This is a genomic window from Acanthopleuribacter pedis (assembly GCF_017377855.1).
GTDB lineage: Bacteria > Acidobacteriota > Holophagae > Acanthopleuribacterales > Acanthopleuribacteraceae > Acanthopleuribacter > Acanthopleuribacter pedis.
The window spans coordinates 461,370-519,040 of record NZ_JAFREP010000002.1 but is presented as its reverse complement, the minus strand read 5'-3'; the positions used below and the strand labels follow the sequence as shown (position 1 = coordinate 519,040).

Genomic DNA, 57,671 nt, shown 5'->3' with positions numbered 1-57,671 from the left:
CCACGGCAGCGCCGACAAGGGCTGGGACAGCCAACGCTCCGATGTCAACGATCCCTACGCCACCCGTGAGGCGCCCTTCGACATCGAGACCTACAACGATTACCGCACCCAGATCGCGACACTCGAAACCAACTACCACTGGTCGGAAACCTGGTCATTGCACGCGGTTACCAGCTATAACCAAGGCGACTACGACGCGCAATTTGACAACGACCTGAGCCCGCGGGATCTGGGTTCCACGGTGCGTGCCTTGGAAAACACCAACCTCACCCAAGACATTCGCTTTAACTACACGGGCAAAAAGTTGCGCGGGTTGATCGGCATCTACGCGGCGGACCTGGAGGACGATGACGGCTACCGGGGCCGCGTGGCCTTGTCCTCGGCGGCGCTGGGCATCCCGGCCGCGCTCGCCGATTTTTACCCGGCGCTGTTGCAGGCAAACACGACCTCGGCCAACCGCGCGGAAACCCGCAACCTCGCGGTTTACACGGATTTCCACCTTGACCTGAACCCGCGCTGGCAGCTCCAAGCCGGGCTGCGCTACGATCACGAAACCTTTGACCTCGACATCAACAATACGGCGGGCCTGCTCTCGCAACTTCCCAACCCGGCCGATTTCCCGACCCCGCCCTACCCGGCCGAACTGGGTCAAGGCATCGCCCTGGTGAACGGCGCGATTGCAGCCCAAATCGCGGGCGCCAACGGCGCGGGCACGGGCGACACGGATTTCGACGCCGTACTTCCCTCGCTCAGCCTACGCTACACGGCGACCAACGACGTCAGCCTGGCGGCCTCGATCCGTCGCGGTTATCGCGCGGGCGGCGTCGCGGTCAACGCGGTTCGCGCCTCGGTCAGCAATTACGATCCCGAATTCACCTGGAACTACGAATTGGCCCTGCGCGCACCGCTGCTTGACAACCGCCTGCTGCTCAGCAGCAATTTGTTTTATACGGATTGGTCGGACCAACAAATCACGGTGCCCCTCTCCGCCAACCAATTCGATACCGAGGTCATCAACGCGGGCGAATCGCGCCTCTACGGCGCGGAGCTGGAACTGCGCGGCCACATTCGTGCGAATTGGGATCTCTACCTGGGTTACGGCTACACCAACACGCGCTTTGAGAACTTCGTTACCCCGGACGGCCGCGACTACACCGGCAACCGCTTCCCCGGCGCGGCCGAGCAATCGTGGACGCTGGGCTCGGCCTACCAACATACGGGCGGCTTTTTCGCCCAAGGCGACGTCAATTACCTGGGCGACAGCTACCGATCACCAGGAAATGAGGCGGTCGGTTTGCAGGACGCACGCACGCTGGTGAACACCCAATTGGGTTACGGCTTTCAGCACTGGGGCCTCTACGCTTACGCGCGCAACCTGCTGGATGAAGAGTACGTGACCGTGGGCAAAGTGCGCGAGGGTGCGATTATCGCCCTGGGCGACCCGCGCGTGGTCGGCGCCTCGATCCGCGTCAACTGGTAAGCAGCCATGACAAGCCTTTTCGCGCCATCCCATCCGCTTGCGTTTGCGATCACCACCGCGGCCCTGTTGCTGTGGTTCCACGGTCGCGCCAAAGACCTGCCGCGCGGCAAACGCCGCTTCCTCCAATGCACCGCGCTGATTGCCGCCCTCAACGGGGCGGCGACCTGGATCGTCCTGCTCGGTCCCGGTCCCGGCATCGTCGGCGCGCTGTGGTCGGCCACGCTGATCGCGCCACTGATCGTGCTCAGCCACAAAATCCTGCCCCGCGCCGCCACCGCTTGGCCGTGGCTCTGCATCCTCGCCGGAGGTCTCCATGTCGTCACAAGCTAAGGCGGTCACGCCCAAACCCTGGGGGCGTATCAGCGCGGGCACCCTCGGCGGTTTGTTACTCGCCCTCGCCGTGGGTGTGAGCTGCTCGGTATTTTGGCCGTCGGACCCGTTCGACCGCATGTTCATGGGCGCCCTGCTGTTCCCCGGCGTGTGGGTTACGGCGATGTGCACGGCCTTCACGGCCCACACGGGCAAACAAGCCTGGCTGTGGGTCGGCGTGCCGACACTCCTGTTCACCGCCCTCGCCACCACCGGCTTATTCCTATTCAAACAAGCGGTTTAACCCGCCGTGCCGCCAGGCTTAGCCCTATTTAAACAAGCGGTTTAACCCACCGCGCCGCCCGGTTCACACCCGCCCAAAAGCGGATGAACCCCAACGCCCTCGGCCTTTTGGAGCCCTCTTATGAACCAACGTAACCGCAAGATTATGCTCGAAACCCACGCCTGGGCGGGGTTGATCCTCGGTGTGCTGCTGTTTGTGATTTGTTTCTCGGGATCGGTCGCAATGTTCGTGGGCGAACTAGGCGCCTGGACCAATCCCCACCTGCGCCGCGCCTACAACCCGGCCCCCTTCTCGCTGGAAGCCCGCTACCAAGATGCACGCGCGGCGGGCCTCACCCAACCCAACGTGTTTATTGCGATGCCCTCGCCCGCGCAGCCCTACCTCAGCCTTGCCACCTTCCACAACGGCGAACACCAGGACATCCACATCGATCCCCACACGGGCGAGCTGCTGCCGACGCACCACGCGGAAATTTCCGAATTCCTCGGGCACCTGCACACGGACCTTCACCTTCCCTACCCCCTCGGCCGCTATTCAATCGGCCTGAGCGGCATCTTTTTGCTGCTCCTGCTGGTTACAGGGTTCCTGATCCACCGCAAACGCTGGAGCGAACTCTGGCTAACCCGCCCCACCAAAACCCGCCGCATGTGGCTGACCGACATCCACAAGGTGCTGGGTACCTGGGGTTTACCCTTCACCCTGGTGATTGCCTTCACCGGCGCGATCCTCGGCCTGCTCGGCTTCCTCGGTCCCTTCATGGCGCTGGCGACCTACAACGGTGATGTTGACGCGGCGACCCAGGCGTTTAGCGGCCCACCCGCGCAACGCACGGAACAGCCAGCACCCATGATGTCCTTGGACACCCTGCGCGAGCGCGTGCTCAGCGACGACCCGTCGATGGATATCCAATACGTGAGCCTGCGCGAATACGGTGACGGCGGCGCCCAAATCGAATTCAACGGGCCGGCACGGGAAACCCTCACTTACCAAAACGCCTTTGTCTTTAGCGGTGCCGACGGTGCATTGCTCCACCGCGTTAACTGGAACCAAGGCGGTGTCTGGCACCAACTCTTCGGCATGGTGACCCCGCTGCACTTCGGTAGCTTTGGCGGACCGCTGTTGAAATGGCTCTACTTCCTGTTGGGCCTATCGCTGACGGCCTTGTGCGCAACGGGTACCATGATCTGGCTGGAAAAACGGCTGCACCAAAAACACGGCGCGGCGCCGAGCACAAACCGTTACGCCCGTTTTGCGATGGGCGTCTGCGGCGGGTTGCCCACCGCGACGGCCGTCCTGTTTTTGACCCACGCCCTGCTCGCGGGCGATGCGCCTTACGTGGCTTTTTGGCTGACCTGGCTGGGCGTGGTGTTGCTCGCATGGTTCGGCCCTACCCCCGCGCAGCTCACCCTCCCCCTGACGGCGGCCAACGCGGCGACGGCCTGGCTGATTCCCCTGGTTAACGGCCTGGCGACGGGTGATTTTCTCTGGCGCAGCTATCGCGAATTGCCTTATGTGTTCGCGGTCGATGCCGTGTTTTTCCTGATCGGCCTGACGCTATGGGTCGTTTTGCAGCGTCGCCTATGGCCCTCCACCCGGCCCGCCCAGGCGCGGGTATTGACACCGAGCCGCGAAAGCTGACCCCTTCCCCCAAAACCCCATACGAAAAGCACCCCGGCGACGCGCCGGCAGGCCCGCGCGCGTCGCCGGGCAAGCCCGCTTTCCTATCCGCAAACATCTTGTAAAACGTGATTTACCCCGCACTTTGATCAAGTTGTCGCTTGCTGATTCAGACCTTTTCTTGCTATAAACTTTATTGAGATAGAGTCTCAATAAACAGGTTCTCCATCATTCATTTCCCCTACGCCGCAATCTCCAAGGACACACGCATGACCCCATTTACCGGACAAACCTATCTCGAAAGCCTGCGCGACAACCGCCAGGTGTGGATTTACGGCGAACGCGTTGCGGATGTGACCACACACCCCGCGTTTGCGACCTCGGCGCGGATGATCGCCCGCATGTACGACGCGCTCCACGACCCCGACCGGCGCGAGACCTTAACCGCGCCGCTGGAAAACGGCGGTTTCACCCATAAATTCTTTAACCCGGCCCATTCAGCCGAGGAACTGCTCGCCGCGCGGGATGCGATTGTTGCCTGGGCCAAAATGAGTTATGGCTGGATGGGCCGCTCGCCCGAATACAAAGCAAGCCTGCTCGCGACCCTGGGCGTGAACGCCGAATTTTACGGTGATTTTGCCGATAACGCGCGTGCCTGGTTCCAAAAAGCGCGGGAACGGGTGTATTACTTCAACCACGCCATTGTGAACCCACCGGTGGACCGCAACCTGAGCGCGGACCAGTCGGCCGATGTGTTTCTCAAGCTGGACCGCGAAACGGACGGCGGCATCATCGTGAGCGGCGCCAAGGCGGTCGCCACCGGATCGGCCCTAACCCATTACAACTTCATCGCGCAAACGGCGCAGATCACCAACGCCGACATGGCCTTGACCTTCATCGTGCCCATCGACGCGCCGGGCGTGAAGTTGCTGTGCCGGCCCTCCTACCCGGCCGCGGTACAGCATACCGGCTCACCGTTCGACTATCCCCTTTCCAGCCGATTTGACGAAAACGACTCGGTACTGATTTTCAAAGAAGTGTTCGTGCCTTGGGAAAACCTGTTCATCTACCGCGACACGGCCAAAACCAAACGATTTATGGCCCACTCGGGTTTTGTACCCAACTCGTGTTTCCAAGCCTGCACCCGTCTTGCGGTGAAGTTGGACTTCTTAACCGGCCTGCTGGTGAAAGGCGTCGAAGCCACCGGCAGCTTGGAATTCCGCGGGGTGCGGGCACAGATCGGCGAGGTGCTGGCCTACCGCAACACCTTGTGGGCCTTGTCCGACGCCATGGCGCGCAACCCGGAGCCTTGGGTTCAGGGCACGGTGTTGCCCAACAGCCGTTACGCCACCGCCTACCGCGTGATTTCCACCGCGGCCTACGCCCGCTACCACGAGGTGGTGCGCCAGATCGTGGCCAGTGGGTTGGTGTACGTGAACTCCTCCAGCGCCGATTTCAAAAACCCGGAACTGCGACCCGACCTGGACCAATACCTACGCGGCTCGCAAACGGACGCGGAAGAACGCATGAAGGTGATGAAGCTGTTGTGGGACGCCACCGGTTCGGAATTTGGCGGGCGCCATCTGCTTTACGAACACAACTACCTGGGCAGCCACGAATTCGTGCGTCTCGATTCGTTTTTTTCGAGCCTTGGCAACGGCGACCTCAACGACTGCGTCGACATGGTCGACGACTGCATGGACGAATACGATTTGGACGGCTGGACCGCTCCCGATTTGGCCGAGGCCGACGCCCTGGCGCGGCGTGTACCAGTCGGCAGCCCCGCTTAGCCCGCATCACACATCAATCCAGGTTCTTCCGAGGCGGTTCGCCGCAAGGGCCGCGCTGTGCCCGTTTTTCGATGCCGTCCTTCGCCGCCAACCCACTGCAAGCAAACCTTGGAAACGAGGCTCACAGGAGGTCACCCCATGCACGCGTTTTCTCACGAATTGGATCAACCGCAACTGGACCACATCGAACTTTTCGTCGGCATGGCCAAGATGGTGGTTTTTTGGCACGAACGTGCGCTCGGATTCCGCACCATCGCCTACGCCGGCCCCGAAACCGGGGTGCTTGACCGGGTTTCCTATGTGCTCGAAAAAAACGGCATCCGCCTGGTTGTCACCTCGGCGGCCCACCCCAGCGCCTACGACATCCTCTCCTTTGTGGACCGCCACGGCAACGGGGTCAAACACCTCGCCTTCACGGTGGACCAGGTTGACGCGGCCTTCGCGGAGGCGGTCAAACGCGGCGCCATTCCCTTGGGTGAACCCATCACCCAAACGGACAAAAACGGTTCCATTCGCACGGCGCGCCTCAAATTCCTCGACGGCAACGAACTCACCCTGTTCGACCGCACCGCTTACGACGGCTGTTTTGCGCCGGGTTATGAAGCGGTCCAACGGGCGGCGAACCACGAGGACCAGGGTTTGCGCCACATCGACCACATCGCGTTCGGGGTGTACCCCAACGAAATGACGCGATGGACGGACTACTTCACCAGCTTGTTCGGCGGCACCTTGCTGCAGACCTGGGACGAGGAGGACGTGGGCAGCACGGTTTCCGGAATGCGGCTGGCGGTTTGGCGCGCGGCCAACCGCGCCTTAACCGGGGTTTTTGTGGAACCGGTCAAAAGCCGCAACCCGTCGCAGGTCCAGGAGTACCTGGAGGCCTTCCACGGCAGCGGCGTGCAACACGTGGCCTTTGCCACCGACGATATTTTCGCAACGGTGGCAACCATGCGCGCGGCCGGGGTGGAATTCGTGGCCTACCCGACCACCTATTACGACAACCTGCGCAAGGCGGGTCGGTTACCCCATGCGCTGATCGACCAACTGGAAGAACAGTGCATCCTCTGCGACAAGCAAGGGAAGGCCTATCTTTTTCAAACCTTTACCAAACCCTTCGGCGACCGGCCCACCTTTTTTTACGAAATCATCCAACGCCGGTGCAACTACGAAGGTTTTGGCCAAGACAACGTCCGCGCCTTATTTGAAGCGGTCGAACAAGACCAGGCCCGCCGCGGCAGCCTGGTTACCCGGTGAGGCAATTCATGGCAGATTCATTCCGTTTAAGCGAACCGCAACGCGGTATCTATTTTGGCCAACAATGGCAGGGCAACGCCCAACTTTACCAAGTGATTGGGATTTCGCGCCTGCAGGGCGCGCTCGATCCCGAAACCGTCGCCCGCGCGGTGGCCACCCTCCACGAACTGCAACCCGCGTTGCGTCTGGTGTTTGTCGAGGATGAAGAGGGTCCGCACCAAGTTTGCCGCGATCAGGTGACGCCCGATTACCAATTCATCGACCTGGGCGCATTGGACGAAACCGCCTTCGCGGCCGTGTGCCGATCACTGGTGGATGAAGCACGCGCTTGGCAATTTGATCTGGAACGGGACGTGATGCTGCGCGTGCGCCTGCTGAAATACGGGCATCACCAGTTCGCGCTTTTGTTGCACGTGCACCACGTCATTTGCGACGCCTGGGGCATCTCGGTGATTTACAACCAACTCAGCCGCTTGGTTTCCGCGTTCAACGCCGACCCAAACCATCGCGAGCCGCCCCAGGAGGGTTTTTTCGATTACCTCCCGTTCGAAGCGGATTACTTGGCGGGCGCCCGCTGCGCGAAGGATCACCAGTACTGGTACGACAAAATCGCCCCGCTGCAACCCTTCCCGCTGGAACAGGCTTTTCCGCGCCCGAAAAGCGGGCACGCGGCCAAACGGGTCGAACACTTGCTGCCGCAATCGCGGGCGATTTACGCTTATTGCGAACGCCACAACCAATCGGTGTACACCTTCTTTGCCGCCCTGCTCAGCCTTTACCTTCACCAAATCAGTGGTTTGCCGGCCTTGGCGCTGGGCGTCTCGGTGTTGAACCGACCCCGCAAACAGCACAAAACCGCCGTCGGCATGTTCAGTAATTTCATCCCACTGCTGTGCGAGCCCGGCAAGGTCGTGCTGTTTTCCGAACTCATGCAGCAAATCGAAGGCATTAGCAAACGCGACTTTCGCCGCCAGCGTTATCCGATCCACCGCATCCTCACCGCCCTGGACCTCAGCGAAGCGCGCCTGACCCCGGTCCAATTCAATTACCAAAATTCGCTGTACGACGACGGCTTCGGCGGCGTTCCCCACGATCCGGTTTGGTATTTCAGCGAATCCGAGGAACACGTGCTCACGTTTAACATCAACGATTTCCAGCAAGGCGGCATCAAGCTCAGCCTGGATTACAGCACGGACGTTTTTGACGACATTGATCCCATCTTCGCGCGCCTGACCCATTTGATCGATACCCTGTTGGCAGCCGAGGACACCCCGCTGCGCGCGCTGCAACCGATGCCGCTCGCCGAACGGGCCTTGATTGCCGCGGCCGAACAAGGTCCGGGTTGGCCGCGCGCCGCGTGCCATGTGAATACCCTCTTTTGGGAACAGGTCGCGGCTCAGGCGGACCGTCCCGCGCTGGTCCAGGGTGACGAGACCTGGACCTATGCGCGTTTGGCGGAACAAGCGCGCCGTTATGCCGCCGCGCTGCTGGGTGCCGCGCTTTCGTGCGGCGATGCGGTCGTCGTTCAATTAAACGCCGGCCCCGAGGCGGTGGCGGCGATGTGGGGTATTTGGGCCGTCGGCGGGGTGTACGTTCCGGTCGAACCGGACGTCCCGAGCCACCGGTTGGCGGCGGTCTTGGCAGAAACCGAGGCCGGCTGCATTATCGCTGAAAAACAGGACAACCCCGAGGCCCAGATCACCCCGGCGGTGGCGGCGGCTTTGCCCCCCTGGGACGGCGCCGCGCGGGTCCATCAACACGACGCGGCTTATGTCATCTTCACCTCCGGTTCGACCGGAACCCCCAAGGGCGTATGGAACAACCACGCGGCCTTGGCCCATTATGCGGCGGTTTTTAGCGCGCGCATCGGCCTGAGTGAACAGGACCGCGTCGCCCAGCAGGCATCGCTGACCTTTGACACCAGCCTGGAAGAAATCGTGCCGGTATTGTGCCGCGGCGGCTGCTTGGTAGTGCTTGACCGCGGCGCGCTGCGCGACGGAACGACCTTATGGCGGCGGGTGAAGCAGGAAGGCATCCAGGTGCTGTCAACCACGCCCGCGGTGGTGGCCCTGCTGAACGAAAACCCGCCGGCCGACACGCCGTTGCGCTGTTTGATTTCCGGCGGTGATGCGCTCCAACCCGAACACTACGACCGGTTACCCGAGGCGCTGACGGTTTACAACAGCTACGGCCCTACCGAAACCACCGTCTGCGCCACCTACGCCGACCTGCGCCGCGAGGGCCACCACCTCGGCCGTCCGCTGCCAGGTTATGTGGTTCGGGTTTTGGATGGGGAGCGGCAACCCGTCCCCGTCGGCGTCACCGGTGAAATCCATATCGGCGGCCGCGGCGTCAGCCTGGGTTACCTCAAACAACCGGACGCGGCGGAAGAGCGTTTTTATCGCGACGGGGAACAAACCTGGTACCGTAGCGGCGATCTCGGCAAATGGGATCACGCGGGCAGGCTTCATTTCGTGGGCCGGGCCGACCGACAAATCAGCATGCGTGGTTTTCGCATTGAGCCGGGCGAGATTGAAGCCGCCTTGCAACGCCACCCTGACATTCGCGCCGCGGCGCTGCACACGGTAGGCCGGGGTGCCGACCTGCACCTGGTCGCCCATATCGAATGCGAAACGGAACCCCAGGATCTTCGCGCCTTCTTGGCAACCTACCTGCCCGACCCCATGATTCCCTGGCGTTTTATCCGCCACTCGGAATTGCCCCGCAACGTGGCCGGCAAAATCAACCTGCAGCTGTTACGGGAAACCGAGGCTACCCAACAAGCACCGGAAACAGCCGTCCCACCGCGTACCGCGAGCGAACGGGCGCTGGCGGAGATTTGGGCCGAGGTTCTGGACACCCCGATCCAGCGCCGCGACGCGCACTTCTTCCAAGCCGGCGGCCATTCGCTCAAAGCGACCCGCGTGGTGCGGGCCGTCGCCCAAAGGTTAACCATCACCATGCCCTTGGCGGTGGTTTTTGAGAAACCGCGGCTGTGGGAGCAAGCCGCTTGGCTCGCGCAACAAACGCCCCAGGCCCCAAACAGCATTCCCGAGGTTGCGCCGGGCGGGGACGGCCCGCTAAGCCACGCCCAAGAACGGCTGTACCTGCTTCAGCAACGGGAACCCGACGACACCAGTTACCATTTGCCGCTGCTCCTCGAGCTCCAAGGTGCCGTTGATCGCGACCGGCTTCAAAGCGCGCTGCAAAAGGTTGTTGCCCGCCACGAGGCGTTGCGCGCGCGGTTCATCCGCTGCAACGGGGCGCCGCGGATGGTGGTTGTCGCTTCCATGCCCTGGACCCTGGGTGGGTTTGTGATCGAACCGGATCGTGTGGATGCGGCCTTGCAGCGCGACCTGTTCGCCCCGTTCGATTTGGAACAAGGCCCCCTGTTCCGCGCGGCGCTCTGGCAAACGGCGCCGACCCAGGCGGTGCTGAGCCTGGTGTTCCACCACATCATCAGCGATGCCACCTCGATTGACCTGCTGCTCGACGAGGTGGTCCATTTTTACAACGGTAACGGGTCGCTCCCCGAGGCCTTCCCCATTTCCCGTTACGCGGCTTGGCAACGCTCCGACGCGGTCGCCGACGCCCAACAGCAGGCGCGCGCGTTTTGGCGCGACTGTTTTGCCCAACCCGTCCCACCGCTTCCCTTACCCAGCCAGAGCCCGCGCGGCGACGGCTTGCGACCGGCGGGCACGGTGACACTGCACATGCCGCCGCAAACCCTCGCGGCCTTCGACGCCTGGCTCACAAAACAGGAGGCGACCCGGTTCATGGGGTACCACGCCGCCTTGGTTTGGCTGCTCTATATATATAGTAATGAACGGGACATCACCATCGGCGCACCGGTGGCGGCACGGAGCCACGCGTTACTCAACGAAAGCATCGGTTTTTACGCGAACACCCTGGCCTTGCGCTGTAACTTTGATCCGACCGCGTCGGCCGCCGCGCTTTTACAAAACCTGCGCGCGCGCGACACGGCCGCCTTGGAACACGCCGACTATCCCTTTGACTGCCTGATCGAAACGCTGGGCACCGCGGCGGAACCGGGCCGTTCACCTTTATTTGACGTGATGTTGGTCCTGCTCAACACCCGCGACCATTACAAGGGTCTGGACGGCATCCGCGCCAAACGCCTGGCGCCGCCGGTGCGCCATGCCAAGTTCGATTGGTTGTTCAGTTTCCGCGAGGAAGGCGACGCCCTGTTCCTGGATTTCGAATACGACGCCGACCGCTATCCCGCCGAACGGGCGCGGCACATCGCCACCACCCTTTTGGCACTCCCCGCCCTGATGATTCAGGATGAAAACAAACCCTTGGCGCAACACACCCTTGTCCCGGTGGCGCCGCGGCAAAGCGTGAACCGCCAATACGCCAAAACCAGCGCCTATTTCGAAGCCATGGCCGCCCATTACCCCAACCACATCGCCGTGGAAACCGAACAGGATCGCACCGACTACTTCACCCTTCACCGCCGGGTCACCGCGCTGGTCGGTCAACTTCAGGACACGGGTGTGGTGCCCGGCGACATTGTGGGCGTCGCCTTTGAAAATCCCTTGGAACGGGTGGTTGCCTTGTTGGCGCTGTTGCGCGCGGGTTTTGTGTTTCTGCCGCTGGACCCGGGCGCGCCGGCCGAACGCAACGCCTTCGCCGTGGCCGATGCCGGCGCGCGGGTGCTGCTTGCAGAACAGCGCCCGGACTGGGCGGCAGACACGCCTTGGTTGCGACCCAGCCAGGTGGCGCCGGCCACCGTCGCGAAACCCTATCCGGCCGGCCCCGACCATCCCGCCTACCTGCTCTATACCTCCGGCTCCACCGGCATCCCCAAGGCCGTGCTGCAAACCCACCGCTGCCTCAACCACCTAATCGACTGGCAACTCACCGAATTGCCGGGCCGGCGGCGGGTGCTGCAATTCGCCGCCTTTACCTTCGATGTGTTTTTGCAAGAGACCCTCTTCGCCCTATGCGGCGGGTCGACGCTGATCCTGCCCGACCCCGAAACCCGCCGCGATTTGGCCGCCCTGCGTCGCTTGATCGAAAACCAACAGGTCACTGTCGCCTTCCTGCCCTACACCGCCCTACGCCGGGTGTGCGAGGACGCACTACCGGAATGGGGACGCCGCCTGCGGCATGTGATCACGGCCGGGGAAGCGTTGATCCAAACCGAGGCGTTGCAACAGTTCCTTGCGCTGCGCCCCAACCTGACCCTGCACAACCACTACGGACCCACCGAATCCCACGTTGTCACCGCCTACCGATTACCCGCCGGGGACACCCGCGAACAACCGCCCATCGGTCAGGCGGTCGGCGCGGTGGAAGCCCGGGTCTGCAACGAACACGGCCAAAACCTACCGAGCGGGGCGCGCGGCGAACTTTGGCTGGCCGGTCCCTGTCTCGCGGCCGGCTATTGGCAAAGGCCGGAGCAAACCGCCGAACGGTTTGTCACGGTTGACGGCCGACGCTGGTACCGCACCGGCGATTGGGTCACCCGCGATGAATCCGGCTGCTTCCACTTCCTCGGCCGCATCGATAACCAGGTCAAAATTCGCGGCTTCCGCGTGGAGTGCGGTGAAATTGAACACCACTTACTCGCTTTGGACGGCATCACCGACGCGGCCGTGGTCAAAGACGAACAAGACGGCAACCTGTGGGCCTGGCTGGTGGGCGACCGGCTGCCGGATCCTGCGCGGCCGCGTGCCGCTTTGCTGAAGCGCCTGCCCGAGTGGATGGTGCCGTCATCCTGGATGGCGATCACGGCGCTCCCCTTCACGGCAAGCGGTAAAATAGACCGCCAGGCCCTGGCCCGGCGGCGCGTGACCGGCACCGCGATGGGCCATGCAGTCACGTCTCCCGCGGGCGATGCGCCGCGCACCGACACGGAACGCCTCCTGGCAGTCCTGTGGGGCCGACTGCTCCCCGGCGTCGCCACCATCGCTGATCGCGAGGCCGATTTCTTTGCGCTTGGCGGCAACAGCATCAGCGCGAGCCGCTTGGCGATGGCGTTAGAACAAGAACACGGCATGCGGCTGGAGCTGCGTTCGGTGTTTGCCCATCCCCGCCTGTGTGACCTGGCGCGCCATCTCGATTTCCATCGCGAGATCGGCGCCTTCACACCCATCCCGGCACGACCCCACCGGGATCGCGCGCCTTTGTCCCATGCCCAGCGGGTGATGTGGACCGCCTGCCAAAATCCGGCCCGTGCCCGCGCCTACCCTATTCCGGCCGGCTTCCACCTCGCGGGCACGCTGCAGATCGAGGCGTTGGAGCAGGCCTTCAACGATTTAATCGCACGCCATGCAGCGCTGCGCACGCGTTTTGTGTTGGCCGCGGGTCTGCCGCAACAGGTGGTGGTCCCACGTGAAACCCGGCCGTTGCCGTTGATCGAAACCCCATCACCCACCGAGGCACGCGCCCGTGCACAGGCGTTTATGGAGCAACCCTTTGATTTGGAACAGGACAGCCCGCTGCGTGCGGCCGTCTTTAGCGAAGGCCCTCATCAGCCAGGCCGACCGGGAACCTACCTCGCCGTGTTTGTCATTCACCACCTGGTCGCCGACGGCTGGTCGCTCGATCTGCTGGTGCGCGATTGGCTAACCTGCTGTCACGCACGGCTGTGCGACCAAAACCCGCCGCCCCGGCTTGCCGCGCCCGATTATGCCGATTACGCGGCCTGGGAACAGGCACGGGAAGCTTGGGAATCGCGGGAACATGCCACCGAGATCAAAGCCCCACCGCTGTTCACCGAGCCACTCCCCGAAACCGGCAATCCGCTGACCGGCAACACCCTTGTCTTCACATGGGATGCCGCGCTGCAACAGCGCCTCAACCACCTCGCTCGCCTGCGTGACGCCGGCTTGTACCCGGTTCTCGCCGCAACCCTTGCAGCCGCCCTGCACCGCTGGACAGGCGTGGAACATTTGGCTCTGGGCGTACCCATCGCGGCGCGGTTCCACCCCGATACCCGCCGCATGGTGGGCGCCTTCGTACAAACACGGCCGCTTCAAGCGACCTGCACGCCGCACACCGCCTTTAACGCGCTGCTGAACCAGGTGCGCAATGACTTGGTGGATTTGTTGGACCAACCCCAAGCGGATCCACGCGCCGCCGCCTCGCTCCAGGTCGCGTTGGTGCTGCAGAACACCGCCGAACAGGACAACCCCGAATTCCTGATTCCCGGCTTGACGCTGGAACCGGTCGAACTTTTTCCGCGCACCAACCGCCTCGACCTCAGTTTCAACCTGCGCGAACACAACAACGGCATCAGCATGCAGGTCGAATACGACACCCGCCGCTTCAGCGACGCCGACATCGAACTGCTGGTCCATCGCTGGCAGGCATTAACGGACGCCGCCCTGTTGGACCCGTCCCAACCGCTCGACACGCTGCCCTTCCGCGCCGAGGCCGAACAACACCAAACCGTCCTGCTGGACGTGGATTTTGATTTTTAGGAAACGAACATGGCTCACAACGACCTGAAGCAACACGCCAACTTACGCACCTGGACCGATGAACTCGCCGATACACCGATCCCCGCCGGACGCCCCAAACGACAAGCGGCGACCCGCACCGCCCCGGTCGACTTGCAAGAAAAGTTACACCGGCTCGCGCGCGGCAATCCCACCGCCAAACACCTGATGCTCACCGCGGTATGGCAACACTGCCTGCAGCGCCACGGCTTCCCGGCCGGTTTCCACCTGGCGGTGGCGGCGCGGGCCTTGTTGGCGGAGGCACCACCGCACCAAACGGTGTTTCTCGCGGATCAGGAAGCCGCGCCGTTCAAAACCCTGCTCGGCCAGGTGAAAGCTGCGCTGGAAAAAGGACTGGCCTTTCGCGATACCGCACCCCACGCCTTGGCCCGTGCGCTCGGGGACGACGCCGCCGTCGCGGCGGTGCTGGATGTCGCGGATAGCCGCGTCGCCGAACACCTGCCGGCCGTGGTTTCGGTCAGGTTTCGCGACGACCCTCTCAGGCTGGAAGTGGTCATGCATCGCGCGTTGGGTTATTCGGCTGCAAGCCTGGCCGACGCCATGGTGACCCTGCTCGCCCATGTGTTTGAGGCGCCACACGCCGACCTGTCCCACCACGCCCTGCTGGATGCGGCGGGCCTGGCGCGTTTGCGCCAATTGAGCAGCGGTCCCAAGCCGCCTGAGCCGGCAGCCGACACCCTTTTTTCCGTGTTCGCCCGTTTGGCCGCGAAACACCCGGACCACACCGCCCTCGTCCACAACACGACCTCATTCAGTTACCGCGACCTGGCCACGCGCGCCACGCAAACCGCCGCGGCGTTGAACCACCAACACGGCGTGGGCGCCGGCGACCAGGTGGCCGTGCTTTTACCGCGCGGCGCCGAGGCCGTGATCGCCATGCTGGCCTTGTTCCGGCTGGGCGCGGTGTACGTGCCGGTGGACACCGGTTACCCGGCGGGCCGTCGCGCGCTGATCCTGCAGGAAGCCCGACCGCGCCTGGTCATCCACGGGGCGCTCACGCCACCCGAGGGATTACCGGCGCTTGCCTGGACCGACCTGGCTCACGACACGGACCAGCAACACGCCGAACCGCCGCCGGGCCCCGTGGGCGACGACCCGGCGTATCTGCTTTTCACCAGCGGCTCCAGCGGCCGGCCCAAGGGCGTTTTGGTCCGCCATCGCGGCTTCTGCAACACCATCAACCACCAAATCCAAACCGTTGCCGTGACCCGGGCGGATCGCTGCCTCGCGTTTGCGCCCCTGGGTTTCGACGCCTCACCCGCGGAGATCTTTTTGGCGCTGCACGCCGGGGCCGCCTGTTACCTGATCGACGACGCGGTCAAACTGGACACCCACGCCTTTCAAAGGTTTTTACACGATCACGGGATCACCGTCGCCACCTTGCCGCCCGCGTTCCAGGCCGCGCTCCCCGTCGAAGCGCTCACCGGATTACGCGCCCTCATCAGCGCGGGTGAGGCGCCGCGCCCGGCCCAGGTCGCCGCCTTGGCGGAATCGGTCGCCTACTTCAACGCCTACGGGCCCACCGAGGCCTCGGTCTGTTGCGCCATGGGCCGGCTGAGCGCGGCCGACGCGGACACCACGCCCATCCCGATGGGTCGGCCGTTGCAACACACGCGGGTGTTGGTCCTCGACCGTTGCGGCCGTTTGTTACCGCCGGGCGCGGTCGGCGAGTTGGCCATTGCCGGACCCGGTTTGGCGGTCGGTTATTTTAATCGCGACGACCTCACCGCGGCGGCTTTTGTGGTCCAGCCGGAAACCGGCGAGCGCGTGTACCTGAGCGGTGATTTGGGCCGCTACCGCGCGGACGGCCGACTCGAATACCACGGCCGCCGCGACCGCCAACTCAAATTACGCGGGAACCGCATCGAAAGCGGCGAGTTGGAACAGGCCCTGCGCGACGCGGGCTGCCGGGATGCGCGCGTCCTTTGCGCGGACGGTCAGGTCTGGGCCTTTGCCTTGGGGGACGGCAACGAAACCCAAACCCGCGCCGCCTTGACCGAGACCGTCCCCGAATACGCGCTCCCACAACGCATCCTTTTCCTCGAACGCTGGCCGACCACCGCCCATGGGAAAATCGACGAAGGCCGTTTGTTGCGGCAAGCCCAAACGCGGCGCCGGGAACGCATCGCACCCGAGGGCGCGAACGAACAGCTGCTCGTCGCCCTGTGGACCGAGGTATTGGGCAAGGCGCCCCAGGGTGTCGGCGAACCCTTTTTCCATGCGGGTGGTGACTCCATCGCCGCGCTCCAGATGACGGCGCGCCTCGCCGAACGGGGTCTCCGCCTGACGGTGCGTGATTTCTACGAGGCACCCACGATTCGCGGCTTGGCGCAACGCATGCAACAGGCCCACGCCGCCGGCACCGCAAGACAAACCGGCGACATCATCCCCATGACGCCGATTCAAAAGTGGTTTTTCCAGTCCGGTCGCGAGCCGCTGCACCATTTCAATCAGGCGGTGTGTATCGCCCCCGCCGAACCACTGGATCTGCCCGCGCTGCAAACCACGCTCGACCACCTATGGCGCCGGCATCCCCAACTCCAGGTGCGCTTCCAAGGAACACCGATCCAACAAGTCGCGGGTGATCCCGAGACCGCGCCCCGCTTGGAACCCATCAAGGTCGCGGACGTGTCCCAGCTCAGCGAATCCGAGGCGCGCGCTCTGCAAAATCAGTTTGACTTGGAACAAGGCCCGCTGATTCGCTGGATCCATCTCAGCGACGGCGCCGACGAACGCCTCGTGCTCTGCGCCCACCACCTCGTGATCGACGGGGTTTCCTGGCGCATTTTGCTCGGCGATCTCGCCGCGGGTTACGTTTCGGCATGTGCCGGTTCCCCGCCCCCCGAAACCCCTCCCGCCGAGGATTTTGGCACCTGGGCGGCCTGGCTCGAACACAACCCACCCGCCGCAAAAGAACAGAACTGGTGGAAAGCCCAACTGAATCAAACGTTTACCGACCTCCCCGCGGATGAACCGGCACGCGCCGACCAAACGCGGGTGCACGGCCACGTCTTTGACCGCGAAACCACCGCCGCCTTAACCGGACCCATCCACGCCGCCTATGGGACCGACCTCAACGATCATTTACTCGCGGCCTTCACCGCGGCCTTACAGCAACTCACCGGCGGCGACCGCTTCAAAATCGCGGTCGAAGGCCATGGTCGCGATGAAACGGGCCGCTTCGACCTCAGCCGCACGCTGGGCTGGTTCACCAGCCTGTTCCCGGTGGTGTTGTCGGCGGCCGGATCCGCCGCGCAGCGCTTGATCGGGGTCAAGGAAACACTGCGCGCCGTGCCCAACAAAGGGTTGGACTACGGCCAATTGCTTTATGGCGAGGACACGGGTTTCGCAGACCCAAAACCGGCACAGATTTCCTTCAACTTCCTCGGTTCCTTCGACAACAGCGACGACGCCGGCTTGCGTTTGGTTCGCCAAAACCTGGGACCGCTCAGCGCGCCGAACGCCGTGCGACCCCAACGGCTTGAGCTCATCGGCTGGATCCACGCGGGCCGGCTCCACCTCGAACTCACCCGCCACCGCGGTGATTTCAGCACCGGCGCAATGACGGCCGCGTTGCAAACCCTGGTCGGCACGCTGCAGGCCCAAACCGACCACTGCTCGAACCAAACACCGCAACGCACCCCGTCTGATTTCACCTATGCCACACTTTCTCGCACCGCCTTGCAACAGATCGAACAAGAGCCGCCCCTTGACGACATCCAACCCTTAACCCCGATGCAACAAGGCGTGTACTTTCAAAACCGCTGGGCCGACGACGCCACCTATTTCGAGCAAACCGCCTACCTGATTGAAGGCCCGCTTAACCTTGACGCGCTGCAACAGGCGTTGGTCCAACTAGGCCGGCGCCACCCGGTCACCCGAACCCTGTTCCGCGAAACCGAGCAGGGCGAAGCAGTCGCCCTCATCAGCGGCGCCGGCGGCCCCGAGTTTCGTCACCTGCGCCTGGAAAGCGAACAGGCGCTGGACGCCGCGTTACAGGCCGACCGCGCCGACAGCTTTAACCTAGAAGAAGGCCCGCTGGTGCGGCTGACCCTGCTCACCCTCGGCCCCAAGCGGGCCTGGCTGGTGTGGAGTTTCCACCACATCCTGATGGACGGCTGGTGCCTCGGCATCATCAGCCATGACTTTTTCCAACTGCTGCACGCGGCCCAAACCGGAGGCAGCGCCGATCTGCCCGCGCCGGCCGACCCACGCGCCTGGTTCCAATGGCTCGACCGCCGCGATGCCGCCGTCGCCAAAGATTACTGGCGCGCGGTTTTGGCCGAGTTTGCCGCGCCGACTTCGCCGGTGACGCGGCCCGCGCTCGAAACCCCCTACCAATGGCAACGTCACACTCGCCGCCTCGGCCAAGACCGAACCAAGGGGTTGCAGGACCTGGCGGGCGCGCACGGGCTCAGTGTGTTTAACCTGGTGCAAGCGCTTTGGTCGCTGTGGCTTGCCAAACACGGCGACGTCGACGACGTGGTATTCGGGACCGTGGTTTCCGGTCGTCCCGCCGAGGTTCGCGACATCGAACGCATGATCGGGCTGTTTATGAACACGGTTCCGGTGCGCCACCACTGGCGCGAGGACGAACGGCTGCTCGACGCCGCGCACACCCTCGCCGAGCGTTTGAACGACGCCGCACCCCACCACCACCTGCCGCTGCACGAAATCCTCGCCCAAAGTCCGCTGGGCAATCGGCTGTTCGACCACATCCTAATTTTTGAGAACTACCCGGTGTCGCGGCAGCTCAACGCGCTGCTCGGCCAACTCAAGCTGAAGCTGGCCGACTGGCGCAGTTTCGAACAGACGCCTTATCCATTCAACCTGTCCTTTCATCCGGGCGAGGACATGGAACTGGTGTTCGAATGCGACACGGGCCGTTTTAACGAGGACGATGTCGACGCGGTAACGGGGCAATGGTGTTTTCTGATCGACCAATGGCGCGCCAACCCCAACATCCGGCGCGACCAAATCGCGTTGACGCGGGAACCGCGAACCCTGCGCGGCGAACCCGCGCCGACCGGGCCGGCCTTAACCGTGGCAGATTTGTTCGCGGCCAAGGTCGCGGCCGCCCCCAACCACCCCGCCCTCATCGACGGCGCGAAGCAACGCGATTACGCCTGGCTCAACCGCGAGGTGCAACACCTCGCCAAACGCCTCGTCGCCGCGGGGGTGGCGCCCGGCGACCGCGTTGCCGTTTGCCTCGGCCGCTCCGAACGCATGCCGCTTGCGCTGCTCGCGGTTGCCGCGGCAGCCGCCGTGTTTGTCCCGCTCGACGCGGGCGCCCCGGCCCAACGCTTGGCCTTTATCGCCGAGGATTGCGGCGCCCGTCTGGCGCTGGTCGAAAACGGCGTCACCGCGCATTTTCCCTGTCCCACCCTGAACCTCGACCAAAACGCGGCCGTCCCCGCGGTGAATTTGCCGCCACAACCCGAGCCACGCGAACCCGCTTATTTGGTTTACACCTCCGGTTCCACCGGGCAACCCAAGGGGGTGGTGGTTTCCCACGCCGCCCTGTTCAACCAAGTACAAGCCTGGGTTGCCGGCTACGGCTTGGCGAACGCCAAACCCATCGCGCTGCAGGTCGCGGGTTTTGCGTTCGATGTTTTTGTCGGCGACGTGGCGCGCACCTTATTGGTCGGCGGTACCTTGGTGATTTGCAACGAGCAGGTGCGCCTGGATCCACCCGCGCTTTTTGACCTGCTCGACCAACACCGCGTCACCCTGTTCGAGGGAACCCCCGGCCTGGTCATGCCTTTGTTGCGCTGGATGGCGGCGGAACAGCGCCACCTGCCCGCGTTCCGTTTGTTGATCGTGGGCAGCGATGCCTGGACCACCGCCGACGCCCGCTTCGCCCGCCGCGTTTTACCCGACACCTGTCGCCTGGTCAACAGTTACGGGGTCACCGAGGCCACCATCGATTCCTGTTATTTTGAGATCCGGGAAGAAGGCGATCTGCCCGCGAGCGGTCCCGTTCCCATCGGCCGCCCGCTCGCCGGCAATCAACTCAGCATCTTGGATCGACATGGCTTACCCCTCCCCGCCGGCGCCGTTGGCGAACTCTTCATCGGTGGCCCGGCCGTGGCCGAGGGTTATTGGCAACGGCCGGAGTTGACCCAAAACCGCTTCCGCACGCTACCGGGATTGGGGCGCGTTTACGCGAGTGGCGACCGCGTGCGATGCAACGAACGGGGTGACCTGGTTTTCCTCGGTCGCGGCGACAGCCAGGTCAAGGTGCGGGGTTACCGCATTGAACCGGGCGAGGTGGAAAACGCGTTGGGCCGCTGTGACGGCGTTGCATCCGCCGTGGTCATCGCCCGCAAGGACGCGTCCGACAACGCGACCCTCATCGCCTACCTCCTCGGCGACGGCGACGAACCGGCGGTTCGCGCGCAAGTGGGCACCCTCTTGCCCGCCTACATGATGCCGGCCGCGATGGTGTTCCTCGACCAGATGCCGTTGACGCGCAACGGTAAGGTCGACCGCCGTGCGCTGGCCGCCCGCGACGACCGGCCGGCGCCAACCCTGGGCCGCGCACCGCGAAACCCACGGGAGCAGAGCTTGTGGCGCATCTTTGCCGCGTTGCTTGGGTTAAGCGAGGACAGCGCCGACATTGATCGCGACTTTTTCGCGGCCGGCGGTCACTCTCTGCTGGTGCTGCGTTTGTTGGGACGCATCCGCAAGGAACTGGGTTTGATCCTCAAGCCGCAAGACGTGTTCGCACATCCGACGGTGGCCGGTTTGGCGAAGTGTGTAGCCGAACGCCAAACCCTGGAGCCCATTACACCGCAACCCCAAGCCGACCACTATCCGCTTTCCTTCAGCCAACGGCGCCTGTGGATCCTGCACCAAATGGACGCGGCCGAGGCCTACAACGTGCCGGGCGCCTTCACCCTGGACGGCCCGCTGCGCGTCGATTTCCTGGAGCAGGCCGTCGCCCAGTTAACCGAACGCCATGAGAGCCTGCGCACCCATTTCACCCGCATCGGCGACGAACCCCGTCAGGTCGTTGCCCCCGTGCGGCCCTTCTCCCTAAAAATCGTAGACTTAAGCGACCAAACCGAACCCGAAAGCGCGGTCTCGCGCCTGGCCCACACCGAGGCCAACCAGGCCTTTGACCTGGAAAAGGGCCCCTTGTTCCGCGTCACCTTGGTTCGCCTCGAACCGCAACGGCACGTGTTGCTGTTCACCCTTCACCACATCATCGCCGATGGATGGTCGATGGACAATCTGTTCCGCGAGATCGGCTTGCGCTACCAAGCCTTAATCGCGGGCAAAACCAACCCCTTGCCCCCGCTCCCCTTCCAATACCGCGATTACGCGGTTTGGTCGCGCAACCGGCTGGAAGGCGAAGAAGGCGCGCGGCTTCACCAATACTGGCACGGCGTTTTCGCGGAACAGCCGCCCGCGCTCCGGCTCCCCACCGACCGACCGCGACCCCCGCTAAAAACCTACCGCGGCGGCAGCGTGGTGGTGCCGCTCCCCGACGCCTTGATGCCCGCCTTCACCGCCTTTTGCCAAAATCGGGAACTCACCCCGTTCATGGGTTTGCTCGCCGCGCTGAACATCTTGCTCTACCGCCTCACCGGCCAAACCGATCTGGTGGTTTCCTCGCCCGCCGCCGGTCGCCCCCATCCCGACCTCGACGACCACGTCGGCTTGTTCATTAACAGCGTTGCGCTGCGCACCCGTTTCAGCGACGCCACGTCATTTGACGCATTGTTGGACAGCGTGCGTGCGGCCGTGATCGGCGCCTTGGCGCACGGCTTGTACCCGTTTGATCGTTTGGTCGGTGAATTGCCCTATGGTCACGATCCCAGCCGCTCCCCGCTCGCCGACGTCATGCTCTCCTACGTCAGCCAACCCCACCGCCAAGCGGAGACGCTGGGCGACCTGCGCATCGGCACCCTGGAAAGCCGCTTCGATACCGCCAAACTCGACCTCAGCTTCGACTTTCTCCAGGCCCCGGACGGCTGGGTCTTTTCGGTCGAATACAACAGCGACTTGTTCCACCGCGAAGCCGCCGCCCAATTCGGCACACGCCTGCTCACCGTGATGGACCATCTGAGCCGGCACCCGGCCCCCGACCACCGCACCTTGCCGTTGGTCCCCGCTTCAGCGCTGTCTCTGCTGCAAGGGCCGCCGGTGGCCCAGGTGGAAACCGATGTGGTCGCCGCGATCCAAGCCGCGGCGAACCGCTTCCCCGACCGCATCGCGGTGCGCCATGGCGAGGCGCGACAAACCTTCGCCCAATTGACAGATCTGGCGGCGCGATTGGCGCGGGTCATCCGCGACCAGCCCCGATTCCAGCCGGGCAAACCGGTTGCGGTATTGCAGCAGCGCGATGTGCATTATCCCGCCGTGGTTTTGGCGCTCCTCGCGGCCGGCGCGGTTTATGTGCCGGTCGATCCCGACTACCCGGCGAATCGTATCCAAACCATGCTGCGCGAATCGGGCGCCCGCCACGTGATCGCGGCCGAGGAACACCGCGACATGGTGCAAGCGCCGGGCCGCCGTCTGCTGACCTTCTCAGAATGGGTTAGCGCCGCGGCGTCCGCACAACCCACCTTAAATCAATCGCTTACAGGTGACAGGCACGCGTATCTGTTAGACCAACCGCTTACAGGTGACAGGCACGCGTATCTGATGTTTACCTCGGGTTCGAGCGGCGTGCCCAAAGCCGTCGCCGTCAGCCACGCCAACCTGGCCCACACGGTCCTCCACGCCTGCGCCGGTTTCACCATCGGTGATGCCCCCGACGCCTGTTTCGCGCTTGTCGCCGGTTTCGCGTTTGACATCGCCCTGCTGGAATTGTTGCTACCGCTGAGTCAAGGTGCCGCCGTGTCCGTGCTCGGCCGCGACCTGTTGCTGGATGCGGAACAGCGCCACGGAGCCCTGCAACAAGTGACCGCCTTCCATGCCGTGCCCGCCCTCCTGCAACACATTCTCGATTACGCTACCGATTTCCCACGCTTGCGTTGGTTGTTCACCGGCGGCGACCGCGTCCCCGCCGAACTGCTGCAACGGGCCGCCGAGGTGCTGCCCGAGGTACGTCTTTTCGAATGGTACGGCCCCACCGAAACCACCGTCATCTGCAGCGCCTTGGATGTAGGTGCCGAGGGTGACGCCGCCTTCAAACCAGGCTGCATCGGTCGGCCGCTGCCAGGGGTGACCCTGAGCTTGCGAGACCGCAATGATCAGATTGTGCCGCGCGGGTGTTTGGGGGAACTTCACATCACCGGTCCCGGCGTGGCCGCCGGTTACCGCACCAAGGGTCGCCTCGACCGCACCCCGTTCCACCACGACGGCGAAACCCGCTACCGCACCGGCGATTGGGCGACCTGCACCAACGACGGCTTGTTGCTTTTCGCCGGTCGCGCCGACGAGCAGCTCAAAATTCGCGGCATTCGCATGGAGCCGGCCGAGGTGGAACAACGGCTGCGCGCCCACCCGGCGGTTGAAGCCGCGCTGGTTGCCGGTCGCGAGGAGAAGGGACAAACCCATTTGGCCGCCTATTGTGTGGCCGACACGGACGTGGCCACGCTGCGCGCGCACCTGGCCCAATCCCTGGCCGAGCCGATGATCCCAACGCGCTGGTTCTTTCTGGATGCCTTACCGCGCGACCCGCACGGCAAAATCGACCGCAAGGCCTTGGCCGCGCTAAAAACGACCGAACCAGAAACGCGCGGCACCCATCAGGCGCCGCGCAATGAAACGGAGCGCGCCCTCTGCGCCATTTGGGCCGAGGTCTTGCAGAGAGACGTCATCGGCATCGACCAACATTTTACCGAGGTGGGCGGCCACAGTTTGGAACTCACCCAAATCGCGCTGCGCATCCAACAACAGTTCGGGTTCAAACCGAGCATTCGCTTGCTAATCTCCCATCCTACTGTAGAAAGTTTAGCGGTTGAAATCGCGCGTCACGCCAAATCGACCCAAAGGGCGCGCACCCCGGTTCGCGCCGAAAATACCGAACGGTTCCCGGCCACCCCGGACCAGCAACGCCTGTGGGTGTTGTGCCAATTCGCGGAAGCCTCGCGCGCCTACCATTTGCCCGGCGCCTTCCGTTTCCATGGATCCGTCGATCAGGCTGCCTTCGACAAGGCCTTTGCCGCGTTGGTACACCGTCACCCGATGTTGCGGGCGCGGTTCATTGAGGAAGACAAAACGCTGATGGTCGACCTCAGCGGGAATCCAACCTGCTTATCCCGGCTGGATCTGCGCAACCGCGAAAACGGCGAAGACGACCTGGCCCAGTTCCTGGCCGAGGAATCCCAACGTGCCTTTGACCTCGGCAACGGCCCGCTTTTCCGCTGCACCCTGATCCAAATGGATGAGGAAACCCAGGTGCTCGCGCTCAACCTGCACCACCTGATTGCCGACGGTTGGTCGCTCAACCTGCTGGTCGCGGATTGGTGGGCGCTGTACCAACACGCCCTGGGCCATGGCGCGAAGCCGACACCGCCCGCCTACCATTTCGCGGATTACGCGGCCGACACCGCCGCGCACCGCCAACAGCGTTTCGAAGCTGACCGCGCCTGGTGGCGCCAAAGGTTCGCCACCCCGCCGGCCCCGCTGGAATGGGTCACGGATCGCCCGCGCCCCGCCGTCAAAAGGTACCGCGGCGCCCAACCCCGCTTTCCCTTCCCGCATAAGCTGTGGAACAGGGTCACCACCGTGGCGGCGCAACTGGGCGTCACCCCGTTCACCGTGCTTACCGCGGCCGTTTTCGGCTGGGCCCAACGGCGGACCGGCCAAAACGATGTGTGTTTCGGCACCCCGGTCTCCGGCCGTGATCACCAGGCCTGGGAGCCCTTGGTCGGTTTGTTCCTCAACACCACCGTCTTGCGGACCGAGGTTCGAAGCGAAGCCTCCTTCGCCGCCCTGGTCGGCCAGGTTGAGGGGGCGATCAACGACGCCCGCGAACACAACGCCGTGGGTTTTGCGGAATTGGTGGAAGCCGTGAATCCACCCCGCGATCCGGGTCGCGCACCGCTTTTCGATGTGTTTGTGTCGATGTTCTCACGGGAAAGCACCTTGCCCGACGGCTGGACGTACGAAACCGCCGATTATCCCACCGGCCAGTTCGACCTCAGTTTTCAATTCGGCAGCGAAAACGGCGCCTGGCAGCTCTATCTCGAATACGACAGCGATGTGTACGACGCTTCAACCGCCGCACACTTTGCCGATCATTGGTTTACCTTGCTCGATGCTTGGACCGCGGACGCCGCGGCACCGCTCCAGCGCGCCGCGGCGCTTGAGACGCCCGCCACCGCCGAAGGCCCCAAAAGCGAGTACACCAAAACATCCTTACTTTCTCTATTTAAGGATCAAGTATTAAAGCAACCTGACAAAACCGCCTACCGTTGCGGGGAAACCCTGCTCAGTTATCGCGCGTGGTGGGATCAGGTGGAACACTTGGCCGGCGCCTTAGCCGCGATGCCGAAGCAGCCCGCTTTGGTTGCGGTCGCCATGCCCCGCGACCTCAACCTGGCGGTGGCCCTGGCGGCGATTTGGCGATCCGGTGCGGCCTGGTTGCCGCTCGATCCGGCCTTGCCGGCGGCACGTCGCGATCTGCTGCTGGCCGACAGCGACGCGGACCTGGTGTTGTGTACGCCGGAAACCCGGCCGTCGCAGGCACCCTGTCCCATCCGTGATTTTGCCGAAACCCTCGCGGCGGGCACACCCATCGCCGGCCCGCTGCCACAAAACCCCGCGTCCCGCGCCTACCTGCTGTATACCTCCGGCTCCACGGGACATCCCAAGGGCGTCTCCGTCGCTCACGGGGCGTTGTTGAATTTCCTGCGCGCCATGGCCGAGCGCCCCGGCTTGGAAACACACGACCGTGTCGCCGCGGTGACGCCGATGTCCTTCGATATCTCCTTGTTGGAATGGTGGCTGGCGCCCTTGGTCGGTGCCACCGTCGACATCTTCACCCGCGAGCAGGTGCTGGACGATCCGGCGGTGCTGCAACAACGGGGTGTCACCCTGCTGCAAACCACCCCGGCCAACTTGGCCCTGTTACACCAAGCGGGTTGGCAACCGGACCCCGAGCTGCGCGTTCTTTGCGGCGGTGAGGCGTTGCCTTTGCCGCTCGCCCAAAAGGTTGCCGCCCAGGTCGCCGCGCTGTGGAACATGTACGGCCCTACCGAAACCACGATTTGGTCGACTTGTGCGCGGATCACGCCACACGAGGCGCGCATCCATTGCGGGACGCCCATCCACAACACCAGGATTGTGATTTTGGACGAACAGGAACGCGCATGCCCGCCAGGGGTTCGTGGGGAGATCGCCATTGCCGGCGCGGGTTTGGCGGATGGGTACCACGATCGTGAAACCCTCACCCAAACCGCCTTCGCCCCGGCACGCGGCATCGAGGACAGCCCCCGTTTCTATCGAACCGGCGACCTCGGGTACCTCGACCAGGCGGGTCGCTTGGTGGTGCTCGGGCGCCGCGATTTCCAAATCAAACACAAAGGCCACCGCATTGAGCCCGGCGAAATCGAGGCCGCGCTGTGCGGGGCGCCCGAGGTCAACCAAGCCGCCGTTTTGCTTCAGGGACAGGCGCCGGAAACCCTGTTGGTCGCTTATGTAACCGCAAACCCGGCCACCACCGCCGTTGATTTCGAAGCCGTCGTGCAGCGGCTACACGTAACCTTGCCGGCCGCACTGGTGCCGCAACGGGTGGTTCAGGTCCAAGCAATGCCGCTTAACAGCAGCGGCAAAATCGACCGCGCCGCGCTCGCGGCCCAAACACCCGCGCAACAAACCGCGCCCGCGACGCTTTCCGCCGACCAGGAGCAACTGGCCGCGCTGTGGCGTTCGGTTGGTGTGACAGCCGATGCCGGCCCCAACAGCCACTTTTTCGCGGCGGGCGGCAACAGCCTCAGCGCGGTGCGCTTGCGCAACCGCGTGCGAGAAAGCCTGGGCCTTGAAATCAACCTGACGGATGTGTTCCGGGCACCGACCCTGGCGGCCCAGTGCCAACTGCTGCTGCAAGCACCACCGGCCGAAACCGCGACGCCCCGCGCACCCGACGCCGCGCGTTACGCGGCAAGTCCCAACCAAACCGCGCTGTGGCAACACGCGGCCCAGCTTGGCAGCGACCAAGCCTACCTGTTGCCGGGCGCTTTTCGTATCAAAGGCGCCGTGGCGCCACGCCGCTTGCGGGCCGCGCTGGAACAGGTGGTTGCCGCCCAAGAAAGCCTGCGCTACCAATTCGAGGAAGAAGACGGAAGCCTGTGGTTCCGGGTCAAGGATGCGGTGTCCATCCCCTGGCAAGAAATCGATTTGCGCGGCACGGTCGATGCCGAGGCCCAGGCACAAACCTGGCTGGAACGCGAGGCAACGACCCCCATGGCCGTCGAAACCGCGCTAACGCCGCGCGTCCGGCTACTGCAACTTGCGGATGAGGACCACCTGCTCTTGGTCACCCTGCACCACCTCGTCAGCGACGCCTGGTCGTTGGATCTGTTGCTGCAGCATTGGCTGCGGGCATACCAGGGCGTGGCACCGACCCCGCCCGCGACCCGGTATCGCGATATCGCCCATCAAGCCAACGCGACGGATCACACCGCGGCGCGTGCTTGGTGGCGCGATCAGCTCGCCGATCCACCTGAGCCCCTCGATTTGGCCGTTGATCGGGAAACCGGCCACCAAACAAGCGCGGCAAGCCGTTTCCACGACATCGAACCCGCGCTGGTTCAGCGCTTGAACGAGGTGGCCCGCGATCACGAGGCCGGCTTGTTCCACCTCCTGGTCGCCGCCACCGCCTGCTTCTTGCACCGCTACAGCGGTCAGGAAGACCTGCTGATCGGCACCGCCGCGGCCGGCCGCGACCGCCGCGAATGGGAAGACGTGATCGGCCTGTTCGTGCAATCCCCAACCTTGCGCCTGCACCCACGCGGCGACCTCGATTTCGCGGCACACCTGCACCAGGTTCGCGATCACGTGGTCCAGGCAACCCAATTCGCCGCGGCACACCGCCCCACGCGGCAACCACGGGTGATGCTGGTCATGCAAGAGGCCGAACGCGGCGCGCCCGACCTGCCCGAGGGTCTGTCGCTCACCCGAACCGAAACCGCGGCCGGCCCGGCCATGTTCGACCTGACCATTCACATCTCCCCGCACAACAAAGGCTTGCGCCTCAGCTTCACCTACGCGACAGCCTTGTTTGACGCCGACACCATCGCGGAACGCGTGGCACGTTTTGTCGATTTGCTGCCCCAAATCGCCGCCGACCCCAGCCGACCCTTGCACGCCTACCGCATGCTCTCGCCGCAACGGCTGCACCGGGAACAACAGCGCCTGCAACAAAGCGCAACCCTGCCCCAACCAACCATGCACCTGAGCGCGCGTTTGGCGGAAACGGCGCTGCGTTATGCCGACCGCACCGCGCTGGTCGACGGGGAGCGGCGCCTTACCTACGCCGATATCGACCAACTCAGCGCCCGAATCGCGACCTACCTGGTTGCGCAACACGGCATCCAACCCGGCCAACGGGTCGGCCTGTGCCTGCAGCGTTCCGCGGAAATGGTGGTCGCGCTACTGGGTATTCTGCGTGCCGGCGCCGCCTACGTGCCGCTCGATCCCGATTATCCACGCGCGCGTCTGGACTTTTTCGCCGAGGACGCGGGCCTGGTTGCCTGCCTCAGCGACGCGCGAAGCGATCAGGCGCCGACAAAGGTTACCCCCATTCATTACCAGGACGCGGTCGCCCATCACCCACTCGGCTCACCGCCGCCGCGCCCCGCCGACGCCGAGACCTATGTGATCTATACCTCGGGTTCCACCGGGCGCCCCAAGGGCGTGCCGATGCGCGACAACCGCGTGGCGGCGCTGTTCGAGCATGCCGCGCCGCGGTTCCAGTTCGATGAACAGGATGTGTGGACCCTGTTCCACAGCGTCGCCTTCGATTTCTCGGTCTGGGAACTGTTCGGCGCCCTGCTCCATGGCGGAACCCTGGTGATCGTGCCCCAGGCCGTCGCGCGGGACAGCCGTCGCTTCGCCCAACTGTTGCAGGCCGAACAGGTCACCATCCTCAACCAAATCCCCAGCGCCTTCGCCGCCCTAACCGCCGATCTGGAAGCAACCGGGCTGCGCCTGCCCGACCTGCGCCAGGTGATTTTCGGCGGGGAAGCACTGAATCCGGCGGCATTGGCTTCTTTTGCCTATCGCCATCCCCACTGCGCCCTGATCAACATGTACGGCATCACCGAAACCTGCGTGCATGTCACCTTCCGCAAATTGGACCCTGCCGCGCTGAAATCGGGCGCGAGCGACATCGGCACCGCGCTGCCGCACCTGCACATTTCGCTGCTGGGAAAATACGGCGAATGGGTGCCGGACGGCGCCGCCGGCGAAATCTGTGTCACCGGTTTGGGTCTGGCCGAGGGTTACCATCAACGCCCCGAACTCAGCGCCGAGCGCTTTCCCCGCCATCCCCACCTCGATGGGCTGACCATGTACCGCAGCGGCGACCAAGCGCGCCGCGACCGTTGCGGTAACCTGATGTACCAGGGGCGTGCCGACCAGCAGGTCAAGGTACGCGGCCACCGCATTGAGGTCGGCGAGGTCGAAGCGGTCCTGTTCAACCAAACCGGCGTAACCGAGGCCGTGGTGCGCGCCGTGCGTGACGCGGCGGGACAGGGCACCTTGCTGTGCTGGTTCACCGGGACTGCCGAACCGGCCGCGCTCCGTGCCACGGCACGAACGCAACTGCCGGCCTACATGCGCCCGGCCGCGTTCCTACCCGTGGATGGGTTCCCACGAACGCCCAGCGGAAAAATCGATGTGGCCGCGCTTCCCCGAATTGTGAACCAAGGCAAGGCACCCTTGGCAACCGAAACCGAACAGGCACTGGGCCGGTTGTGGCGCGAACTCCTCCACCTGCCCTGCGCGCCCGACGCGGACAGCGATTTCTTCGAGCTGGGCGGCCATTCACTCAACGCCTTGCGTTTGTGCCGCCGCATTGAGCAACAACTCGGCCGCACCGCGACGCCGCGCCTGTTGTTCGAAAACCCAAAACTGCGTGACTTGGCGGCGGCACTGGACCAAACCGCCTGCCCGGCGGAACAGGCGTGGCCCATCCCCCCATTGCCCGCGACGGCGACCCCGCTGCCCAGCCCCCAACAACAGGCTTTGTGGCTGTTGGCGCAAACCCGTGACCTCGCTGACAGCTACCACGTTTGCGCGGGATTCCGGGTGCAAGGGCCGCTTGCGCCTGGGCGCATTGCAGCCGCGCTTCAGGATTTGACGGCACAGCACGAATCACTTCGCACCGCCTTTGACGTGGTCGCGGGTCAACCCCGGTTGCGCATCGCCGATGAGGTCGCCCTGCCGCTGCGCGTGGTGGACGCCGCCGATTGGCACGAAGCGGATCAACACCGCCGGCAACGTGAACCTTTCGACATCGCCACCGCGCCCCTGTTGCGCGCCTGGGTCGTGCGGGAATCACCAAACCAAATGCAGATTTGGTTGTGCGCCCATCACCTCATCATCGACGGTTGGTCGATGGAACTGCTGCAACAACAGTTCCTCGCCGCCCTTTCGGGCAAACCCAACCCCGCGCCGTCGGGACCCCGTTACCGCGACGTGGCCCACTGGCTGCAGGGCCAAGCGGCGGAACACCTGGGTTACTGGCGCGACCAGCTCGCGGAACCCGCGCCGCCGGTGCACCTGCCCCAGGACGGTTCCCGCGCCGACGCCGTCGATTTCGCCGCGGCCCATGTCACCGCGACCTTGCCCGCCGAGGTGGTCACCGCGTTACAGCAGCAGGCGCGCCGCCTGCACATCTCCGATTTCAGCCTCCAGCTTTCGCTGTTGTTCCTGACCCTTGCCAAACTCAGCGGACAAAACCACCTGTGTATCGGCACCCCGGTCGCGGGCAGGCCGCGCCTCGACCTCGAACCCGTGGTCGGTTACCTCGTCAACACCCTGCCGTTAACGGCACGGTTGACGCCGGATCGTGACCTTGAAAGCTGGCTGCAACAGGTTCATCGCGCGGTGCTCGGTGCGCTGGACCACCAGCTCGTCACTTTCGACCAACTGGTCAAAGCGCACCAACCCGAGGTAACCCCGGGACGCCATCCCTTTTTTGACGTGATGCTGGTGTTCCAGAATCAGCCCGCCGCGCGGCCCGCCGACAGCGACCTCATTGCGGAACCACTCCCCGCGCCAAGCGCCACCGCCAAATTCGACCTGACCTGGACCATCATGCCGGGCGCCGAATCCTGGTTGGTGGATCTGGCGTTCCGAACGGCTCTGTTCAGCCGGGAACGGGCCGCCTTTTTCCTGAAAACGTATCGCGACATGGTCACCGCCCTGTGCGCGGCGGACCCGGGACCTTTGGCCGCCCTGATCGGTGCACCCGCCGAGGACGACGAACTTTGTTTTGAACTCGAATTTTAAGGATTGCTTGCCATGAATGATCAGCACACCCCCGACCCCCGTTTCCTGAACCACCTGCGCGACCTACCCGATTGGCATTTAAACTGGGCGGGTCGACGCCGGCCCGCCCAATCCGTGGCCGGTCAATGGGATCCCGCGCTTCACCAACGCCTTGGCTCGGTCGCCAAAGGCAACCCCTGGGCCGAGTACAGCTTGTTAACCGCCGCGTTGCGGGTGGTGCTGTGGCGCCTCGGTGGCGCCGCGGATCTCCTGATCGCGACCCCGGCCTTGCATGAGGAAACCCGGCGCGGTCCGCTGCTGGTGCGGCTGGCCCTGGACCCCAAAGGGAGTTTCCGCGCGCTGACCCGCGCCCAGCGCGACGCCCTCGCCATTGCGCGCAACGGTTTGGCGACCGACCGCGAAACCTTTGAAACCGCCTGGCGCACCAACGACGGCGGCGACCCTACCCCGCTCTACCGCGTGGTTTGGCAACAGGCGGGTTTAAGCACGGGCGCGGCCTTGCCGGCACGCTTTCGCTTCACCTGGGAACGCGACCCCGAACAGTCCCTCCTCGCCGTTTGGGTGGCGGAAGAGGCGGGCGGCGAAGATCTTGCCCGTGCGCTTGCCACACGTTTGCCCATCGTCCTAACCAACCTCCTCGACAACGGCGACCTGCCTTTGACCGAGATCCCGCTGCTCGGCGCGGGCGAATCCCCGCTGATCCAAGCGGAGCAGCCGCGCTGCTTCCCCGCCACGCCCGTCACCGGCCTGTTGGCGGCGCAAGCGGCACGCCACGGTGCCGAACCGGCCCTGCATTTCGAAGAACACACGCTGAGCTACGCCGCCTTTTCCCAGCGGATCGAAAAGGTCGCCTGCTCTTTGCAGCAACAGGGAGTCGGCCGTGGATCACGCGTTGCCCTGTGGGGCCGACGCCACCCGGATTTCGTCGTGGCGATGTGGGCGGTGCTGCGATGCGGCGCTTCCTGGCTGGCCTTGGATCCCAGTTACCCGCAAGACCGCCTCAACCTGATGCTGGCCGATAGCGGCACCTGTTTGGTGCTGGGTTTGCCCCCTTCCGTTTCGTTGACGCTGCCCGAGGGCTGTAGCGCGCTTCCCGAAATTGCACCCACCGCGGGGGCGGGCCGTTTTGAGCCCGCGGCCATTCGCGCCGAGGACGAGGCCTATGTGATTTACACCAGCGGCTCAACCGGGCGCCCCAAGGGTGTGCCCATCCATCACGGCGCCTTAACCCGGTACATTCAGTGGGCCGCGGCGACTTACCGCGATCAAGCCGCCGACTGTGCCTGGTTCACCACGCCCGCCTTTGACTTGACCATCACCAGTTTGTTCCTGCCGTTTACCCAAGGTGACGCCCTGGTGGTTTTTGGCGAGGCCCCTACCGAAACCCTGGTCGCCGCGGTCTTTGCCGATCCCCGCATCGACCTGGTCAAACTGACCCCGGCCCACGTCGCCTTGGTGCCCGAACACCCACCCAGCAGCGTGGCGCGGGTCATCCTCGGCGGCGAAGCACTGCTGCCCGAACAGGTGCGGCGCCTGCGCGCGGTTAACCCCGCGATGCGTATTTTTAACGAATACGGCCCGACCGAGGCCACCGTCGGCTGCACCATGCAGGAAATAACCGACCCCGACCAGATCACCATCGGCCGTCCCGCCGACCACGCCGTGATCGCGCTTTTGGACGCGCACGATCACCCGGTACCGCCCGGCTTCCACGGCTCCCTCCACATCGGCGGCGAGGCCCTAACCAGCGGCTACCTCAACCGAGCCACGCTCAATAGCGAACGCTTCACCCAACGCCCGGACGGGACCCGCCTGTACCGCGCCGGCGACCTGGCCTCGCTTGATGCGGCGGGGAACCTGCACTACCACGGCCGCAACGATTTCCAACTTAAAATCAGGGGTTACCGCATCGAAGCCGGAGAAATTGAAAGCACTTTAACCAACCTCGAGGGCGTCCACGAGGCGGTCGTGATCGGCGCACCCGGCGCGGACGGTAAACCGGTTTTGGTCGCCTACGTGGCCGGTCCCGGTGCCGCCGAGGAAACCCGTTTGCGCGAGGCGGTCGCCGCCGCCTTGCCGCTTTACATGATGCCCGCCTTTTTCGTGGCCTTGCCGGCACTGCCGCTCACCGCCAACGGCAAGGTCGACCGCGCCGCCTTACCCGCGCCGCAACAGGCCCGCCCCGGCGGCACGGCAAGCAACGAAGGCGAGGCCGCGCTGGTGCGCGCCTTTGCCGCCGCTTTCCCCAAACAGACCGTCACCACCGGCGCGGATTTCTTCGCGCTCGGCGGCGACTCCATCAAAGCGCTGCAGATTTCGGCCTTCCTCCACGAGGCCGGTTACGCCCTCGAGGTGGGCGACCTCTTCCGCGAACCGCGCTTGCGCCACGTGGCGAGCGGACTTCGGCCGTTGACCGAAAAACGCGTGTTCGAACCGCTGCAGGGCGCGGTGCCGACCACCCCGGCCCAAAGCCATTTCCGTCGCTGGTTCGCGGGCAATCGCGGCGCCTATAACCAAAGTGTGCTGCTGGACCTGCCCCAACCTATCAGCGACATCGGTTTGCGCGCCGTCGTGCGCGCGCTGCAGGAACGCCACGAGGTTTTGCGGGCGATCCCGCACCCCCAACACCCGGATCAATTGCTGATTAGGGAGACCTACGCCACCCCGGCATGGGTCGACTTGCGCGGATCGGATACCGTCCGCCGCGACCTGCAACAACGCGCCGCCGCCGACCAGCGCGACTTTGACCTGGAACAAGGTCCGCTGCTGCGCGTTACTTATTTCCAATGCAACGACAGCGACCGCCTCCTCGTCGCGGCCCATCATTTCATTGTCGACGCTGTCTCCTGGCGCTTGCTTTTAAACGAGTTATCTCGGTTTTTGGTGCAGCATCATTTGGGCAAGCCGCTGAAACCATCGCCGCGTGGGGCGAGCCTCGATGATTTGGCGGCTTGGTTGAAAACGCGTTTTCCGGCGGACGAACGCCGTCGCCGCGCTGCCTTTTGGCAAGCCTATGCCGCCGGATCCCAACGCATCGAACCGGACAGCGAGCGGCCAGGATCGAAGAAGGCAACCCGGGTGGCCTTCCTCAACCACACCTGGGACACCACCCAAACCCAAACCATGCTGGGTGCCGCCCACCGCGCCTTCCGAACCGAAATCAACGATCTTTTGCTCACCGCGCTCGGCGACGCCTTGTGGCGGGCCGAACGGCTTAGCCGGGTGCAGGTCTTGCTCGAATCCCACGGACGCGATTTGGGCGCCGACGCGCCCGACCTTAGCCGCACCGTCGCCTGGTTCACCACCTGGTTCCCGGTGGTCCTGCACCACCAAGACGGCGACGTGCGCACCCGCTTAACCGCCGTCAAAGAGAACCTGCGCGCGGTCCGACACGCGGGCATCGATTACAGCCTCTTGAGCGCCGCCGGCGAAACGGACGGCCCCGCGCCGGAGATGGGTTTTAACTACCTCGGTCGCTTTGACGCCGACGAAGAGGATCCGTCCCGGCCTCGGTTCAGCACCTGGGATATCGGCCCGGAAAACGACCCCAGCGATCCGCCGCCCTTCGCCTGGTTTTTCTCCGGCATGGTGGTCAACGACCGATTGCAACTGGGCCTTGCCTACGACCAACACCGCTTCCACCCGGAACGCATGGCCCGCTTGCATCAAAGCCTGATCGAGGCCGTCGACGCCTTGGTTGCGGCAACCACGCACCAACCCCGCGTCTGGCTGTCCCCCGCGGACGTGCCCTTGGCCGCGCTGCAGGCGTCCACCCTGGACCAAATCCAGGAACACCACGAACTGACCGATCTTTATCCCCTCTCCCCCATGCAGCAGGGTTTGTTGTTCCACCACAACCTGGATCAGGACGGAAGCTACGTGGAACAAATCGCCCAAGTCCTGCGCGGCCGTTTGGATCAAAACGCGTTGACCGCCGCCCTGACCCGCGTGTTGGACGACGCCGAAATCGGCCGCACCCAATTTTTCCCGGACGCGCCCGGCGGCGCCTTGCAAGGTCTGCTCACGCGGGCCCTCACGCCGACCGTCCAAACCGTGACGCCCGCCGAGGCCGATGCATGGATGGCGTCCGACCGCGAACAGGCGTTTGACCTTGCCGCAGGCCCGCCCCTGCGCGTCACCTTGCTGGCACTGGGCGAGGACCGCTACCGCTTGGTGTGGACCTTCCACCATATGTTGATGGACGGCTGGTGTTTGCCGCTGTTGTTCTCCGCCGTCATCGATCACTACCGCCGCTTGCGACGCGGCGAGCGCATCCATTCCAAACCCTTTCCGCCCTTCCGCCGCTACATCCGCAAGCTGGCCGAACAGGACGGAAGCGCCGCCGTGCAATGGTGGCGACGCGCCCTCCAAGGCCACGAAAAAACCACGCTTGCCGGATCTGGAAGTGGACAACCCGCGCGCCATTCGTTCGAGGTGCGCTGGTCGGAAGAGGACACGCGCCGCCTCAACGCCATGGCCGCCGCCGAACGCGTCACCGCCAACCACATCGTGCACGTGCTGTGGGCCGTTCAGGTGGCGCGCCGCCTGTTCAGCCAAGACGTGCTGTTCGGTGCCGTCGTTTCCGGCCGGCCCGCCGAGGTGCCGGGGATTCATGAGATGATCGGCCTGTTTATCAACACCCTGCCGGTCCGAGTTCGCTTGGACGGGCACACCCCGTTGCGCGAGATCGTGCAACAACGCCGCGACAACGCCGTGGCGGCCGAGGCCCAACCCAGCGTGCCCTTGGCGGAAATCCAACAGGGCCGCGCCTTGTTTGACCACATCCTCGTTTTTGAGAATTACCCCGAGGGCGACGCCGTTCTGGAAGACGCGGACGGCTTTCAGCTGGAGGGCGTGCTCGCCCACGAACAAACCCACTACCCGCTCACCCTGGTGGTGGTACCCGACGAGGCCTTGCTGTTCCGCGCCGATCTCGACGCGGACCGCATCGATCCTGAGACCGTCGCCCACATGCTCGACGGCATGGTGCACCTGTTGCGTGCCTGGTCGCGGCAGCCGGCGTTGACCCTGAGCCATGGGTGGTCGCCCGCGCCCACGCTGCCGGCAAGCGTTCCCTTGGACGATCCCGACGTGCTCCAGGCCTTTGCCGCGCGTGTCGCGGAAACACCGGCGGCGGTTGCCGTGCGGTTCCCCGGTGGTTCCTGGACGTACCAAACGCTGGCCGCGCGGGTTGCCGGTTTGGCCCAACAGCTTCGCAGCCGGCGACAGGTACGGCCAGGTGACCGCATCGCCATTGGCCTGACGCGGGGGCCGCAATTGATTCAGGCACTTCTCGCCACGCTCGCTTGCGGCGCCGCTTACGTACCCCTTGACCCCGAGGCGCCCCGCCAACGCATCCACGATCTTTTGGACGACGCCGCGCCACGCCTCACCATCAGCACGCCGGACCTCGCGAGGAAATTCGATCTGGCCGATGACGCCTGGCTCGACCCGGACAAGGTGACACCCGAAACCAACCCGGAATGGGAACCCACCACCGGCGACGGCTGTCGACCTGCATATATAATGTATACCTCCGGCTCGACCGGAAAACCCAAGGGCGTGGTCGTCACCCGCGCCAACCTAGCCTGGTACCTGGCCCGAGCGCGCGCTCTTTATTTCGACGAACGTCCCGATGCCGCTATGGCGCTGTTCACCGCCACCACCTTCGACCTCACCGTGACCACCTTTTTTTCCCCACTCACCCGCGGCGCGGCTGTCGTCATCCCAAACGCCGCGCCCTTGGACGAACAAATCCACGCGGTCTTCGCGCCCGGCAGCGGCGTACAGGCCGTCAAAATGACACCGGCCCACGTCGCCTTGCTGGAAGGCTTGGATCGCACCGAGGTAGCGGTCGTGATTCTCGGCGGCGAGGCATTGAAGCCGGAGGTTGTGGCCCAACTGCGCCGGCGCAACCCAAGCATGCAGATTTACAACGAATACGGGCCTACCGAAGCCACCGTCGGCTGTTTGGTTGAAGCCGTCGACGAGGGCCCAATCAGCATCGGCCGTCCTATGACCGGGGTGACCACCGCGGTGCTGGATCCATGGGGTCAACCGCTTGATGCCGATCAAACCGGTGAATTGCTGCTCGGCGGCCCCGGCGTCGCCGCGGGTTACCACCGACAATCGGCTTTAACCGAGGCGCGATTCATCCGCCACCAAAGCTTGGGCCGCGCCTACCGCACCGGCGACCGGGTGCGCCGCGACCACGAAGGCCGCTTCCATTTCCTCGGCCGCATCGACCACCAGCTCAGCCTGCGAGGGTACCGCATCGAGGCCGGCGAGGTGGCGCAACAGCTCAGCGACCACCCCGACATCAGCGCGGCCGTGGTGGATGTGGTTCACCAGGATCAGGGGCCGCGCCTAACCGCCTGGTTGCGTGGCAAGGGAACGCCCGAAAACCTGCGCGCCTTTCTCAGCGACCGTTTACCCCGGTACATGATTCCCGAGGCCTGGGTATTCGTCGAACAGTTCCCGCTCACCGCCAACGGCAAAATCGACCGGGCCGGTTTGCCCGCGCCAAGCACCAACCAAACCGGCCGTTTGCCCGGAAACGCCGACGAACGATTGCTCGCGGGCATTTGGGGCGCGGTTCTGGGCTTGCCCGCCGACCAAACCCCCGCTGTCGACCAAGACTTTTTCGCGCTGGGCGGTGACTCAATTAAAGCGTTGCAAATCCGCGCCCGCCTGCGCCGCGCCGGTTACGATTTGGCCCTTAAAGATTTGTTCCGCGAGGGCACCATCGCGCGGCTTGCGCCGCTGCTCAAACAGGACACACCGGTACAGCACCGTATCGACGCCGGGCCCGTCGCGCTTTCCCCAATCCAAGCTTGGTTCCTCGGCCAAAAACGATTGCGCCCCAACCATTACAACCAATCGTTACTGCTTCGGTTACCCGTCGATACGGACCCGGCCAAACTCGAAACCGCGTGGCGCGCCCTGGTAAACCATCACCGCTTGCTGGGGGCCAGGCTCGATGGTGGCCAATTGGTTGTGGACGCCGTGAGCCCCGATTTTTGGGAGCACCGTTCGGTTGCCGCCGATACCGCCCAAACAACCGCCGCATCCTTGCAAGCCGACCTTGATTTGGCAGCGGGACCGCTGTTCCGCGCCCTTTTGTTACGCGAACCGGGGGCCGACTTTTTGTTCCTGTGCGGCCACCACCTGGTTGTCGACGGGGTCTCCTGGCGCATTTTGCTCGATGATGTGCAGGACGCCCTTTCAGCCTTGGCCAACGGCGAAAGCCCACAACTCGCCCCGGTCCCCACCGCGTTCGGGGACTGGACCCGCTATCTCCAAGAACAACTACTCCCCACCGTTGCAGCGACGGAAAGCGGTTATTGGCAAACCTTGCCGGCTTGGCGCGAGCCCCTGCCGCTTGCGACGCAACCCTACCGCGTGGCCGACCGCCAACGGGCCGCGCGCGACCTAAGTCCGGCCTTGTCCCATCGCGTGCTGGGACCCCTCCACCAACGGCTCGGCACCGAAATGAACGACATACTGCTCACCGCGCTGGTCACCGCCTTCCAAACAAACGGATTTCGCGGCCCCTTGGCGATCACCCTGGAAGGCCACGGCCGCGACGTCGGCAGCCTCGATTTGAGCCGCACCGTGGGTTGGTTCACCGCGATGTACCCAGTCGTGTTCCCTGAGGTCGACCAACTGGCGAACCGCCTGGAGCAGGTCAAAGCCACCCTGCGCGCCGTTCCAGGCAAAGGTTTGGGTTACGGATTGCTGCGCTTTTTGGCCGAGCGCGACCTGCCGCCGCTCCCCCGTGTTCTCTTTAACTACCTCGGCCGTTTCGATGCCGCCCCGGCCCTCGGCGAATTCCTGGACGCGGGCGCGGAGGAACACGGCGAGGAACATCTGTTGTTTGACTTCGGTTTCGGCGCGGGTGTCACCCAAACCGAAAAGGGCGACGTCTTAACCCTGTTCCTCGACCACCATCCCGCGCGGGTTTCGCCTGAAGCGGCGCAAACCTACCTGGTCGCTTTTGCCGACGCACTTCAGGCCTTGGCCGATCTGGCCGAAAGCAGCCACGGCAACCGTCGCTTGGAAGAATTCCCCTTTGCCGGGTTGAACCAAAACGCTTTGGATCAATTTAACGCGGACCCGCGCGCGGTCGACCTCTATCCCGCCACCCCCATGCAAACCGGCTTGTTGTTCCAAGCCGATCTGGCGCGGGAAAACGGGACGGCGGCCTACGTCAGCCAACTGCGTTTGCGCCTCAACCAACCGCTCGACGGCGAACGCCTGGACCAGGCGCTGACGGTATTGCATCAACGCCACGCCGTGTTGCGCACCCGTTTCGTAAACCACGCGGGCACACCCTGGCAAACGGTCGACCGATCCGAACCGGTCACGGCGCGGCTGCTTGATTTGCGCGGCTTGGCCGAAGCCGACCGCGCCTTGGACGCCTACGCCGAGGAAACCCGTTTGGCTTGCGCCGCGCCGGAAAACGCACGGTTGTGCCATTGGACCCGCGTGATCGACGACCTACCCGGCGACCTCATCCTGTGGACCTTCCACCACGCCCTGCTCGACGGTTGGTCGGTCGGCATCGTACTCACCGAGTTGGTTCAGCTCTACACCCTCGGGACGTCACCCGCGCCGCGTCCCCCCTTCCGCGATTACCTGTTGTGGTTGGCGCAACGGGACCCCAGCGCCGCCCGCGCATGGTGGCGCGGTCATTTGGCAGGCGCCCGTCAGCCCACCCACCTCCCCCTGCCGATTCAGCACGACGAGGGCTGGGCGCCGCGGGCCTGGGTCGCGGAAGACAGCAGCGAATTACTGCACCAACTCGGCGAAACGGCCCGCGCCCAACGCACCACCACCAACCATCTGTGCAGCGCGATCTGGTGCGCCCTGCTTGCGCGACTCGGGCAGCAAAACAGCATTACCTTCGGGGTCGTAAGCAACGGCCGCCCGGCCGAATCCCCCGGCGCGGACCAAATGGTGGGCCTGTTCCTAACCACGCTGCCCGTTCACGTTACCCTTGACGCGGACACCACGGTCGCGCGCTTGGCAGACCGGCTGCAAGATTTGGCAGTAAAACGTGAAAACGTCGGATTTCTGCCATCATCCGAAATACAAGCCCTCTCGCCGCTGGGCCCCAACCTCATCAACCACCTGGTCGTGTTCGAGAGCTACCCCGTCCCCGAAACCCTTTCAGCGGGCCAGAGTGAACTGCGTTTCGAAACCATCGACGTGGAAGAGTGGAACCACTACGACCTGTCCCTGGTGATTGTCCCAGGTGAGATGGGGCGCATCCGCCTGGAATACAACAGCGCCCGCTTCGCCGATGCCGATGTAGCCCGCCTCGGCGAACGGTTTTGTGCTTGGCTGGCTGAAGCGAAAGATCTGATCCACCAACCCCTCGACCGGCTCGCTGTACCCGAGGCACACATCCTGCCACGACCCGAACCCCGCCCCATTTCCAGCGCGCCCGCGACCGCGAGCGACGCAATAACCCGCGCCATGACCGCGCTGTGGTGTGCGGTGCTGGACCGCGATCAGGTCGACCCCGACACCTCGTTTTTCGCGCTGGGCGGCCATTCCCTCGCCGCGGCCAAACTCAACGCGCGCATTCACGACCACTTTGGGGTGCGCCTCCCGTTGCGCGCCGTCTTCACCCAACCCACCGCCGCCGGGCTCAGCGCCTTGGTGCGCCGGGAACAGGAACGCGGGCAAAGCGACACCCGCATCGAACCCGTCGCCGCGGCGCCTTGTTACCCGCTTCCCCCCGCGCAACAGCGCATTCTGATTTTGGCCCGTTTGGACGAAACCGGGATCGCCTACAACATGCCGACCGCGGTTGAAATCAAGGGTCACCTCGATGCAAATGCCTTAGAACAAGCACTGGCCGACGTGGTGGCCCGTCACGAAATCCTGCGCACCCGTTTCCCCGAACGCGACGGTCACCCGGTTCAAGTCATCGAAGCCAATCCGCCGCTTCCCTTCCAAACCCTGCACTGCAGCCCGGCCGAGCAAGAGAACCTGCTCCGCGAAAACGCCGAATTCACCTTCGACCTCGCCGCGGGTCCGCTCCTGCGTGCCCGCCTGCTGTGCTTCTCGCCCAACCACCATTGCTTCGCCCTTAACCTGCACCACCTCTTGGGCGACGCTTGGTCGATGGACCTGCTGGTCCGGGACATCCTCCAGCGTTACCAAAGCCACGCCGGCGGCGAGGCCCAACCCCTCCCCACCAAACACTTGCAGTACAAAGACGTTGCCGCTTGGCTGGCGGCCCGTTCCGACAGTGATGCCTTGGCCGCGTCGCGTGCCTTTTGGTTGGCGTACCTTGCCGATCACCCGGCCCCGGTTAGCCTGCCGGCCGACCGACCCCGCCCCTTGCTCCAAAGTCATCGCGGTGATCGCGTAATGCTGAATCCACCCGAAAACTTGGGCACGCGTTTGGTGGCTTACGCGACCGAATCCGGCGGCACCCCTTTTGGTTTGCTCCTCACCGCGCTGAACCTGTTGGTGCAGGCGACCACGGGGGAAGGCGACCTGATCATCGGCACCCCCGTCGCCAACCGCGATCACGCCGACCTCGCCGACCAAATCGGGGTGTTAATCAACACCCTCGCCCTGCGCCCCCGCCTTGAAAACCAGCTGCCCTTTGCCGAGGCCGCCGCCGCGGTGCAACGCGACCTGGCGCAAGCCTTGGCCCATCAGGCTTATCCTTTCGACCGATTGGTCACCGAGTTGCAGGGCACGACGGCGGCGCGCGATCACGCGGGTCACGGTGCCTTGTTCGACATCATGCTGTCCCTGGTTCAGCATGACACGAAGCACCAAAAGAACCCCGGCAGCCTGGAAGTTACCCCGGTGGAAAGCACCTTCCGCACCACCAAGGGCGATCTCAGTTTTGATTTCCTGCTGGAAGGCAACCGCCTGTTGGGTTCGATTGAGTACAACAGCGATTTGTACGATCCCGCCACGGTCGCCCGCTACGGGCGCCACCTGTTAACCCTGCTCGACCGGCTTCTGGCCGAGCCGGCGCGGCCCTGCGCGCTGGTTGATTTTCTCGACGCCGACGACCACGCCTTGCTGCGCGCCTGGTCCGTGGGACCGGCGCCGGCCCCCTGCGACGCCTCGGTTTTGCCCGCTTTAGAAAGAACCATGCGGGCGCGCGCCGACCAAATCGCCCTGCATCGCAATGGGCGTAGCCTGCGCTACGGCGAATTCTCGCAACGGGCCGACTCCATCGCGGCGGCCTTGGTGCAACAGGGCCGCGTGCGTCCGGGTGATGTGGTGGCGGTGGCGCTGCCCCGTGATTTCGATTTGCCCGCGAGCCTGATCGCCCTGTGGCGCCTGGGTGCCCTGTACCTGCCACTCGACCCGAGCATGCCGGAAGAACGCCTGCGCCGGATCCTCGCCGAGGCCAAAACCCGCGCGTTGATCACCGACGAAGCCGGCGCCGAACGCTTGCGCGATCACCGCTACCGCACCTTGGTTCCGCCTCGGCAACTGGTTGCCGAGGCGCCCCCGTCGGTGAGACTCACCGCCGACACCCCCGCTTATTTGATTTTTACCTCCGGTTCAACTGGAAAACCCAAGGGCGTGTTGGTCACGCACGGCGCCTTGGCCCACACCATCGGCCATGCACGGATCCTGTTTGGGTTTGGCGAAAACGACCGCATGCCCTGGGTTGCACCGCAAGCTTTTGATATCGCCCTGTTCGAGCTCTTGGTGCCGCTCACCGCCGGCGCCTGTGTCGATCTGCTGGATCGGGAACAGGTTTTAGATTTGGAACGCCTCGGCAGCGCCTTTAAGGCGGCGACCGCCTTTCACGCGGTTCCCCATTTGATGGAACGGTTGCTCGCTACACTGCCCGAGGCCGGCGAAGGGCCGCGCGTGCTGTTTACCGGCGGTGACCGCGTGCCACCCGCGCTGTTGCAACGACTCGCGGCGCGTTTTCCCAATACGCGTATTGTCGAACTGTACGGCCCAACCGAGGCCGCGGTGATTTGTTCGGCCTTGGAAGTGAACCCCTATCTTGCCGCGTCGGAGCAACAAGCTGAGGCAGCCTGGCGTGGCGCTTGTATCGGCCGTCCGTTGCCAGGGATTTCGTTGTGGTTGCGTGATGACCACGGCGGCTTGGTGCCGCCGGGGGCGGTGGGTGAAATCACCATCGCCGGACCCACCTTGGCCCGTGGTTATTGGCGCAACGCCGGGGCCGACGCCGCCTTTGTCCAACGGGACCGCCAACGTTACTACCGCACCGGTGACCGCGCCCGTTTCCTGCCCGACGGCAACCTGGCCTTCCTCGGTCGCGGCGATGAACAGGTTCAAGTGCGCGGGTTTCGCGTCGAACCGGGTGAAATCGCCGCGGTGATTTGCCAACACCCGCGGGTGCGCGCCGCGGTGGTCATGCAACAGGAAGGACGCCTCGCCGCCTGGCTAGAACGTCACGCCGAGGCAACGCCCATCGCGGAACTACGCGCCTTCGCCCGCGCCCGTTTGCCCGAGTACATGGTCCCCGAGGTTTGGTTTCTGCTCGAAACCTTTCCGCTCAATAACAACGGCAAAGTGGACCGCGCGGCATTGCGCGCCATGCAAACCGCATCCGAGGCAGTCCCCGAACCCATCCGCCAAGCGCCGCGCACCGCGGCTGAACATTTGCTGGCCGAAATTTGGCGCGAGGTGTTGGGCCATGATCGCTTTGGGATCAACGACCATTTCGCCGACGTGGGCGGGCACAGTTTGGAGGTCACCCGGCTGGCCGCGCTGATCCAACAACGTTTCGGGCGCAAGGTCGGCATTCGCGCGCTTTTTTCCGAACCCACCATTGCGACCCTGGCCGCGGCCGAATTCGCCGACTGGCACGACGAGACCGGGCACGAAACCATACCTACCGTGCCCGACGCCGAGGATTACCCCGTTTCATCCGAGCAGGCGCGCTTGTGGTTGCTCAACCAATTGCCGCACGCCGCGGCGGCCCACACCATTCCCACCGCGGTCACCCTCGACGGGCCCCTCGATATCGATGTGTTCGCCGCCGCCCTCGACGATGTGGTCGCCCGCCACGAAATCATGCGCACCCGCTTCATCCACACGGACCGGGGTCTCCGACAACAGGTTTTGCCTAGCGATCAGGCCCCCCGCCTTGCCGTCATGCGTCCCGGCCCCATCAGCGACCAAGAGCGCCAAATCCTTCTGGCGGAACAAAGCCAACAGGTGTTCAATCTGGCCGAGGCACCACCATGGCGGGCTACCTTGTTTGTGCTGGGTCGGGAACGCCACCTGTTGTTCCTCCAACTCCACCACATTTTGGCCGACGCCTGGTCACTCGGTTTGCTGGTCCAATTATGGCAAGCCGGTTATCAGTCCCACCTCACCGGCGACCGCGCCCAACAAGCCGCGTTGCCTTACCAATACCACGATTACGCGGTTTGGCAACAGCAGCGTTTGACCGGAGGGTCGCTGGCCGCGGCCGAACATTATTGGCTGGAACAATTCAGCGAGCCGCCACCGGCCTTGCCACTCCCCACCGACAAGCCGCGCCCGCGGACACGGCGTTTCGCCGGTGCCCGGATCACACGTCAGTGGTCATCGGCGACCCGCGACCATCTGGCTGCTTTTGCCAAAACACACAATTGCAGCTTGTTCACGGTGCTAATTGCCGCCGTCAACACCCTGTTCCACCGCACCCTGGGCGCGAACGACATCACCCTCGGCGTGCCTTTCGCCCAACGCGATCTACCCGGCAGCGAGGAACAGCTGGGGCTGTACTACAACAACCTTGCGTTGCGCACGCGATTTGAAGGGGTTTCGTCGTTCGGCGCGTTGGTCCGCATCGTGGCCGCCAACCTGCAACATGCCCAGGAACACGGTGCCTATCCCTATGACCACCTTCTCCAAAAACTGCGCTTGCCCCGGGATCCGGGACGCAACCCGCTGTTCGATTGCATGGTCAAATTTGAGCGGGAACGCCAAAGCGATTTCACCGCAATGGAAGGTTACCAGCTTCGCGGGGTGCCCCTCGAGCCAACCACCGCGCATTTTGACCTGACCTTTAGTTTCCACGAACTCGACGACGGTGTGACACTGATACTCGAATACAACCCCGACCTCTACCTCGCGGAACGGATCGAGCACTTGGCCGATTCACTGGAACGATTTGTAAAAAATGAGGTTATCGAGGAAACACCGCTCCAAGCCGGCGTACCGCCACAGCCGCTGCCTCAAGTGAACATGCCAAGCAAACCCACCGAGCCACAAGCCACGGACCCACCGCCGAACCCGTTGGAACGCCGGCTGGCCGCGATATGGGCCGAGATCATCGGCTGTTCCGACGACGAATTCGAACCGAATGACGACTTTTTCGTGTGCGGCGGGTCCTCCATCCAACTCGCCGCGCTGGCACGGCGCTATCACCAAACCTTTGGCGTCGCCACGCCCTTGGCGACCTGGTTCCAAATAACCACCCCGCGCGGGCAAACAAAACACCTAATCGATGCGGGCGTAAACCCGGCTGCCTTCCTTGCTAAGGAGCACAACCCATGAAAATGTGGCTTTTCTTGAAACAGCAACTGGGTGCCCGGATCTACCTGGTCGCCTTGCTCAGCTTGATGACCGGCGTCTGCAACACCTTGATGATTAAAACCATCAACGACGTCATTCACGGCGGGGTAAACGGCGGGCGCATGGCGGTTTTCGCGGCGGCCATCGTCGGTTACTTGGCTGCATCGCGTTTTTTCTCCGCCGCCCTGCTGCGCGCGACACAGCGGGCCGTGTTCACCATGCGCGCCGAAATTTTGGGCGGCGTGTTGGCCTGCGATCAACAGCGCTTCGAGCAGGTTCCCAATCAAGCGATTTACACCGCCATCACCGAGGACACCACCCAATTGGCGCGGTCCCCCGACATCATCAGCAGCATGCTGATCGCGGGTTTCACCATCTTGGTGTGTTTTGCCTATCTGTGTTGGTTGTCCCCGGTTGCCTTTGTGCTCATCCTGCTGTGCATTCTGGTGGGCGCCGGTTTGTACAGCAGCGTGGCGGGCCGAGCCGCGCGTGATTGGTTCGCGGCCCGACAAACGCAGGACGAATTTTTCCGGCTGGTGGACCACCAGTTACGGGGCTTCAAAGAGCTAAAAATGAGCGACGAAAAACGCCGCGAATTTTTCGAAAACCACCTGATGGAACGCTGCCGCGCCGGCTACGAACAAAACGTGCGCGGCGGTGAGCAATACATCCAGGCCGTCCTGGTCAGCGGCATGTTGATCTACGGCGTGCTGGGCGCCTTCGCCTTCACCGGCCAAACCTGGCTAGGCCTGTCGGCCGAACCCTTTGCCTCAACCATTTTGGTGATGTTGTATTTAACCCCCGCCATCCAACAAACCGTCGACCTGTTGCCGACCTTGGACCGCTTCGGCATCGCCATCGACAAAATGGAAAAGCTGCAACGGGATTTGGCGGACAAACAAACGCCGGGTTCCACGTCCGTTGCGCTGGCTGAAGGAAATGCGCCAAAGTTTACCAACTGGCATTGCTTGCGTTTGGCGCGGGTAACTTTTGCGTATCCACCGGTAGACGGCGCCGAACCCTTTCACATCGGCCCGCTCGATCTGGAAGTACGTCGCGGCGAGGTCCTGTTCATCGTGGGCGGCAACGGCAGCGGCAAAACCACCCTGCTCAAACTGCTGCTCGGCCTGTACAAACCAGACAGCGGCCGCTTCACCGTGGACGGCCAAGCCTGGGAAGCAGGTGGCGCGGATCAGCGCCATCTGTTCAGCCCGTTGTTCGCCGATTTCCACCTGTTCGACCGCATCTACGGCCGGCAACCGTCACCGGAGGACCTCGCAAACCACCTCAGCGCCATGGCTCTCGACCACAAGGTGAACCTGGCGGACGGCGCTTGGTCCACCCTTGACCTGTCCCAGGGCCAACGCAAACGCCTGGGTTTGGTGCAAGCGCTGGTCGATCCCGCGCCGGTTTTGGTGATGGACGAATTCGCGGCCGACCAGGACCCGGCCTTCCGCCGCCGCTTCTACCGCGAGCTGATCCCCATGTTCCGCGCCGCGGGCAAAACCATCATCGCCATCACCCACGATGAATCCTATTTCGATTGCGCCGACCGCATCATCCACATGGTGGAAGGCCGCCCGGAAGAACACCAACCCCAGGCCGCCGAAGCACTTTTGACATAAAGGAACCAAGCCAAATGACCCGCAACCTCACCCCCGAACAGCAAAACCACCTGGCCACCCTGCTCCCGCAAGGCTCCCTGATCACCGAGCCGGCCGATTGTGAGGCCTACGCCACCGACGAAACCCGCGAACACCACTTCCTCCCGGATGCGGTCGCCCGCGTCCATACCGTCGAACAGGTCTCGGCCATCCTGGCTTATTGCAACGAACAAGGCATTCCAGTCGTGCCCCGCGGCGGCGGCAGCGGCGTGAGCGGCGGCGCCTTGGCGGTTAACGGCGGCGTCATTCTGTGCTTGAACCACATGAACCGGGTGTTGGCGATCAATCACCGCGACATGACCTGCACCGTCGAGGTCGGCAAAATCACCGGCGAATTAAAGGCCGAGCTGCGTGAACAAAACCTGTGGTTGCCGCCCGATCCCGGCTCAGCCGCCTGGTGCCGGATCGGCGGCAACCTCGCCGAGGCCGCGGCCGGCCCCAAATCGGTCAAATACGGCGCCTTCCGCAACTGGGTGCTCAACATGGAAGTGGTGCTACCGGACGGAACCGTCTTCTGGACCGGCGCGGACGTACGCAAATTCGCCTCGGGCTATAACCTCACACAACTGATCCTGGGCAGCCAGGGCACCTTGGCGGTGATCACCAAGGCCGTGTTCCGCCTGATCACACCACCGACGGAAGAAAACCTGCTGCGGGTGGCCTTCCCCACGGTGGAAGCGGCGGGCGAAACCATCTGCGCCTTGTTCCAAGCGGGCCTCACCCCATCGGAAGTCGAGTTCTTAGAAAGGGACGCCGTCACCATCGCGGCCAAGGCGGCGGGCGAACCCATCGATGCGGCGGTGGGTGCCTACCTGTGGATCGGCTTCGACGGCAACCACGCCGACCAACTCCTGGCCGAGGCGGAAACGGCCGCGCACATCGCGGAGGCACAAGGCGCAAGCGAAACCCTTTTCGCGGACACGCCGACGGCGATGGAAAAGCTTTGCCGCTTACGCAAGCGGGTCGGCACGGCGGTCATCGAACAAACCCCCTTCCGCGACCTCGACCTAACCTTCCCACGGGGTCGTCTGGCGGAAATCGTCAACCTGGTCAAAGCGGTGGGCCGCGAATACGGCTTCGAAAGCGCGATCTTCGGCCACGCGGGCGACGGCAACCTCCACGTCAACGTCCTCCGCAACGGGCTAGACAACCAAACCTGGAACCAAAGCATCATCCCCGGCATCCAAAAAATCTACGACCACACCATCGCCATCGGCGGCGCCCCGAGCGGCGAACACGGCCTGGGCATGGTCACCGCGCGGTATCAACCAGAAGGCGCCAGAAAAAGCGACCACCACCTCGCCTTTTTAGGAAACGCGCTCGCAAATTCCGGCATCCTGAATCCAGACAAACAGAAAACATTCATTGCGAAAATGGGTCGCCCCAAATAGAAAAGCCAGCTTTTTTAAAATAGGTTTAGCGTCAGGATTTTTTCCCAAAGTTACAGAGCCCTTGGAGGACACAGGGAGTACAGAGCGGTTGTTTGGGGACACAAACCGTCATCGTGAAATCGAGGACGGCATAGTTAAAGGCCTTGAAAGCATCTTCCGGTGTTAAATCCTCGCACAGCTGGTAAACCCATTTTTTGCCGCGTGGATCTCGGTTGTAGGGTAAGCCGGTCATGCGGCTTAACCAGCGGGCGACGTTGGCGTCGGCGATGAGGGCGCGTTGGTTGCGGTGAAGCGATAGCCAAGCCGACGCGATGTATTGGCCGACGCCGCGCATTTGCATGAGTTCGTCGACATCTTCCGGGGGGTGACCGCCCCTGGTTTCGATTGCGACCGCGGCTTCCCAGAGGAAACGGCAGCGGCTTCTTAACCCGAGCCGCGAGGCGAGCCAATCGACGGCCATGTCGCCGCCGTCGACGAAGGCACGCACGGTGGGGAATCGTTTTTTGAAGGCCGGGTAGACGGCGGCGACTTGGTCGGCTTTGGTTCGTTGCAGGAGGAACTCGGTGGCGAAGGTTAGCCAGGGATCTTTTTCTGAGCGCCAGGGGTAGTTTTGGAAGTGGTCGCGGCCCCAAGCGAGCAAGGCGGCTCGGATGGCTTCGATTTCTTGCGCGGTGAAGGGTGCTTGGTTCACGGGCTCTTCCTGGCGATTGGCGGGTTGCTTGCGCACGGGTTGGGGCTGGGCTATGATGCGGCGATTAACGCGACGGATGGGGACAGGATGCGATCCATTGAACTTTTTACCGGCGCCGGCGGCTTGGCGCTGGGCACCCATTTGGCCGGCTTTCATCACCAAGCCCTGGTGGAACGCGAGGGCAACGCCTGTGCCACGCTGGAACGCAACATCCGCGACGCCTCACTCGCGGGTACGGCGGCTTGGCGCGGTAAGGTCCACAAGGGCGATGTGCGTCGCGTGGATTTTAGCCAATGGGGGCCGGTGGATTTGGTGGCGGGCGGACCGCCGTGTCAGCCGTTTAGCATCGGCGGCAAACACAAGGGCATGCATGATGATCGCGACATGATACCAGAGTTTATTCGTGCCTTACGTGCGCTTCGGCCGCGCGCGTTCATTTTGGAAAACGTCAAAGGTTTGTTGCGCCAGAGTTTTGCGGCTTATTTTGAATACTGCTTGTTGCGGTTGCGCTATCCCGATGCAGTTCGTGTGGAAAACGAACCCTGGGAACAGCATTTGGCACGCTTGGAAGAAACCGCCCACCGTGCCGACCCTACCGGGCTAGCGTACCGGGTGGACTTTAAACTCCTCAACGCGGCTGATTACGGCGTCCCCCAAACCCGCGAGCGCGTCTTTTTGGTGGGCTTCCGCGCCGACACGGCGATTGCGTGGCAATTTCCAACGCCAACCCATTCGAAGGAAGCGCTGTTGGCCGACCAATGGGTGACGGGTGATTATTGGAAACGCCACCACATCGCGGCGCCCCCCATGCCCCCGACACGGTACCGCAAAAAAATCAGCGGCCTGGCCGAACGACCCGAGGCGGTTCGCGGTCTGATGCCCTGGGTCACGGTCCGCGACGCCCTCACCGGCTTGCCCGATCCGCGAGAAGAACACGGTGGTTTCGCCAACCATCGCCACCAACCCGGCGCGCGGACCTATGTCGGCCATACGGGGAGCCCGATTGACTGGCCCTCAAAAACCCTCAAGGCCGGGGTTCACGGGGTGCCCGGCGGCGAAAACATGATCGCGTTCCACGACGGCTCGGTCCGTTACTTTTCGGTACGCGAGGCGGCGCGCATGCAAACCTTCCCGGATGCCTGGGTTTTCGAAGGCGCCTGGAGCGAAACCATGCGCCAACTGGGCAACGCGGTACCAGTCCAACTGGCACAAACCGTGGCGGCCTCGGTTCGCCAACACCTCCAACCGGAATCGTCAAAAAAGGAGACCCAACATGAACGAACCATCTTCATTTGAAACCTTTATCCAAAGCCTTTCCGAAAATGAATGCGAGGTTGAATGGTTCGTCCATCCCGATTTTGGGCCCGACGGCATGTATGGAAGACGCGAGATCACCTTTTTCCTCGCAGGTGATCCTTTACCGGATTCGGCACTTCACGACACCTTGAAACAGTATTTAATCGACCTCCTCAATATCCCCGCAACCAGCACGCGCTTCCTGATCTCAGGTGAAGGCGACATTACCCTTGAAGGCAACCAACTAAAAATCAAGTATTGGTGGCAAAAAGCGATCCCTTTCGATCATCCGAGCGAAAGCTACCGAGGCGAAGGCATCCTTACATCGCTAAAAAACCGGTTGAAGCCGTCACGCATCCCGGCCAAACGCACAGGAATCGCAGGCCTTAACCCCAGGGGCCTTTGGGACCAGAAAACAGAAAGGCGCCATCGCCCCTCGATCATCGATGGGACAACAGCGATCAACACGCAAGTAACTCCTAACCGCCGTTCGATTTTTCAACTTGAGAAAAATCGAATACCCAACCATGCCCAGTCACAATCCCAAAATCCCCATACCATCCCAAACAAAAAGAGCCCCAACCCGTGATGGGCTGGGGCGAGAAGCAGGACTTAGAGAGGTTCAGAAGAGAGGTTCTGAGTTGCGTGTTTTAGGTCGGGATTGAGTTGGGTTGTTGCGGTTGGGTTGGGGGTGGTTCTGGGGGGTGGCTCTGGGGAGACCTAGCCGGCGTCGTCGTCCGTGTTGCGTTCAACGGTGCGCAGGGTTTCGCTGTAGACGATGTTGCCGCCCGCGATGTAGGCCAGGCTTGAAGTCACCGTGGATTCGGTGGCTTCGCGGTAGGTGTAGAAAAAGCCGCCAAGGCCGTCGGGGCGCAGGTCGCCGCGGCCGGGAAGCAACACCGACCAAGCCTCGGCACCGGTCGATGCGTTGAGGGCGACCAGGGTGGTGACGGCTTCGGCACCGGCCTCGCGTTCTTCTTCAGAAGGAACAACGGTCACGGTGAAGGCGAGCATGGCGCCGGAGGGACGCAAACCGCTAAGACGGCCTTCGTAAGCGGAGAGGTCGTTTTGCCAGGCGAGTCCGGTTGCGCCGTATGCGCTGATGTTGGTGTCGACGGAGAAGGTTTCGTCGCCGTTGTCGATACGTTCGGCGGTGACAATGATGGCGAAACCGTCATCGGTCACAATCGGGCCGGCACCAAAACCGCGGTCGCCGCCGCGCTCACCGGCGCGAGGGCCGCGATCACCGTTGCCGGGACCGTCGCCGCGGTCGGGGCGTTGCGCTTGGACCAGGCCGATTGAGGCAATGAACAACAACAAAATCGCTAACTTTTTCATGGGAGCACCTCCTTGGGGTGATTGAAAAGACGAAGGAAGAACACTGTCGTGACACCCCCCTCTATTCCAAGGCCCGTGCCAACTCCCAACAACAACCTTAACCATTTTAATTTATTACACTTAGAAAACAGCCTCGCAAAAACCGCTGCATTCGCCGGGCAAGCGTGTTGGTTTTTTCAGAAAAACCCAAAAAGTGGGTGGTTCACTTGGCCGGATGACGCCCGTGCCCGATTCAAAGCGGATCGGTTGGTTGTTGTAAGATTTCTCTAACCCTTTGATAAAAATAGAATTAAATGCACCAACCGCGATCACATTTTTGCATTTTTCCGGTTCACCCAAGAAAAGCGGCATTTTTTCGTTTTTTACCGACACTTTTAGGGTAGTGTTGGGAAAAACCAACACACCGCTCGCGGCTCACCCACTTGGGGTGCGCTAAGTGTTGAAAACAGCGATGTTGTCGGGGTAGCAGCACCCGTCAAACCGGCATCGCCTTTGCTCTAGGTCCTTCCGCCTGAGAAGTGCGATAACTCGCTCCAGATTTTTAGCCAAAATCCCTCACTTCAGCGCTTCTTAGGCTCCACGCCGCTTGCCCCGCGGCTCATTTGCGCCAGGAGGAACCCGCCTCATGTTGTCCTTGCTGTTATGGACCTGCCTTGTTTTCCAAAATCCAACGTCCCCGGCCGAATTCCCGCTCACCGCCATTGAAGTGGACGGTGCCCGCTGGGGAACGGAAGCGGTAATCCGTTCCGAGTCCGGCCTCAAGGAAGGCAAGACTTATACGGAACGGGCGTTGGCCTCGGCGCGTCGGCGCATCGCGCGCTTACCCTTCGTGTTGGAAGTCGACTTCTCCATGAAAAAAGGTACGAGTTACGGAACCTACACCTTGGTGATCGGCATTGTCGAAACCATGCCGCTGGTGTTTCGCCTTCAATATATTGATACAGATTCGAATCGCCGCCCGATTGAGGACTTCGACTTAGACGAGATTGACCGGCGCTCCCTGGACGGGGTTGGTGATTGGTCGATTGGGGCGCGCTGGTTTTTCGGAAAACACGCGATGGTTTATGCCACCACCCGTTTCTTTAGCGAGGACGGCAGCCTCGATTTCGCGGACGGGAAACCGGTCGATTTCGGCCTGACCCATTACAACTTATTGAACAAACGGGTTTTGTTTAACCTCAACTTCCAGTGGACGGAACGCATCACGGAAGAGATTTTTGATCGGCGACCGCGGGAACGGGTTCAATTCACGCGGGAACGCCCCATTTTGGCGGCCCTTACCCTGGCGGTACCGGTGCAGGGCAACCACTGGCTTTCCTTCACGGCCGATTCCTTTGAGGAGGAGCTGACCTTCGAACAGCCGCGGCGACGGATGCGTACCACGATTAAGGACGAACGTTTGCGCGGTCGGCTCGGCTGGTTTTACGACAGCAGCGACGATGCGGTATTAGCCACAAGCGGACGGCGTATTGAATCCGGCTTCACCTTTAACACGCAAACAACGACCTTCGGCGGCATCGACTTCTCCCCTCTCCCACCCCCCGCGATAAGCCGCCGCGAAACCGAGCGGCTGCTGTGGAACCTACGCTGGCAGGAATACCCCACGCTCAGCCAACGCATCAACGCGCTAATCGACCTCAACGGCGAGGTGCGGCTGCGCGGCGACGATTTCCAGGCGGTCGCCGAAAGCGGCGAGCGGGTTCCGGATCGGCTACCCTTTAATCAGTGGTCGCTTCAGGTAGGGGCCCGCTTGGATGTGCTCGGCCACGCGGGCAACGGCCGTTACGGCGAATTGAAACTCGACCTCACGGCGGGCTGGGGGGTCGCCAACGAGGAACGCCTTTCGGAGGAAACAACGGAACTGAATCTGGCACTTACATGGCGCCACCGTTGGGGTTTGGCCCGCTTTGTGGTGCGCTGGGAAGATATTCGCGAGGACGAGCGCCGTCCGCCCCGTCCGCCGCAACCCAAGCTCCCGGCGGAGGGCGTCCAATGACGGGGTGGCTGTTGCTGCTGTTGTTGGTGCCGTCCGCGCTGGGCGATGCACCCCGCCTCCAATTTGACGAGGACGGCTGGTGGGGCGTGGCGCTGCCGCTTGAACTGTTGCAAGACGCCAGTGTGCGCAAAAAGTTGTACTCCGGCCTAACCACGACCTTTGAATTGGAAGCCCAGTTCAAACCCGACCACGAACGCAAGTACTACGCGATGATGCAGATCCGTTACGAAATTTGGGACGAGGTGTTTATGATCAACCGCCTCGACGCGGGCGGACGGGTCGGCACCTACCGTTTTTCCAGCCTGGAAGAAACCGCGGCTTGGCTGCAAAAGGATCCGCTGCGCATCGCGCCGCGCGCCGGGCCGGCGGCACAAAACCTGATCTGCCGGGTACGTCTGATTCCCTTCTCGCGCGGCGAAGGCCGCGTGGCCGAGGATTGGTTTGCCAAGGTGCTGCGCGTCCCAGACGCGGTGACGACGGGCCAAACCGACTCCTCGCGCGAGCGGGTTTTGGATGAAAGCCAAGACGGCGGCGGCATTTTTGAGGTGCTGATGTCCAAAAGCATTCGTCGCAAAACAATTCGCACGGTGCGTTGGCAATGGCGTTTGGACGGGGGTGGCTGATGTTGCAGCGCCAACTCCTGGTGTTTTCGGTGATGTGCGCCTTGTTCCTCGGCGCCTTCTACACCACCCAACATAAGCTGGTCAATCCCTGGCTGAAACTGGCCTTGAATCCCGAGATGAGCGAACGCCTGATGGACGCCATCGACAACCAAAAAGCGCTGGCCCAATTGGATCCCGAACACGCGGCCCTGTACCGCGAACAGTTCGAGCAAACCCAATTGTTGCTGCAAAACATGGAAGTCCTGCGTGAATCCCACGAGGAGTTGTCGCGCCGCTACCAACTGGCACCCGCGGCCTTGTTCACGGCGGCCCTGCTGTTGTTGTCGGTGTTGCAAATCCGTCATCAATTGCTCTTGGGCCGTCGCTTGAACCTGGTGCGCGGGCATTTGCAGCAGTTGGCGGCGGGGGAACCGATTCAGGTGACGGGGACCGGCGGTTTGTTGGGCCGCATCGACAGCATGATCGCCGAGGTGGGCGAAGCCTTTAACCAAAGCCGCCGCAAGGTGAAACAGTTGGAAAATTTGCAGCAGTGGCAGGAATCCTCGCGTCGGATTGCCCATGAAATCAAAACCCCACTCACGTCCTTGAGCTTGGAAACCAAAAACCTGAGCCAGCTTTGCCAACGGGCGGCGCCGGATCATGCCGAGGCGATTCAGGCGGCACGCCGATCAATTGAGGAGGAAATTCGGCAGTTAGACGAATTCACCCGGCGCTTCACCTCCTTTTCGAAAATCGGGACACCGCAATTGGCGCCGGAACCCTTGGATCCCTTTTTGGCGAGTCTGGTGAAGTTTTACAGCGCGACTTGGCCGGGTATTTTGTTGCAAATCGACGGCGAACCGCAACTGTCGGCGATGCTCGACAAACGGCTGCTGCGCCTGGTGCTGGTGAATTTGTGCAACAACGCGGCGGCGGCCATCGGCGACGGCGGCGGCACCATTTTGATGGGCGCCCATGCACGAGCGGGCGGCGTGGTGATCGAGGTTCGTGACGACGGACCGGGGATTGACCCGGCCATTCAAGACACGCTGTTTGAGCCTTATGTTTCCACCAAAGATGTGGGCGAAGGCATGGGCTTGGGTTTGGCGATTTCCAAAAAAATCATGTTGGACCACGGTGGTGATTTGGTGTTGCAACACACGGATCAAAACGGCACTTGCTTCGGCGTTTATTTGCAAGCGGAGGTAGCGCCATGACACGGGAAACCCAGGTTTGGATCATTGAGGACAACCCGAAAATCGGCGCGCATGTGGGTTTGTTTTTAACGGATCACGGCCACCAGGTCGAAGTGATGCCCACGGCCGAGGCGGCGGGCGAACAATTGCGCCTGGGCGGTCCACCGGACGTGATGTTGGTCGACATTCGCCTCCCCGGTCAAAGCGGTTTGGACTGGATCGAACGTTTGGACCGCGATCTGCTGCCGCGGGTGATTGTCATTTCGGGTGAAGCAACGGTGAGTGAAGCGCTCACGGCGATGAAAGCCGGGGTTCACGACTTCATCGAAAAACCTTTTTCGGATGAGCGCTTGCTGTACGCGGTACGCAACTGCCTGGAGAAACAACAGCTTCGTTTAAAAGTCGCTGATTTGGAGCAGCGCCTGAACACCTCTAAACCCATGATTGGCGAGGATCCCGCCACCCAAACCACAATGCGCCGCATCGAGAAGGTGGCCCCCACCAACGGGCGCATTTTGATCACGGGCGAATCAGGAACGGGCAAGGAGGTGGTGGCGGCAACCATCCACCGGCTCAGCCCACGCAAGAATAAACCTTTTGTGAAAATTAACTGCGCCGCGATCCCCACCAACCTGATCGAAGGCGAATTGTTCGGTCATGTACGCGGTGCCTTCACCGGCGCGGTCGGTACCAAAATCGGGCTGTTCGAGCAAGCCGACGGCGGCACGCTTTTTTTGGATGAAATCGGCGACATGGAGTTCCCCTTGCAAGCGCGTTTGCTGCGGGTGCTGGAAGACGGCAAGGTGCGTCGCTTGGGTGACCGCGAGGAACGAAAGGTGGATGTGCGGGTGTTGGCGGCAACCAACAAGGACCTCAAGGCGGAATCGGCGCAGGGCAACTTTCGCGAGGATTTGTACTACCGCTTGAGCAGTTTGCCGATTCACGTACCGCCGTTACGGGAACGGCGCGGCGACATCAAATTACTGCTCAGTTATTACGTGAACCAATTTTGTGTGCAGCACCAAACCGGTATGAAACAGTTGGACGCTGCCTTGTTAGACGTGCTCAACGCCTACCACTGGCCAGGTAATATCCGCGAGTTACGCAACCTGGCCGAACAGTTGGTGGTGTTTGGGGGTAACCCGATCACCACGGCCGATTTGCCATCGCATATCTTTGAAAAAGAAAACCATGCGCCCCACGGACTGTTGCGCATTTCCGAGATACCGACCATGCCGTGGAAAAAGTTCAAAGCCCAATGCGAAAAAGAGTATTTGGAAACAGTGTTGCACCGGGCCAACTGGAA

Annotated in this window: 19 protein-coding genes (2 of these 19 cut by a window edge); 17 read left to right on the top strand and 2 right to left on the bottom strand. The window is 63.2% G+C overall.

Going from position 1 to position 57,671, the window contains the following annotated elements; genetic code table 11:
* From J3U88_RS03470 to J3U88_RS03420, 11 genes are all read left to right on the top strand, one after another.
* Positions 1–1,480, top strand: partial view of a TonB-dependent receptor gene (locus J3U88_RS03470; protein ID WP_207856745.1) — the 3' portion only. It extends 788 nt beyond the left edge of the window; 1,480 of the gene's 2,268 nt are visible here — the last part of the coding sequence; its start codon lies off the left edge, out of view; it ends in the stop codon at positions 1,478–1,480.
* Positions 1,481–1,486: 6 nt separating this feature from the next.
* Positions 1,487–1,810, top strand: coding sequence for a hypothetical protein (locus J3U88_RS03465; protein WP_207856743.1), 324 nt, complete (start codon positions 1,487–1,489; stop codon positions 1,808–1,810).
* A complete protein-coding gene (locus J3U88_RS03460) occupies positions 1,794–2,093 on the top strand; it encodes a hypothetical protein (protein WP_207856741.1) in 300 nt (99 codons plus the stop codon). Before J3U88_RS03465 ends, J3U88_RS03460 begins: the two co-directional genes overlap by 17 nt.
* A 120-nt stretch (positions 2,094–2,213) precedes the next feature.
* Positions 2,214–3,731 carry a PepSY-associated TM helix domain-containing protein gene (locus tag J3U88_RS03455; RefSeq protein WP_207856739.1) on the top strand — a complete coding sequence of 506 codons (1,518 nt, stop codon included), beginning with the start codon at positions 2,214–2,216 and terminating at the stop codon, positions 3,729–3,731.
* 248 nt (positions 3,732–3,979) lie between these two features.
* Positions 3,980–5,500: a 4-hydroxyphenylacetate 3-hydroxylase family protein gene (locus J3U88_RS03450; RefSeq protein ID WP_207856737.1), complete on the top strand. Its 1,521-nt coding sequence runs from the start codon at positions 3,980–3,982 to the stop codon at positions 5,498–5,500.
* A 138-nt stretch (positions 5,501–5,638) separates the two neighbouring features.
* The gene (gene hppD / locus J3U88_RS03445) at positions 5,639–6,754 is read left to right on the top strand and encodes a 4-hydroxyphenylpyruvate dioxygenase (RefSeq protein WP_207856736.1); all 1,116 of its coding nucleotides are present in this window, start codon (positions 5,639–5,641) and stop codon (positions 6,752–6,754) included.
* Between the two features lie 8 nt (positions 6,755–6,762).
* A complete protein-coding gene (locus J3U88_RS03440) occupies positions 6,763–14,205 on the top strand; it encodes a non-ribosomal peptide synthetase (protein WP_207856735.1) in 7,443 nt (2,480 codons plus the stop codon).
* A 9-nt stretch (positions 14,206–14,214) separates the two neighbouring features.
* Entirely contained in the window at positions 14,215–31,659 is a 17,445-nt protein-coding gene (locus J3U88_RS03435; protein ID WP_207856734.1) for a non-ribosomal peptide synthetase, read from the top strand.
* A gap of 12 nt (positions 31,660–31,671) precedes the next feature.
* Positions 31,672–46,173, top strand: coding sequence for a non-ribosomal peptide synthetase (locus J3U88_RS03430; protein ID WP_207856733.1), 14,502 nt, complete (start codon positions 31,672–31,674; stop codon positions 46,171–46,173).
* Entirely contained in the window at positions 46,170–47,816 is a 1,647-nt protein-coding gene (locus J3U88_RS03425) for a cyclic peptide export ABC transporter (RefSeq protein ID WP_207856732.1), read from the top strand. The genes J3U88_RS03430 and J3U88_RS03425 overlap by 4 nt, the downstream gene beginning before the upstream one ends.
* Before the next feature lie 14 nt (positions 47,817–47,830).
* Positions 47,831–49,246 (top strand): FAD-binding oxidoreductase, encoded by a 1,416-nt coding sequence (locus tag J3U88_RS03420; RefSeq protein WP_207856731.1) that lies wholly within the window; start codon positions 47,831–47,833, stop codon positions 49,244–49,246.
* A 31-nt stretch (positions 49,247–49,277) separates the two neighbouring features.
* On the opposite strand, the gene J3U88_RS03415 is transcribed toward J3U88_RS03420, so the two are convergent.
* Entirely contained in the window at positions 49,278–49,937 is a 660-nt protein-coding gene (locus J3U88_RS03415) for an HhH-GPD family protein (RefSeq protein WP_207856730.1), read from the bottom strand.
* A gap of 87 nt (positions 49,938–50,024) precedes the next feature.
* Between J3U88_RS03415 and J3U88_RS03410 the strand changes: the two genes are divergently transcribed.
* A complete protein-coding gene (locus J3U88_RS03410) occupies positions 50,025–51,233 on the top strand; it encodes a DNA cytosine methyltransferase (protein ID WP_207856729.1) in 1,209 nt (402 codons plus the stop codon).
* Positions 51,211–51,822: a hypothetical protein gene (locus J3U88_RS03405; protein ID WP_207856728.1), complete on the top strand. Its 612-nt coding sequence runs from the start codon at positions 51,211–51,213 to the stop codon at positions 51,820–51,822. Before J3U88_RS03410 ends, J3U88_RS03405 begins: the two co-directional genes overlap by 23 nt.
* Before the next feature lie 131 nt (positions 51,823–51,953).
* Here the strand turns inward: J3U88_RS03405 and J3U88_RS03400 are convergent, their stop codons facing one another.
* Entirely contained in the window at positions 51,954–52,571 is a 618-nt protein-coding gene (locus tag J3U88_RS03400; RefSeq protein WP_207856727.1) for a hypothetical protein, read from the bottom strand.
* A 625-nt stretch (positions 52,572–53,196) separates the two neighbouring features.
* Between J3U88_RS03400 and J3U88_RS03395 the strand changes: the two genes are divergently transcribed.
* The 4 genes in view from J3U88_RS03395 to J3U88_RS03380 are tightly spaced (each overlapping or abutting the next) and all read left to right on the top strand, a layout consistent with a single transcriptional unit that may run on beyond the window.
* On the top strand, positions 53,197–54,567 hold the full coding sequence (locus J3U88_RS03395) for a BamA/TamA family outer membrane protein (protein ID WP_207856726.1): 1,371 nt from the start codon (positions 53,197–53,199) through the stop codon (positions 54,565–54,567).
* Positions 54,564–55,190: a hypothetical protein gene (locus tag J3U88_RS03390; protein WP_207856725.1), complete on the top strand. Its 627-nt coding sequence runs from the start codon at positions 54,564–54,566 to the stop codon at positions 55,188–55,190. The genes J3U88_RS03395 and J3U88_RS03390 overlap by 4 nt, the downstream gene beginning before the upstream one ends.
* Positions 55,190–56,386 (top strand): sensor histidine kinase, encoded by a 1,197-nt coding sequence (locus J3U88_RS03385; RefSeq protein ID WP_207856724.1) that lies wholly within the window; start codon positions 55,190–55,192, stop codon positions 56,384–56,386. The genes J3U88_RS03390 and J3U88_RS03385 overlap by 1 nt, the downstream gene beginning before the upstream one ends.
* On the top strand, positions 56,383–57,671 hold the 5' portion of the coding sequence (locus J3U88_RS03380) for a sigma-54-dependent transcriptional regulator (protein WP_207856723.1). Its footprint extends 91 nt past the window's final position; the window shows 1,289 of its 1,380 coding nt (coding positions 1–1,289); the start codon lies at positions 56,383–56,385; its stop codon lies off the right edge, out of view. Before J3U88_RS03385 ends, J3U88_RS03380 begins: the two co-directional genes overlap by 4 nt.

Coding starts and splice junctions, on each gene's coding strand:
- J3U88_RS03435 (WP_207856734.1), top strand. CDS start 14,215: ATGGCTCACAACGACCTGAAGCAACACGCCAACTTACGCACCTGGACC.
- J3U88_RS03450 (WP_207856737.1), top strand. CDS start 3,980: ATGACCCCATTTACCGGACAAACCTATCTCGAAAGCCTGCGCGACAAC.
- J3U88_RS03420 (WP_207856731.1), top strand. CDS start 47,831: ATGACCCGCAACCTCACCCCCGAACAGCAAAACCACCTGGCCACCCTG.
- J3U88_RS03395 (WP_207856726.1), top strand. CDS start 53,197: ATGTTGTCCTTGCTGTTATGGACCTGCCTTGTTTTCCAAAATCCAACG.
- J3U88_RS03430 (WP_207856733.1), top strand. CDS start 31,672: ATGAATGATCAGCACACCCCCGACCCCCGTTTCCTGAACCACCTGCGC.
- J3U88_RS03400 (WP_207856727.1), bottom strand. CDS start 52,571: ATGAAAAAGTTAGCGATTTTGTTGTTGTTCATTGCCTCAATCGGCCTG.
- J3U88_RS03410 (WP_207856729.1), top strand. CDS start 50,025: ATGCGATCCATTGAACTTTTTACCGGCGCCGGCGGCTTGGCGCTGGGC.
- J3U88_RS03385 (WP_207856724.1), top strand. CDS start 55,190: ATGTTGCAGCGCCAACTCCTGGTGTTTTCGGTGATGTGCGCCTTGTTC.
- J3U88_RS03440 (WP_207856735.1), top strand. CDS start 6,763: ATGGCAGATTCATTCCGTTTAAGCGAACCGCAACGCGGTATCTATTTT.
- J3U88_RS03390 (WP_207856725.1), top strand. CDS start 54,564: ATGACGGGGTGGCTGTTGCTGCTGTTGTTGGTGCCGTCCGCGCTGGGC.
- hppD (WP_207856736.1), top strand. CDS start 5,639: ATGCACGCGTTTTCTCACGAATTGGATCAACCGCAACTGGACCACATC.
- J3U88_RS03460 (WP_207856741.1), top strand. CDS start 1,794: ATGTCGTCACAAGCTAAGGCGGTCACGCCCAAACCCTGGGGGCGTATC.
- J3U88_RS03405 (WP_207856728.1), top strand. CDS start 51,211: ATGAACGAACCATCTTCATTTGAAACCTTTATCCAAAGCCTTTCCGAA.
- J3U88_RS03455 (WP_207856739.1), top strand. CDS start 2,214: ATGAACCAACGTAACCGCAAGATTATGCTCGAAACCCACGCCTGGGCG.
- J3U88_RS03465 (WP_207856743.1), top strand. CDS start 1,487: ATGACAAGCCTTTTCGCGCCATCCCATCCGCTTGCGTTTGCGATCACC.
- J3U88_RS03425 (WP_207856732.1), top strand. CDS start 46,170: ATGAAAATGTGGCTTTTCTTGAAACAGCAACTGGGTGCCCGGATCTAC.